The sequence below is a fragment of the Chitinimonas violaceus genome (assembly GCF_052601015.1).
Genome location: NZ_JBQXDJ010000028.1, coordinates 1 through 51,281, shown reverse-complemented (window position 1 = coordinate 51,281; position 51,281 = coordinate 1). Strand labels below are relative to the sequence as shown.

The 51,281-nt window shown below is 53.8% G+C and carries 43 protein-coding genes; 24 read left to right on the top strand and 19 right to left on the bottom strand.

Going from position 1 to position 51,281, the window contains the following annotated elements:
• The first annotated feature begins 382 nt into the window (after positions 1 to 382).
• The gene (gene aroC, locus ACUHMQ_RS11395) at positions 383 to 1,486 is read left to right on the top strand and encodes a chorismate synthase (protein WP_445295583.1); all 1,104 of its coding nucleotides are present in this window, start codon (positions 383 to 385) and stop codon (positions 1,484 to 1,486) included.
• 122 nt (positions 1,487 to 1,608) lie between these two features.
• On the opposite strand, the gene ACUHMQ_RS11390 is transcribed toward aroC, so the two are convergent.
• The 4 genes from ACUHMQ_RS11390 to ACUHMQ_RS11375 all read right to left on the bottom strand — a co-directional run bounded on the left by ACUHMQ_RS11390 (position 1,609) and on the right by ACUHMQ_RS11375 (position 3,550).
• Positions 1,609 to 1,788: a hypothetical protein gene (locus ACUHMQ_RS11390; protein WP_445295582.1), complete on the bottom strand. Its 180-nt coding sequence runs from the start codon at positions 1,786 to 1,788 to the stop codon at positions 1,609 to 1,611.
• Between the two features lie 162 nt (positions 1,789 to 1,950).
• The gene (locus tag ACUHMQ_RS11385; RefSeq protein WP_445295581.1) at positions 1,951 to 2,226 is read right to left on the bottom strand and encodes a hypothetical protein; all 276 of its coding nucleotides are present in this window, start codon (positions 2,224 to 2,226) and stop codon (positions 1,951 to 1,953) included.
• A 173-nt stretch (positions 2,227 to 2,399) separates the two neighbouring features.
• Positions 2,400 to 2,870: a DUF7931 domain-containing protein gene (locus tag ACUHMQ_RS11380; protein ID WP_445295580.1), complete on the bottom strand. Its 471-nt coding sequence runs from the start codon at positions 2,868 to 2,870 to the stop codon at positions 2,400 to 2,402.
• A 5-nt stretch (positions 2,871 to 2,875) separates the two neighbouring features.
• The gene (locus ACUHMQ_RS11375) at positions 2,876 to 3,550 is read right to left on the bottom strand and encodes a sulfite exporter TauE/SafE family protein (RefSeq protein WP_445295579.1); all 675 of its coding nucleotides are present in this window, start codon (positions 3,548 to 3,550) and stop codon (positions 2,876 to 2,878) included.
• Between the two features lie 176 nt (positions 3,551 to 3,726).
• Between ACUHMQ_RS11375 and fnr the strand changes: the two genes are divergently transcribed.
• On the top strand, positions 3,727 to 4,470 hold the full coding sequence (gene fnr / locus ACUHMQ_RS11370; RefSeq protein ID WP_445295578.1) for a fumarate/nitrate reduction transcriptional regulator Fnr: 744 nt from the start codon (positions 3,727 to 3,729) through the stop codon (positions 4,468 to 4,470).
• A 221-nt stretch (positions 4,471 to 4,691) separates the two neighbouring features.
• Here fnr and ACUHMQ_RS11365 read toward each other — a convergent pair whose 3' ends face one another.
• Entirely contained in the window at positions 4,692 to 4,985 is a 294-nt protein-coding gene (locus tag ACUHMQ_RS11365; RefSeq protein WP_445295577.1) for a hypothetical protein, read from the bottom strand.
• A 235-nt stretch (positions 4,986 to 5,220) separates the two neighbouring features.
• On the opposite strand from ACUHMQ_RS11365, the gene ACUHMQ_RS11360 reads away from it, so the two are divergent.
• Complete coding sequence (locus ACUHMQ_RS11360; RefSeq protein ID WP_445295576.1) at positions 5,221 to 6,153, top strand: LysR family transcriptional regulator; 933 nt, start codon at positions 5,221 to 5,223, stop codon at positions 6,151 to 6,153.
• Positions 6,144 to 6,854, top strand: coding sequence for a hypothetical protein (locus tag ACUHMQ_RS11355; protein ID WP_445295575.1), 711 nt, complete (start codon positions 6,144 to 6,146; stop codon positions 6,852 to 6,854). The genes ACUHMQ_RS11360 and ACUHMQ_RS11355 overlap by 10 nt, the downstream gene beginning before the upstream one ends.
• A gap of 112 nt (positions 6,855 to 6,966) precedes the next feature.
• Here ACUHMQ_RS11355 and ACUHMQ_RS11350 read toward each other — a convergent pair whose 3' ends face one another.
• From ACUHMQ_RS11350 to ACUHMQ_RS11305, 10 genes are all read right to left on the bottom strand, one after another.
• Positions 6,967 to 7,539: a phasin family protein gene (locus tag ACUHMQ_RS11350; RefSeq protein WP_445295574.1), complete on the bottom strand. Its 573-nt coding sequence runs from the start codon at positions 7,537 to 7,539 to the stop codon at positions 6,967 to 6,969.
• Between the two features lie 204 nt (positions 7,540 to 7,743).
• On the bottom strand, positions 7,744 to 9,981 hold the full coding sequence (locus tag ACUHMQ_RS11345; protein ID WP_445295573.1) for an HDOD domain-containing protein: 2,238 nt from the start codon (positions 9,979 to 9,981) through the stop codon (positions 7,744 to 7,746).
• A gap of 105 nt (positions 9,982 to 10,086) precedes the next feature.
• Positions 10,087 to 10,650 carry an SMC-Scp complex subunit ScpB gene (gene scpB / locus ACUHMQ_RS11340; RefSeq protein ID WP_445295572.1) on the bottom strand — a complete coding sequence of 188 codons (564 nt, stop codon included), beginning with the start codon at positions 10,648 to 10,650 and terminating at the stop codon, positions 10,087 to 10,089.
• Positions 10,651 to 10,657: 7 nt separating this feature from the next.
• Positions 10,658 to 11,479: a segregation and condensation protein A gene (locus ACUHMQ_RS11335; RefSeq protein WP_445295571.1), complete on the bottom strand. Its 822-nt coding sequence runs from the start codon at positions 11,477 to 11,479 to the stop codon at positions 10,658 to 10,660.
• The gene (locus ACUHMQ_RS11330; RefSeq protein ID WP_445295570.1) at positions 11,479 to 12,798 is read right to left on the bottom strand and encodes a hemolysin family protein; all 1,320 of its coding nucleotides are present in this window, start codon (positions 12,796 to 12,798) and stop codon (positions 11,479 to 11,481) included. Before ACUHMQ_RS11330 ends, ACUHMQ_RS11335 begins: the two co-directional genes overlap by 1 nt.
• A gap of 217 nt (positions 12,799 to 13,015) precedes the next feature.
• Complete coding sequence (locus ACUHMQ_RS11325; RefSeq protein WP_445295584.1) at positions 13,016 to 13,684, bottom strand: MarC family protein; 669 nt, start codon at positions 13,682 to 13,684, stop codon at positions 13,016 to 13,018.
• 510 nt (positions 13,685 to 14,194) lie between these two features.
• The gene (locus ACUHMQ_RS11320) at positions 14,195 to 15,517 is read right to left on the bottom strand and encodes an ATP-binding protein (RefSeq protein WP_445295569.1); all 1,323 of its coding nucleotides are present in this window, start codon (positions 15,515 to 15,517) and stop codon (positions 14,195 to 14,197) included.
• Positions 15,514 to 16,182, bottom strand: coding sequence for a response regulator (locus tag ACUHMQ_RS11315; RefSeq protein WP_445295568.1), 669 nt, complete (start codon positions 16,180 to 16,182; stop codon positions 15,514 to 15,516). The genes ACUHMQ_RS11320 and ACUHMQ_RS11315 overlap by 4 nt, the downstream gene beginning before the upstream one ends.
• A 304-nt stretch (positions 16,183 to 16,486) precedes the next feature.
• Positions 16,487 to 17,197, bottom strand: a complete 711-nt coding sequence (locus ACUHMQ_RS11310; RefSeq protein ID WP_445295567.1) for a phosphatase PAP2 family protein — start codon at positions 17,195 to 17,197, stop codon at positions 16,487 to 16,489.
• Positions 17,198 to 17,401: 204 nt separating this feature from the next.
• The gene (locus ACUHMQ_RS11305) at positions 17,402 to 17,665 is read right to left on the bottom strand and encodes a PepSY domain-containing protein (RefSeq protein ID WP_445295566.1); all 264 of its coding nucleotides are present in this window, start codon (positions 17,663 to 17,665) and stop codon (positions 17,402 to 17,404) included.
• Positions 17,666 to 17,984: 319 nt separating this feature from the next.
• Here ACUHMQ_RS11305 and amaB point away from each other — a divergent pair, with 319 nt between their 5' ends.
• From amaB to ACUHMQ_RS11285, 4 genes are all read left to right on the top strand, one after another.
• Positions 17,985 to 19,550: an L-piperidine-6-carboxylate dehydrogenase gene (gene amaB, locus ACUHMQ_RS11300; RefSeq protein WP_445295565.1), complete on the top strand. Its 1,566-nt coding sequence runs from the start codon at positions 17,985 to 17,987 to the stop codon at positions 19,548 to 19,550.
• A 473-nt stretch (positions 19,551 to 20,023) separates the two neighbouring features.
• The gene (locus ACUHMQ_RS11295) at positions 20,024 to 22,273 is read left to right on the top strand and encodes a glycoside hydrolase (protein ID WP_445295564.1); all 2,250 of its coding nucleotides are present in this window, start codon (positions 20,024 to 20,026) and stop codon (positions 22,271 to 22,273) included.
• Positions 22,274 to 22,676: 403 nt separating this feature from the next.
• Complete coding sequence (locus ACUHMQ_RS11290; RefSeq protein WP_445295563.1) at positions 22,677 to 24,683, top strand: M13 family metallopeptidase; 2,007 nt, start codon at positions 22,677 to 22,679, stop codon at positions 24,681 to 24,683.
• 303 nt (positions 24,684 to 24,986) lie between these two features.
• Positions 24,987 to 25,859 (top strand): transporter substrate-binding domain-containing protein, encoded by an 873-nt coding sequence (locus ACUHMQ_RS11285; protein WP_445295562.1) that lies wholly within the window; start codon positions 24,987 to 24,989, stop codon positions 25,857 to 25,859.
• A gap of 105 nt (positions 25,860 to 25,964) precedes the next feature.
• On the opposite strand, the gene ACUHMQ_RS11280 is transcribed toward ACUHMQ_RS11285, so the two are convergent.
• Together ACUHMQ_RS11280 and ACUHMQ_RS11275 are read right to left on the bottom strand one after the other, a co-directional pair.
• Positions 25,965 to 28,079, bottom strand: coding sequence for an acetyl-CoA hydrolase/transferase C-terminal domain-containing protein (locus ACUHMQ_RS11280; RefSeq protein WP_445295561.1), 2,115 nt, complete (start codon positions 28,077 to 28,079; stop codon positions 25,965 to 25,967).
• Between the two features lie 128 nt (positions 28,080 to 28,207).
• The gene (locus ACUHMQ_RS11275) at positions 28,208 to 29,425 is read right to left on the bottom strand and encodes a multidrug effflux MFS transporter (protein ID WP_445295560.1); all 1,218 of its coding nucleotides are present in this window, start codon (positions 29,423 to 29,425) and stop codon (positions 28,208 to 28,210) included.
• A gap of 368 nt (positions 29,426 to 29,793) precedes the next feature.
• Between ACUHMQ_RS11275 and ACUHMQ_RS11270 the strand changes: the two genes are divergently transcribed.
• From ACUHMQ_RS11270 to ACUHMQ_RS11245, 6 genes are all read left to right on the top strand, one after another.
• Positions 29,794 to 30,819 (top strand): porin, encoded by a 1,026-nt coding sequence (locus tag ACUHMQ_RS11270; protein WP_445295559.1) that lies wholly within the window; start codon positions 29,794 to 29,796, stop codon positions 30,817 to 30,819.
• 282 nt (positions 30,820 to 31,101) lie between these two features.
• Complete coding sequence (locus ACUHMQ_RS11265) at positions 31,102 to 32,109, top strand: porin (RefSeq protein WP_445295558.1); 1,008 nt, start codon at positions 31,102 to 31,104, stop codon at positions 32,107 to 32,109.
• Between the two features lie 109 nt (positions 32,110 to 32,218).
• The gene (gene mltA, locus ACUHMQ_RS11260; RefSeq protein WP_445295557.1) at positions 32,219 to 33,382 is read left to right on the top strand and encodes a murein transglycosylase A; all 1,164 of its coding nucleotides are present in this window, start codon (positions 32,219 to 32,221) and stop codon (positions 33,380 to 33,382) included.
• A gap of 85 nt (positions 33,383 to 33,467) precedes the next feature.
• The gene (gene earP, locus ACUHMQ_RS11255; protein ID WP_445295556.1) at positions 33,468 to 34,619 is read left to right on the top strand and encodes an elongation factor P maturation arginine rhamnosyltransferase EarP; all 1,152 of its coding nucleotides are present in this window, start codon (positions 33,468 to 33,470) and stop codon (positions 34,617 to 34,619) included.
• A gap of 122 nt (positions 34,620 to 34,741) precedes the next feature.
• The gene (efp, locus tag ACUHMQ_RS11250) at positions 34,742 to 35,305 is read left to right on the top strand and encodes an elongation factor P (protein ID WP_445295555.1); all 564 of its coding nucleotides are present in this window, start codon (positions 34,742 to 34,744) and stop codon (positions 35,303 to 35,305) included.
• Between the two features lie 73 nt (positions 35,306 to 35,378).
• Positions 35,379 to 35,912, top strand: a complete 534-nt coding sequence (locus ACUHMQ_RS11245) for a dihydrofolate reductase (RefSeq protein WP_445295554.1) — start codon at positions 35,379 to 35,381, stop codon at positions 35,910 to 35,912.
• On the opposite strand, the gene ACUHMQ_RS11240 is transcribed toward ACUHMQ_RS11245, so the two are convergent.
• Complete coding sequence (locus tag ACUHMQ_RS11240; RefSeq protein WP_445295553.1) at positions 35,876 to 36,280, bottom strand: MAPEG family protein; 405 nt, start codon at positions 36,278 to 36,280, stop codon at positions 35,876 to 35,878. The two genes, ACUHMQ_RS11245 and ACUHMQ_RS11240, sit on opposite strands and share 37 nt — an antisense overlap.
• Before the next feature lie 227 nt (positions 36,281 to 36,507).
• Between ACUHMQ_RS11240 and ACUHMQ_RS11235 the strand changes: the two genes are divergently transcribed.
• The 3 genes from ACUHMQ_RS11235 to waaF all read left to right on the top strand — a co-directional run bounded on the left by ACUHMQ_RS11235 (position 36,508) and on the right by waaF (position 39,149).
• On the top strand, positions 36,508 to 37,428 hold the full coding sequence (locus ACUHMQ_RS11235; RefSeq protein ID WP_445295552.1) for a branched-chain amino acid transaminase: 921 nt from the start codon (positions 36,508 to 36,510) through the stop codon (positions 37,426 to 37,428).
• A 77-nt stretch (positions 37,429 to 37,505) separates the two neighbouring features.
• Entirely contained in the window at positions 37,506 to 37,709 is a 204-nt protein-coding gene (locus tag ACUHMQ_RS11230; protein WP_445295551.1) for a zinc-finger domain-containing protein, read from the top strand.
• A 381-nt stretch (positions 37,710 to 38,090) separates the two neighbouring features.
• A complete protein-coding gene (waaF, locus tag ACUHMQ_RS11225) occupies positions 38,091 to 39,149 on the top strand; it encodes a lipopolysaccharide heptosyltransferase II (protein WP_445295550.1) in 1,059 nt (352 codons plus the stop codon).
• A 214-nt stretch (positions 39,150 to 39,363) separates the two neighbouring features.
• On the opposite strand, the gene ACUHMQ_RS11220 is transcribed toward waaF, so the two are convergent.
• A complete protein-coding gene (locus ACUHMQ_RS11220; RefSeq protein ID WP_445295549.1) occupies positions 39,364 to 39,849 on the bottom strand; it encodes a YajQ family cyclic di-GMP-binding protein in 486 nt (161 codons plus the stop codon).
• Between the two features lie 49 nt (positions 39,850 to 39,898).
• Between ACUHMQ_RS11220 and ACUHMQ_RS11215 the strand changes: the two genes are divergently transcribed.
• From ACUHMQ_RS11215 to ACUHMQ_RS11185, 7 genes are all read left to right on the top strand, one after another.
• Positions 39,899 to 41,392, top strand: a complete 1,494-nt coding sequence (locus ACUHMQ_RS11215; RefSeq protein WP_445295548.1) for a glycoside hydrolase family 13 protein — start codon at positions 39,899 to 39,901, stop codon at positions 41,390 to 41,392.
• A gap of 456 nt (positions 41,393 to 41,848) precedes the next feature.
• On the top strand, positions 41,849 to 43,150 hold the full coding sequence (locus ACUHMQ_RS11210) for a GGDEF domain-containing protein (protein ID WP_445295547.1): 1,302 nt from the start codon (positions 41,849 to 41,851) through the stop codon (positions 43,148 to 43,150).
• Positions 43,151 to 43,362: 212 nt separating this feature from the next.
• The gene (locus tag ACUHMQ_RS11205) at positions 43,363 to 44,301 is read left to right on the top strand and encodes a hypothetical protein (protein ID WP_445295546.1); all 939 of its coding nucleotides are present in this window, start codon (positions 43,363 to 43,365) and stop codon (positions 44,299 to 44,301) included.
• A 110-nt stretch (positions 44,302 to 44,411) separates the two neighbouring features.
• Positions 44,412 to 45,551 carry a flagellar biosynthesis protein FlhB gene (gene flhB, locus ACUHMQ_RS11200; RefSeq protein WP_445295545.1) on the top strand — a complete coding sequence of 380 codons (1,140 nt, stop codon included), beginning with the start codon at positions 44,412 to 44,414 and terminating at the stop codon, positions 45,549 to 45,551.
• A gap of 353 nt (positions 45,552 to 45,904) precedes the next feature.
• A complete protein-coding gene (gene flhA / locus ACUHMQ_RS11195) occupies positions 45,905 to 47,992 on the top strand; it encodes a flagellar biosynthesis protein FlhA (RefSeq protein ID WP_445295544.1) in 2,088 nt (695 codons plus the stop codon).
• 312 nt (positions 47,993 to 48,304) lie between these two features.
• Positions 48,305 to 49,954: a flagellar biosynthesis GTPase FlhF gene (flhF, locus tag ACUHMQ_RS11190; protein ID WP_445295543.1), complete on the top strand. Its 1,650-nt coding sequence runs from the start codon at positions 48,305 to 48,307 to the stop codon at positions 49,952 to 49,954.
• A 5-nt stretch (positions 49,955 to 49,959) separates the two neighbouring features.
• A complete protein-coding gene (locus tag ACUHMQ_RS11185) occupies positions 49,960 to 50,856 on the top strand; it encodes a MinD/ParA family ATP-binding protein (RefSeq protein ID WP_445295542.1) in 897 nt (298 codons plus the stop codon).
• The last annotated feature ends 425 nt before the right edge of the window (positions 50,857 to 51,281 follow it).

Genomic DNA, 51,281 nt, shown 5'->3' with positions numbered 1-51,281 from the left:
GGATTGGATCTGGTTCTACAATCACGAACGCCCTAACATGGCCTTGGGCGGTATTACCCCAATACAGCGGCTGGCCATGGTCGCATAGCGCTACTTCTGACTCCCCTTAAAAATGGGGGGATTACCCTTCCTTGCGCTACTGCTTCAGAAATCGTAAACAGGCTCTTATTACCTCCCCCTCCAAAGATCATTTGAAAGTCATCGCAGTAATTAATAAGTAAAGGGCAACTGTTCGCAGTTGCCCTTTGACCTCGTGCTACCGTATCAAGTCCGACAAAGCGTGCCGAACTTGCTGTGTTAAAATTTCCTGGACGGAAAATCTGTCCGGCCTCGTGCCTGAAGCCGGTTTACGTACCACGAAATTGAATCAAAGAGGCTAGTGATGTCGGGAAGTTCCTTGGGTTTGTTGTTTACCGTTACTTCCTTTGGCGAAAGCCATGGCCCCGCAATCGGCTGTGTCGTTGACGGCTGCCCCCCAGGTCTTGCGCTGACAGAAGCTGATATACAGGCAGAGCTGGATCGTCGTAAACCAGGTACCAGTCGCCACGTCACTCAGCGCAAAGAACCCGATACGGTTGAGATCCTTTCCGGGGTCTTTGAAGGTAAAACAACGGGAGCGCCCATTGGCCTGCTTATTCGTAACCAAGATCAGCGAAGCCAGGACTATGGAAAGATCGTAGAAACCTTTCGCCCCGGCCATGCTGACTATACGTATTGGCATAAATACGGCGTACGTGATTACCGTGGTGGTGGCCGTAGTTCCGCCCGCGAGACGGCAGTACGTGTGGCAGCCGGCGCCATCGCCAAAAAATGGTTGAAAGAAAAATACGGTGTCGTCATCCGTGGTTATATGAGCCAGCTGGGCGAAATCTCCATTCCCTTCAAAGACTGGCGTCATGTAGGCGAGAATGCGTTCTTCGCCCCGAATGATGATCTGATTGATCAGTTAGAAGCCTATATGGATACGATTCGCGGGGAACGGGATTCTGTGGGCGCACGCATTGAAGTTGTCGCAGAGAATGTGCCTGTAGGCTGGGGAGAACCTGTTTACGACCGTCTGGATGCCGATGTCGCCTATGCAATGATGAGCATCAATGCAGTGAAAGGTGTCGAAATCGGCGATGGCTTTGATACTGTCTCGCAACGCGGTAGTGTGCATGGCGATGAACTCACGCCTGAGGGTTTTGCCAGCAACCACGCTGGGGGGGTTCTCGGTGGGATTTCGACCGGGCAGGATATCTGCGTCAGCTTAGCGCTGAAACCTACTTCCAGCATTCCTCAACCCCGCAGTTCCATCGACAAAGCAGGTAACCCCGTCGAGGTCTCAACAACCGGCCGGCATGACCCTTGTGTTGGTATCCGGGCAACACCGATTGCAGAGGCGATGCTTGCACTGGTACTTATCGATCATGCACTACGTCACCGTGCCCAGAACGCCGACGTAGTAGTCAATACCCCACGTATTCCGGGCCATATCAAATCATAAGGGACTGCCTGACATTCCTTTTGCAGCAAGTCCAGCATGAAAAAGCCGACCCCAAGGTCGGCTTTTTCAATTTCATCCACACTAACACGACTGCATTCGTATTGGTTGTTTAACCAATACGCCTAGTTAGACTCAGCAGCGGCCGCCTCTGTAGCAGCGGTGGTGGCTGCGGCAGCATCAGTAGCCGGAGCAGCAATCACTTCAGCCGCTTTCGCCACAGGCACTTCCGGCGGAATAACCTCTTCCCTTTTACCGCAAGCAAGCAATCCCAAAGTAATTAGTACAACAACAAACTTGTTCATATTCCAACCCTTGTTCAATGTCCGTCATGCACAGTTGTCAGGAGCACAAAGCCCTGATCGCGGTTGCGCAATAGATCACGAACAGACTCTAACTAAGGCAACTACCAAAGAAAAAGCCGACCCAGGGTCGGCTTTTCATATGCGATTACTCGCTGCGCCAAATTATGGCTTTGGAGCTTCAGCTGGTGCAGGAGCGGCAGGCTCAGCGGCTGGGGCTGCAGCAGGAGCGGTAGGTTCAGCAGCAGGAGCAGCTGCGGCATCAGCAGCAGGGGCGGCAGGAGCAGCTGCTGCGTCAGCAGCAGGAGCGGCGGCAGCGTCAGCAGCAGGAGCTGCAGGTGCTTCAGCAGCAGGAGCAGCGGCTTCAGCAGGAGCTTCTTCCTTTTGACCGCAAGCGGCCAGACCCAAAGCGATCAGCGCAGCAACGAGGAGCTTGTTCATGGTTTTAACCTTAGTAAGTGTGAGTTCTAAATAAAACTTGTAAGCAATCGACCGTTGATCGAGGGCTTTGAAACCTTTGACGCATCAAATTCGACCGACGGCAAAATTCTAGCAGCTTTTAAGGAAAAAACCAGTGTCAAATTGCGGTGCAACATCAGCATCAACCTATCCTGTTAAATAGAAAGCCGGCGTCCCTCGCTCGGTGGCTCGGCCCGTGACCATAAATCATCGAATCGCTGTTGGCATAATGTTCGCACCGTTCCTGATTCACTCGCCTCACCACGCATGGAGGTAGGAAAAAAACGGCGCACTACTCCAGCCTCACTTAGCAGGAATTGCTCACCCGGTGCTTTATCAACTTCATTGCTTAGACGTATTTCTACAGCATGACCGAATACAGTTAATAACTCAGTCAGATGCGAACATTTACGCCAAAACCATGCATCATCGTGTAACAGGATTTTGACCCGCGCCAGATTCGATCCGGCCAGGAACTGACGGATTAATGTTGCCAATTCGGGTTTCTCAATACCGCTGCTACTTAAATCAGTATCAAACCAGTAAAGGCTCCGCTCAGCTTTGCTTATCAATTGCTGAATTTGATCCTGATAATCAAGCAGGGAATCAAAACTATTAGCAGACATAATCATTACCCAATGAAATAACGAAAGAGTCCAAACACACCATAAAGCGCGAGCAATAACCCAACAACTTGTCTAAGCCACACTTTCTGCCGCCAATGCAACAGTTGATTAGCTACCAAGCCCATCGCCATCAAGTTAGGCAATGTGCCCAATCCAAACGCTGCCAGGATAGCTGCGCCTGACAATGCAGAGCCACTCGCCAAGGCTGCCGTTGCTGCGGTATAGACCAAACCACAGGGTAGCCACCCCCATATTGCGCCGGCAAGGAGGGCAGCTGGCATGCTACGCAAAGGCAATAAAGCACTTAAACGGGGTTGAAGATGCCGCCATAACGGCACGCCAGCCCGCTCCAGCCGAGCCAACCAAGGCGACCATCCTGCAAGGTACAGGCCCAGCATCACAACCAATAACTGCGAGACCACATACAGGATTGTCTGCAAATATAAGGCTTGTGACGCCAATTCCAACGTTCCCGATATCCCACCAAGCAGCGCACCGATTGTAATATAGGCAGCCAAGCGGCCCAGATTCACAGCCAAAAGCAAATACACACGCTGGCCTGATATATTCAAGCCTAATGCAGTGACAAGGCCGCCGCACATGCCAAGGCAATGTACGCCGCCGAGAAAGCCCGCCAGAAACCACGCTGCCAAACCAACCAGATCTAATGTACCAAGCATAAGTAGAGTTTATTTCCAAGCCTCGTAGGCTTGTTTGAAGCGGCGCAAGGTCTGCTGCAAACGGGCTATCGAGGGTAAAACACAGCACAAAAACTGAAGTGTACGTTGGTGCATAGGAATTTTGAGCAACACATGCATTTCGCACCTACGCCCAATTCAGTGTTCGAGACCTTTTAATGTCCGGCATCCCAGAAGTCATTCCTCTCGTTGAACTACGTTCCAGTTGTGTTACGTGCAGCTTGCGCGAGCTATGCCTGCCTATCGGACTCGCTGCTGACGAGCTTGTCCAGCTTGATGAAGTTATCCGTCAGCGTGTCCCGGTGAAGCGTGGAAAAGCCCTTTTCCTCGCAGGCCAATCTTTTCATTCATTGTTTGCAGTCAGAACGGGTTTCTTCAAAACTACCATCCTGTCCGAAGATGGCCGGGAACAAGTCACTGGCTTTCATATGGCCGGGGAATTACTCGGTCTTGATGCATTGGGTGGGGGCAAGCATGCGTGCACCGCCATTGCTTTGGAAGACGGTGAAGTTTGCGAGCTACCCTTTACTCAGCTGGATAGCTTATCGCGCCAAATCCCGAGCCTGACACGACACTTCTACAAATTGATGAGTCGGGAGATTGTACGGGACCAAGGTATGCTGCTACTGCTGGGCAATATGCGGGCAGAAGAACGTCTCGCGGCTTTTTTGGTCAATCTGTCCCAGCGATTTGAAGCCCGTGGTTTTTCCGCCAAAGGCTTTCACCTTCGGATGACGCGGGAGGAAATTGGTAGTTATCTCGGCCTCAAACTTGAAACTGTCAGCCGAGCCTTTTCGCGCTTCCAAGCTGATGGCTTGATCAAGGTACACGGCAAACAGATCACCTTGCTGAACATCACCGCGCTAAAAGGGCTGCTCGGTACTTGCCATGTTGCCCAATAAGCCACAAAAACAAAGGCGACCAGATGGTCGCCTTTGTTTTTTTGTTTAAATTCGAGTTCCCAGAACCTGTTCAAAGAAACCCACTCACAGTCAACAGTCCAAGCCGTGCTTTGAAAAGTGGGCAATAGCTTGGTGCCTATGAATCTCCATACAGTCAGGATCAGGGCTTAGGTGCTGCTCTGCACCCTGCTGACAGCTACTCGCGACAGATCGCACAGGTTCTAAGGCGTCAGATGGGCTTCGCTATCATCTTGATGCGGCTTGTTGAAGTCGACAGGGCAATAACGATTGATCTCGCTACGATCCCGCTCGAAGAAGAGCGTTAGGCCACTCGACAGGCCAGCAAACAACCAACATACAAAAAAACCACATGAATAAGCCACAACACGGCTCTCAAATAAAGGCTCACCGCTAAAACTCAATTCGAGCGGGTCAAAGAGCGTGAAGAACAAACTATTCAAGATACCCGCTACCAGAAACGAGGGCCAAAGCACCAGGATAGACTTCAATTTCATGCGGTAGGTCTCCATGATCAGATTCCGATCTTGCGCCGGAACTGGAAAGCATCCTACTCTCGGCTTCGCCCAAGGAAAACCCCTATTAATCAATCACCTATTACTAAAACTGATGCTGCGGCGCAGCATCTATTCAGGCGATTCGATGAATATTTCAGCAAACTGAGCAGAGTCGACCATACTTCTATGGCAGTTGCTTGTTAATACTGAGCCTAACTACTTCGGAATCCTTGAAATGCGCTTGTCGCTCGATGCCCTGGTCGTCCTCGACGCTATTGATCGAAAAGGCAGTTTTGCCAGTGCTGCCAGTGAGCTACACCGAGTACCTTCAGCAATTACCTACACCATACAAAAGCTTGAACAAGATCTAGACGTACTGATTTTTGATCGCAGTGGGCATCGCGCCAAACTCACACCAGCCGGCCAGGAATTGTTGCGTGAAGGCCGACCACTGCTTGATGCCGTGCTTGCCCTTGAAGCACGGGTAAAGCGAGTCGCGACAGGTTGGGAGCCCGAACTGCGTATCGCGGTTGGTGATCTCATCGATTTCGATGTATTGCTGGAGTCCATTGCAGCCTTCGACCGCGTTGGTGGTGAAACACGGTTGCGTTTCCTACACGAAGGGTTCGGTGGCGTTTGGGATGCGCTGTATACCGGACGCGCCGACCTTGCTATCGGCGCACCGGATGAAGCACCACCTGGGGGCGGGTTTCGTAGCCAACCCCTAGGTTGGGTGGAATTTGTTCTTGCCGTTGCCCCACAACATCCGTTGGCACGTGAGCCACAACCGGTACCCATGCATATAATCAGAGCGCATCGGGCAATTAGCGTGGGCGATAGCTCACGTATTTTGCAGCCCCGCACATCCGGTTTATTGACCGGCCAAGCGACACTTACTGTCGCGAGCCAGCGCGATAAATTACGCCTGCAATTGGCAGGTATGGGTGTTGGCTTCCTGCCTCGGCGCAGCGCCGCCCCTTATCTGGCAAGTGGAAAGCTGATAGAACTACGTGCGGAGGAAGAAAAACCGGTCGCGCAACTGAACGTCGCCTGGCCCAGCAAATTACGTGGCAATGCATTACGTTGGTTTCTCGAACATCTCAGTAACGAGGCCATACGACGGCGGCTCTGTGAGCAATCCGAGCGGGATGATCTTATATGCGATTAATTGTAACGGCCGCACCGGAAACAGTGCAGACCAGACTGGAACGAGCAGGTTTGAGTAGCTCAGTCTGGAATGGCACTGGTGCAACTAAACCACCGCCAGACAAGCGTGAAGCCTCTGTATGGCTTTACAACGGTTCGACTTTGCCTGCCATCAAAGACCATGACCTGCTTATCTATGCAGCTACCCCCATACCCGACCAGCTGCCAGACAATGCCATTACCGTGGCATGGCAAGACAGTCCATTCGCCAGTCAGTATGGCTTTCAGTTGGCCGCAGGCGGAACTATCGAGATGTTAAAGCGCGCGGAAGATATCCTGGATACGCTTGCACCCATGCCCAGAGGATGGCTGCATGCCGGCGGGCACCTGGCGCCGCAATTCTTGTCGCAACTTGCACAGGAAGTAGGTAGTGGCTTATTGGGACTGGCCACAATGATACATACCATCCCCTTCGCCACATTTCACCCGCTCTGGGTTGGACAGCAACAATTACAAGCCAAGATTACAACGCTTGCTGCTGCCTATTTGCAAAACAGCCAGGATGAAGACTACCGACCGTTTCACGCCCAACCGCCGCTTTTTGACTTCATGTCGGTGCCGGTCAGTGATACAGACTCACCAGCACGCCGCTTAGCACACGTGCTGACGTGGCTTAGTAGTCACAGCAACTTTTCAAAGCCACCCCAACCAAGCAGACAATAAAAAACCCCACGCAAAGTCGTGGGGTTTTTGCTATCTGCTCGCCAACCGAAGCATGAATCTTTTCAGCACGTTATCGCGCCGACAGCCGACTCCCGCAGGTCAGCAGGTAGATTTACGCAGCAACATTCGGCGACGACTTGCGCGATGCGCTCTTTGCCACACCAGCGGCAGCCTTGGCCGAAGTCTCTGCAGCAGCAACGCCTGCCTCGGCAAAGTCACTGGTCACCTTCTTAGCGGTTTTGGCAACAGTGTCGTAGGCGGAAGCCGCGGTTGCCACTGCTGTTTTAACAGCAGAAACCATGATTTCAGAACCGGCTGGCGCTTGCTTCACCGCTTTGTCCAGGCTGGAAACCAAGTTTCTATTGAATTCAACAACCTGCTCTTCAACAAATGCGCCCAGCTCAGCTTGTGTGCTGCTGGTGGCTTCATAGACATTTTTTGCAACAGCCAGCGCCTTATCTACAGCAGGTTGCGAGATATACTGCTGCAACGCAAACAGGCCCTGCATATCTTTCACTTCGGAGAATGCCTTGGCGGTAGTGGTGTTATCGGCGATCAGATCGCGGGCAACATCGAGCTGCAGGGCAAAGAAACGCTCAGCACCGGCAAGGGCAATGTTAGACAAACGGATCGACTTTTCTACTTGAGCTTGGCCGAGTGCGGCGAAATCGGTGGTAGCAAACATTATGGTCTTCTCCTAGCTTGACATGGGTAGTTGCAACTGCGTTCAGATTAAAAAATCTTGCACCGCAGCATTAACCCATTATGAGGAGTACCATAATTAGAGTCAACAGATTTTGTGCAATGCACAAAATGATTGATTACTAATTTTTCGTTATTTAACAGCCACTTGAAAAGTAGAGCAAAAATGCTATTGCGGCGACGCAATTTAAGCAGGTGTTTTCTGCCGAATCGCTAAAATCGCTTGATTACGCAAAGTCTTACATAAGGACAATTCCTTGGGTCCCAACATCAAACTGCCCGCCTCGAGATTGTCGGCATAAAACACCCCAACGATCTTTCGGTCAATCACAACCGGCATCAACAAAAAGGTCTTTCCCGGCCCTATCTGCCGGAACCAAGCTGGAATTCGATTTTGTATCCCCGGATTATCAATATCCTCAATCAACATGTCGGCATTCTTTGCCAGCGTCACACGGAATACATCCGCACTATCGTCAAGCGGCAGGCTGAACTTTGGCAGGAACTGATCGATATCCTCGCCAAAGCCGAAACGACCCACAATCGCATTACGTTGCACACTACGGGTGGCAATCAATGCACGCTGCGCCCCCAAACTACGATAGAGGGTTTCCAGAATAATGCGCAGCAAATCATTCAGCTTGAACTCCCCGATCAAGGTCTCAGCCACCTCCTGAATGCAGTTCGCCAAGGCGTCGATAACCAAAGGCCTGTCTTTGACATCAGCTTTAATGGCATCAAGTAAAGGTGGTAGATCTGTAGGCGATGCGACGGGCACCGCTTCCTTCCCAGCCTCAGCATCTGCTGCTACTTCTTCATCATCTGGCTGGCTGATAGTCAGTGCGGGCAAACCCGCCAGCTGGCGTAAACGCAACAACGCACCATCGGCCTGGGCATCCAGACCAAACACGGCAGCCTCGTGCAGGGTCTCCTGGACCGCATCATTGACTGCAACGCGAAGGTCCCGCTCACTCACACGCAATGCATCGCCAAATTGGTCACGCACGCGTAGAAACCCTTTGAACCGCGTCGGTTCATCATCGGCCAACGTAGCCTGCATCAAGCCGGCACCTGCATTGGCAAACAGCCGCAACCAGTCGCTATCCTGGCGCGGGGCGCGGGCTTTTCCGCTTTCGGAGGCTAAACTGCTAATCAATTTATCGGGCAGATTCCAGGATCGGGCTACACCCATGCCAAGCTCAGCGTAAGTCATGCCAATCTGTCGTTGCGTGGCGACTTCCTCACGTTCCCCCTTGGCAATCAGTCGATCTATTTCCTGCGACTCCTCGTGGAAATAGAAGACCGTCAGCATCTTTCCCAGTAAGTGGAACATGCCTGCAACACGGGCCTCCTCCAGATCACGGTAACCACACTTTTCCGCCAACTTGCGGGAAATCAGGCTGGCGAAGAATGCCCGCGCTACTTCCTCTCGCAATGCCCCAGCCTGCTCGCAGTTATTCAGATGTTCGATCAATACCAGCGCCAATGCCAGCGACTTCACTGTATCAAAACCCAACACCATGACTGCACGGGAAATCGTACTTGCCCCACCACTGAATTGGCTATGGCTGGCAGAGTTGGCTAGGCGCAATACCTTATTGGTTAATGAAAAATCCCGCAGGATCACGCTGGAAAGTGCCTGTAGCTTTTCTGTATCGGCTTCGGCAATGCGATTGATTGCACCCACAGCACGCGACAGTGCAGGGAAATCATCGGTGTTTTCCATACGACGAAGAAGTTGGGGCAACGGACCCATACTTTCCTCATCAGCAGCATCCTTCGACTCACCAAGGCTGTCCAGATACGCCAACAAGGCTGTACGCAAATCCAATGGAGATCGAAACGCCGGATACGCAGGATTTGCCGACACGCTTGCGACGATAGCCTCCAGGCGTGGATCAACATCGGGTAACAAGGTGGACAACAAGGGGAAACAACCTTGTTCATCACAGATTGGCGGCTGCCCGCTCAGCGCATGGAAAAGCAGCGTCGCAACACCGGGCATCACCGGTTCGACCGGTGCTCCTTTTGGCAATACCCCTGCCAATTGCAATTCGCCATCGGTTTTCAGCAGGACATACTCAACACGAGGTGGATTCATGACATAACCCAACAGGCCCGCATGTACCACCCCCTCCAGCAAACGGGCGACCATCTGAACCGCTTCAATACAACCCAATGGTGCAAGCGCCAGCCGTTCCGCCAGACTTTGCCCTTCGCCCCAGCGATACGCCAACCACCGGACACTATCTATGTCCGCATTGCCTTCGAGCGGGGATAGTACTGCATGGCCTGCTTCAAACGGAACAGGCGCCTCAGGCAGACCAGGATCTGGCAGAAGCAACGCCAAATGGCCATCATCGGCTTGCGCAAGCCAACTTTGGCCTCGTTCATGAATCAGGGTATATATCGTCTCGCTGTCCATCACACGCCCGCCATTGCGCCGGCCGCCTACAGATACCCATCCAGGCCCAGATTTTTTTGTGTCTTCAGCCTAGCAGACAGGCTGTCAAACACCAGCATAGGCGAACTATTGGGCGGGCTCCGCCTCGGGTACAACCAATTGGCCAAGTTCAGCCAATGCAGGCAGTTCGGTACGGCTCTTGAGCCCCATATCGTCAAGGAATGCCTTTGTCGTTGCGTACAGCCCAGGTCGACCCGGCGTCTCGCGGTATCCTACGATCTCGATCCAGTTACGCTCTTCCAACGTCTTCACTATCTGAGTCGACACCGTCACACCGCGGATCTCTTCGATCTCACCGCGAGTCAATGGCCCCTTATAGGCAATAATCGCCAAAGTCTCCATCACAGCGCGCGAGTAACGGGGCGGTTTTTCCGGATTCAGGCGGTCCAGATAAGGCTGAAATTCCAGCCTTGCCCGAAAACGCCAGCCGCTCGACAATTTGACGAGCTCCACCCCCCGCCCCCGCCATGCTTGCTGAATCGCTTCCAATACCTCGTTCAGCAAATCCGCACGCAGCTCTTCTGCAAAGAGTTTTTTCAGATCGTGCAATCCCAGTGGTTCTGTCGCCACCAGCAATGCGGTTTCGATCACGATCTGGATATGCTGACGGTCATGTACGGTGGATTGCATGACTACTTTACTCAACAGACTTTATGTCATGAGATGGCTGCATCGCATCGACACCTGCCAGGCAAACATAGATGGGGTGATAGGGTTCCGCCTGCGTCACTGCAATCAACCCCTCCTTGGTGAGTTCCAGTACTGCAATGAAACTAACCACCAACAGGGGCACCCCACGACTCGTGTCGAACAACTCGGCAAATTCAAGGTAACGCCCACTGGACAACAGTTTGAGAATTGTACTCATCTGCTCACGCACACTGAGTTCATCCGGCCGTACCGTATGGTTTCGCGTATTCTTCGCTCGAGCCAGCAATGACATCCAGGCGTGCTTTAGGTCTACTGGCATCACATCGGGCAGACGCACCACCATTTCGCGATCGAACCAGACCGCAGCCCAGAGAAAGTCACGTCCAGCCTGCGGTAATTGGTCGATCTCATAGGCTGCAAGCTTCATCTGCTCGTATTCGAGCAAGCGGCGAACGAGCTCCGCCCGAGGATCATGCTCTTCACCTTCGGCAATGGTCTGACGCGGCAGCAGCATGCGTGACTTGATTTCGATCAGCATGGCCGCCATCAGCAAATACTCGGATGCGAGCTCCAACTGCTGGACGCGCATTGCATCAACATACTCCATGTATTGCGCAGTCACCCGCGCCATGGGTATGTCGAGAATATCGAGGTTCTGCTTTCGTATCAGATACAACAACAGATCAAGCGGGCCTTCGAAACGCTCCAACATCACCCGCAAGGCATCGGGGGGGATGTACAGATCGTTCGGCAGCTCGGTAACCGGCTGGCCGAATAACAGCGCTATCGGTTCAGCCGGGTGCGACATCAATCTCTGCCAGCCTCGACTTCATCGCTGGTATCCGCACTCGGGTCCCGGGTAGCCAATACCTTGTCGATGCGCTTACCGTCCATATCCATCACTTCGAAAATCCAGCCGCCCCAATCGATCTTGTCCGCTGTTTGCGGCAAACGGCCCAGCAATAGCATCAACATACCAGCAAGGGTGTGGTAACGGCCTTTATCTTCCTCGGGTACATCGCGTAAAGCCAAGCGGTCCTTCAACTCGGGTGTAGGAATCAAGCCATCGAGCAGCCAGCTGCCATCATCACGCTGAACCGCCCAGGCATCTTTGCTGTCATGCGACTTAAATTCACCGGTGATTGCTTCCAGCAAGTCCTGCAAAGTGACAAGGCCCTGGATTTCACCGTACTCATCGATCACAAGCGCCATCTGCACGGCTGTCGAACGGAAATTCTCCAACAACTCCATACCGGTCAAAGTTTCCGGCACATAGGCGACCTGCTGCAGCTGATTGGAAAATTCCGCACGCCCACCTCGCAGTGTCTGGCCCAGCATCTGTTTGGCGGTAGCAATGCCGATCACTTCATCAAGCCCGCCCTTGCACACCGGGTAGCGCGAATGGTCAGTCTCAGCGATCTTTTCCAGATTAACCTTGTGCTCATCCTCGATATCCAGGAAGACGATATCCGAGCGCGGTGTCATCAAAGAACCGATCTGGCGATCATCCAGACGAAACACATTACGGACCATCTCGTGCTCGTGTTGCTCGATAGCACCGGATTCAGACCCTTCAGCCAGCAACGCGTGAATTTCCTCCTGCGTTACGGTATTGGCCTGATCGGTGCGCACACTCAGAGCACGCAAGGCCAGCTCCGTCGAGGTCGTCAACATCCGCACAAAAGGCTTGGTCAATGCGGCTAACCACTGCATGGGGCGCGCAACCAACCGGGCGATAGGTTCGGGATAAAGCTGGCCAATACGCTTGGGCACCAGCTCACCCACAACGATCGAGACATAGGTAATACAGACCACCACCAGCACCAGTGCGAACAGGCTGGCTGCTTCGGCTTTCATACCCATCCCGACGAGCCAGACAGAAAATGGTCCGGCCAGGGCTGATTCACCGACGATACCGTTCAATACACCGATAGAAGTGATACCGATTTGAACCGTAGAGAGGAATCGGGTGGGATTCTCACCGAGCTGGATGGCAGCACGGGCGCCGGTATCTCCAGATTCGGCAAGGACTTGCAGACGGGCGCGGCGTGCAGCCACAAGGGCAATCTCGGACATGGCAAACAGACCATTGAGCAGAATCAATCCGAGTAAAAGGGCAATCTCCATTATGTAAGGACAAGTGATGACGAAGCTAGTAGTGTAACCGGCAGACTGCAAATATGGGCAGAACAAGCATAAGGAAGTCGACACAGCCGCATAAACAGGCCCAGTGGTATCCTTTGCCCGATTTTAAGGCAAGCTAAGATGGCACCTGCCGGTTCAATCGCTTGCATGGCTTATCCACAAGCCACTCACAGGCTTTTCCAAACAAATTGTGGGCGAATCAGACACCACTGACCACACTACGCAACAATTCTGCAGCACCATTCCAAAGAATTTGCACACCTATGCAAAGTAGGATAAACGCTGAAAGACGCAAGAATACGGTGATCCCCGTTTCCCCTAATCTGGCAAGAAGCCGATTGGCGAATCGGTAGCTGTAGAAAACCACAGCGCAAAGCAGGAATATACCGATCACGCCCCCTCCCAGATTCAGCACATCGATACCGCCACGTGAACGCAACGAAGCACCCAGCGTAATAGCAATCGAAACAGAACCCGGCCCGATGGTGAAAGGGAAGGTCAATGGAAAGAAAGCACGTCGCATCAGTGCACCATCGACCGGTTTATCACCAGCCGGTTCGTGACTGGTTTCTTCAGCGTTCAAGAGCCGCCAACCCGCTGCGGCGACCACCAGTCCGCCGCCCACTTTGACGACAGCAAGAGAAATACCGAAGAATTTCAGCACATAGGTACCGATAAACATCGCACCCAATAGCATGAAGAAGCTGTTGATCGCGATCCGTTTGGCAATAAGCTTGCGTTCCAGGTCGTTACTGCCATAGGTGTAGGAAAGGAAGATTGGTGCGCCGCCTAGCGGATTAACAATGGGAAGCAACGTGGTGAACACCAGCAGAATGCTCTTAATAAACTCGATCAAATCGCCGGTCATGTAAGCCACAAAGAATGAACTCCCGCGATGATGACATCCGCAAGCGCCACTGTGAACCAATCCCTGCCTGCTTAAAAATACAGCACTGCGTAAAAATGTCGTCGTTTCATCGACTTATCGCACTTGCCCACAGCCCGCCCACAACCTTGTTCGCCTTCACCTGTGAAAAAAGCGCCTGCCAGCACCGCTTTCATGTAGAACATGTTCACAATCTTAGACATTCGGCGGGCTGAATCCTGTCTTTTTCGTGATTGCTTAAAAAACAGGCTCTACGAGAAAGTCCCACCCGTTCAAATACTTGATGAAGTTACCCACATGCCGCCCACACGCTTGTCCATGCCAAGTTGTGTGCAACTGCAGGCAATTCCAGTATCTACGCAGATTTACGCTGCTTTCCCTCGAATTCAGATCAACCAGCCGCATACGCTCAAATTTTAGGCAATCCGCTTTTTCTCTTGTACCACTGCAACTTAGACAGCTTGTCCACACCGGACTCACAAGCTTGTGCAGTTAAAGTTGTGGAGGAAAGCGCAATTGTGCAGAAAGCCCAGACTGGCTGTGGAAGCCCAGACTGCCACCATGCAAAACGACAATCCGCCGGACTATCGACAAGCCCAATCCACTGCCCGGTCGACGACTGCCCGCACGGAAAAAGCGCTCTCCTAAGCGCCCCAGTTCTACTGCCGGCAACCCCTCTCCGCTATCCTGAACAGTCAGACATACACCAGCCGCATCCTGCATTACACTCACCGTCACACAACCACCGGCAGGTGTGTGGGTAAGCGCATTGTCGATCAGATTACGCAGCGCCAAACGTAGCAGCTCAGCAGAGCCACGAACCCGCCCACCTTCGCCTTCAAGTGCGATATCCACCCCTGCGGCCATGGCTCTGGCGGCAAATTCCATCAGCTCCTCGCGTGCCAGAATGACAAGATCGCACAACCCCGTGTCGGGCACTGCATCCAGGTGATCCAACCTGGCCAAGGTCAGCAACTGCTCGGTCAGTCGGGTTGCTCTTGCCACGCCCTTCTCCGCTTGCTGCAACGCGTGCTTCCTGACTTCGGCATCAGATTCGGCTGCCGCCACCTCGACCTGTGCGCGGATCGCCGCCAATGGTGTACGCAATTCATGCGCGGCATCGGCAGTGAACCGGCGTTCGTTCTCCAACGCCCCTTTTACCCGGGTCAACAACAAGTTGATTTCGCTCACCAAGGCAGATGCTTCCAATGGTGTCGCATCGACCGACACGGGAGCCAGATCATCGGGCCGGCGGCCAGCAATCTGTTGGGATAATTCCGTCAGAGGTGCAAGACCTCTCCCAACCGCCCACCAGATCAGACCAACTGATAGCAACAGCGACATCAACCAGGGTAGAACCAGACCTGCCGCCAAGTTAGCCACCAGGGTATCTCGCTCGTGCAATGGGCGTGCCACCCCGAGCCAACGACCGCTGACCGGCTCCTGCACACGGAATACCCGCCAGTTCTCGCGGTCTATCTCTATAGTCTGCTTACGTGGGGGATGCGGATTGAACGGTATCTGCGGCGCAAATTCATTACGCATCAACACGGTGCCATCAGCCGACCAGAGCTGGGCGACAAAGGCATCATCATCATCAAAATGCTGAAAGCCCGGCGCATCCATGGCAATTTGAAGCTGGGACAAATCGAGCAGGAAAAGCGTGGCGGCAACCTGTTCCAGCTGATGATCGAACAGGGTATCGACCTCACGCACACTACGTTGATAAGCCACCAATGCCAGTAAGAGAGAGGTAGGCGCCAGCACCCCAAGCAGTAACACAATCAACCGATACCGCAGCGAACGAGTGATCACGCAACGTTCTCAGGCTTGAGCACATACCCCACACCACGCAGGGTCTTGATCCAGTCTGTCCCGAGTTTCTTGCGCAAGTGGTGGACATGCACCTCAATCGCGTTGCTCTCCACCTCTTCGCCCCAGCCATACAGCGCATTCTCTATCTGCTCGCGCGACAATGGGCGACCCGGCTGGGCAATCAATAAGGCCAGAAGGTCGAACTCACGAACCGACAGGTCCAACGGCCTACCCGCCAACTGCACAGAGCGCCGAGCAGGGTCGAGCGTCAGATCTGCATGACGGAACAGCGGCTCGCCACGCCCCGCAGCGCGACGGGTCAGCGCCCGCAAGCGAGCCGCCAGCTCAGCAATGGCAATCGGCTTGATGAGGAAGTCATCCGCTCCGGCATCCAATCCAGCAACACGGTCATCCAATGCGTCTCTTGCTGTCAGCATCAATACCGGTGTGTCATCACGTCGGCCCCTTACCTTTTTCAATAAGGCAAGGCCATCTTGGCGCGGCAGATTCCAATCCAGCACCACTGCTGCGAAATCGTTGGCGGCCAGCGCGGCATCTGCTGCCACGCCATCTTTTACCCAATCCACGGTGAAACCCGCCTGGGCCAAGCCCAGCCTCAATCCATCACCAAGGAGACAATCATCTTCAACAAGGAGTATGCGCATACCGGAAAAGTAAGCTGGATTAGAACAACAGGCAATAACCGCATACCTGCGCCACGAAGCAAATACATGGGTACTAAGAGTCGCTAACAAAACCCAGCGATGCGATTCTGGCCAGGCGCGCAAGCGTAGGCAGTGTAGGTACGGCAAGCTTGCGCAACAACGCCAGAAGGGTTTTGTTAGCGGCTCTAACCACGATCTGTCACGAGCGATCGTCAGCAGAATGAAGCGCAGCGCAGAAACCAGTTGGTAAATCGGGGAACATGAGTCCTATCACGGCTGCGCAGCAAAATCGTGAACAAGGTTCTCACACCGGGTTGGAAGCCATCCCCTCTATCGACCTACTTACCGGTTTAGCGGGTTGAATGACAGAGAATGCACCCAGACAAATTGCCCAACACAGCCAGGCAGACCACAAGGTATGAGACAGAAAATGCGCGCCACGCAGCTGCTGGCCCCAACCTAACACCATACCCATACAAAAGGCCAAAGACCAAACCAGCCATGCCCGGCGCTGATCCCGCCCGCGCCAAAACAACACAAAGGCAAACAACGCGAATCCTGTACTGGCATGCCCAGCGGGGAAACACTGGCCTCTGGGTGCGCCTGCTGGTGGACTTTCCAGCAAGGCCGTGTAGGGTAATACCCCGCCATAACGACTCATATCCCAAGGACAATGCTTCCCAGTCGTATGTTTTAAGATTGATACCGCTAACGGGGCCAATAGCATTGCCACCCCTACCGCCAACCATCGACGCCTGTCCAATGACCAGCGCGTGTGCATCCAACTCATGCCCAAGCGTATCCATACTATTAGTGCAACCAAGACCACAAATGACTTTACCCAACGGTGACTGAATACCTCCAACCACCAATTACCAGCGCCGATGAAACGCCCAGCTCGGTAGTAAGGGTCTGCAAACCATAAGTCCAGTGGCGTCAATTCGAAGACCAATAGCAATAATGTGGCGACCAGCGCCATACCAATCCATTCACGTCGACTAACTGCAGCACCCATTTTAACCCTCTATTTAACATGCAGATCCAGGGCTATCGCTGCCCACAAGCTATTCAACGCTCGGGACCGATAATCCCGCACACCTCTGCATTGGGATTGAATTAGTAGATTCATATGCTCTTTAGTTCATTCCTCTGATCTCGCTGCAAGATGAATAGCCAATTGAGTTATTGAAATAAATGATTTGATAGAAACACTTTGTGATCATGTTGCCGACTTGGTCTTCACCACCTCCCCCGTTACCGGGTTGAAGTAGATCTCCACCTTCCTGCCTGCCTTGTCTTGGCCGTAGATTTCGTAGCAATTACCTGCGGTCTTGAACTTCTTGACCAGATAACCCTCAGCCTTGAGTTTTTGTTGCAGCTTGGTATCCGACATCCATTTAGATTTGGGCTCCTTGGTGCACTCAGGGGACGCCAGCGCACTAGCCGCAACGATGCAAGCGATCAGTGGGTAAATGACTTTCATGCTGCGCTCCTCGTAAGTCGGATAAACAGCTTGAAATTAGATGCCTGCAGTCTTAATCCAATCTTAAAGAGACCATCAGACTCAACACGTCCTGGAGAAGCCGTGGCCGAGAGACTATGCTCGCAACAGACCCTTGGAATTTGTTTCCGTCCTGTCGTCAGTTGCTGTCTGCGAGGTAAAGCACCACGTTGAAGCCGGAACACAGATGGAGTATTTGAATGCTGCGGACCACCTGTAGTGATCTTCGGTCCCAGTAAGACCGTGACAGCTTCGTTTTGCGGTGCCCGTTCACCGCATCGATTGCTAATAAGGAATCAGCATGCCCCTGCCGCCAGACCTGATCGCCGACCTGCATCTGTCCGACTTGGCTGCCGAACCGCAGTGGCCGTCTGCCTTAGTAGCGGGTGCCGCTCACTATGCTGATGCGCCTCCACGTAGCATGCTGTCACCAATCGATGCTGCCCCGCTGGGCCAATTCACACCGGCCACAGAAGGCGTGGTCAAACACGCCATTGAAGCCGCGCACGGCGCTTTTTTGAAATGGCGTTCCATTCCCGCGCCATTACGTGGTGAGTTGATACGTCGTATCGGCAATAACCTCCGCCAACGCAAATCCGCTATCGCCCAGCTGATTACGCTGGAAGTCGGCAAGGTGACCTCCGAGGCGGAAGGCGAAGTACAGGAATGCATCGATATCTGTGACTTCGCCGTTGGCTTGTCACGCCAGCTCCATGGCTTGACCATGGCCAGCGAACGCCCCCACCACCGCATGATGGAACAATGGCACCCCCTTGGCGCGATTGGTGTGATTACGGCTTTCGACTTCCCATTGTCGGTATGGGCCTGGAATACCATGCTGGCGCTTGTGTGCGGTGACGCAGTCGTATGGAAGCCCAGCGAAAGAACCCCTTTGTGCGCGATTGCCGTACAGAGGCTGGTTGAAGATACCGTAGATGAAATGAACGACGTCGTGCCCGCCCATATCTGCCAGCTAGTATTGGGTGAGCGAGAAGCCGCGGAGTGGATGGCGGCCAACCCTTTGTTGCCCATGGTATCGGCAACCGGCTCAACGCATATGGGACGTGCAGTTGCCCAAACAGTCGCCCATCGATTAGGGCGGTCGCTACTTGAGCTGGGTGGTAACAATGCACTGATCGTTACACCCAGCGCCAACTTCGATCTGGCGCTTCACGCCATCATCTTCGCCGCAGCCGGCACCACCGGCCAACGGTGCACGACCCTGCGCCGGCTGATTGTGCATGAAAGCATTATCGATACGCTTACCGATCGGATCGCCAAAGCGCTCGACGGTCTGCCCATAGGCGACCCGCGCGAAGATGGTGTACTGATGGGCCCACTGATCAATGCCGATAACTACTGGACGATGCAGCAAGCCCTACAGGCAGCGGAACAGCAGGGCGGTCGTTGCGTCACGGGCGGACATCGCATTGAAACCGGCGTACCGGAGGGTGGTTATTATGTGCGACCGGCACTCGTCAGCGTGCCGGGCAATCTACCTATCGTCTGCGAAGAAACCTTTGCACCGATTCTGTATGTAATGCCCTACGCGGAGTTGACCGACGCCATCGACCTCAATAACGAAGTCAGCCAGGGGCTGAGCTCCGCCATCTTCACCGACAGCCTGCGTGAAGCTGAGCTGTTCTTCGGCCCGGCCGGGTCAGATTGCGGCATTGTCAATGTCAACATCGGTACCAGCGGTGCGGAAATCGGTGGTGCATTTGGCGGTGAAAAAGACAGCGGAGGCGGGCGGGAGTCGGGTTCGGACGCCTGGAAGAACTATATGCGCCGCGCAACCCATACGATCAACTATGGCGACACCCTCCCTCTCGCGAAGGGCGTACGGTTTGAATTGCCTGGCGGGTAAATAGAGCTCGCAAATCCAATTAATATTACCTGGATGCCATACAAAGGCTGAGAGTGTCTCCCTCGCTTAGAATCTGCCTTTAGTCTATTGTGCGTCAGCTATACGGCGGTGAAACATTCTCGGAATGCTCATTCACAATAAGCACACTCCACTCTCTTGGTTGTGTTCACCTTGTTTCGCTCCAGCTCGCGAGACTTTGAATAGGTTCTCAGAACTTGTTTACGACCCACCACGAGCAGCCGTCAGCCAGGTAAAACGCAGCGCAGAAATCGGAATCTACTTTTTGTACATGAGGCTTTCGCGCAGCACATAAACCCTGATCATGGCTGTACAACAAGATCGTAAACAGGTTCTTGACCCATACCACATATCTGGTACTCAAAATGACAGGGAAATACCTTGGGCACCAACCCGTTGGCTCCGGGTCAATACCAAGGTTCTAATTCCCGAATAGAGTTAAAAGAATGCACCAGATGTTCAAGTTGAAACGAGTTGCGTGGGTAAGCCTCTTGCTCATGGGTACCCTCCACGCCGAGGTTGTACTGGAAAATAACCAATGGCAGGTCAGCGTCGACCCCGCCACCCTGACAATGAAAGTAACTGCCAAAGGCGAAAAAGCACGCCTAATCAATCAAGGCGTTACAACGCAGCCCGTCACCGCGCTAACACAGACAAAACAACGCGCCAGCTGGAAGTGGCCACAACACGCCTGGACGCTGGAGCTCGACGATACCGACCTCAAAGTAACCGCCACTGCGCAAAAAGCCGGTGAGCTGACCTGGTTGAAGCAACCCGACAGTGCAATCGGCGAGGGGATGATGCTCCCGATCAGTGAAGGTATTTATGCAGCGCATGCCAACGGTGAGTGGCGACAATATCTTTTGAACAATGTCAGCGAACTCGACAGCAGCGAACAATTGAGCCTGCCGTTATGGGGGCTTGATCAGGGTAGCCATACCTTGAATTGGCTACTCATCAACCCCTTCCACAATCGATTAGTTTTCAGCCCCGATGGCAAAGAAGGCATTGCACTCAGCGTATCGCACAAATTTTCGCCTTTGGCAGTCAAGCAACCCATGCAGGCTCTGCTTCACCTGGGCAAGGCCGATGTATTGGCGGGAGCCAAACGTTACCGCGAATGGTTAAAAACAGAAGGTCGGTTTGAACCCATGGCCGATAAACTGGCAACACAACCGGATACCCGCAAATTGCTCGGTGCCAGCCATGTCTACCTTTGGGGTGCCGGCCTACTCTCGGCAAGCGATGTGACTGATTGGACTGGCCTCGCAAACCAGCTGAAAAGCAATAGCCCTTTGGCCAAAGCTCTACTCCCCAATTTAAGCCAGGAAGTAAAGACGCTAGTGGCCGACTGGCCCAAGCAGCCGGATCGCTACCAAAAACGGGTGCTACTGGAGGAAATGAATCTGGGACTGCTGGCATTGGCACGGCAACGTTGGCAGAAAGATGAGATGAAGGTCGCTGCTATCACCCCGGCCTACGCCGATATACGTGAACAGGTCGCACAGGAGTTTGGCACTTTTCTGGGTAAAGATCCTGCGAGCTGGGGCAGTGGCGTATCGCAACGCACCTTCGCCAGCATCCAAAAGGCGGGGCTATCGCGCCTGTGGATTGGACTTGATACGTGGGAAGGCGGTCTGTGGCACCCGGAAGCCATCAAGACTGCTGTTGACGCAGGTTACCTGATCGGCCCTTACGACTCATACGAAACCGCATTGCCGTTGACCAAAGACCCAAGCTGGAACACCGCCCATCTAGGCGCAGATGTCTACAAACGCTGCGCGATTATCAAAGCCGATGGTCAACCCAGGGCAGGTTTTCAGAAAAGTGGGCATTACACCAATCCGGAGTGTGTGCGACCCCTGCTTACCGAACGGATTACAGCAATAAAGAAAGCAACAAACTTTAATAGCTGGTTTCTTGATGCCTATGCTGCGGGCATGGTGTTTGACGACTTTGCCCCTACACGCAAGCATGACGAGGCTGCGGTGGCAGAGGGCTATGTGGCAAGCCAGCGCGTGGTAAGCCAGCAAATGAAGATGCCGTTAGGATCAGAGGGCGGCAATGCCACCACCGTACGCGGCATTGCATTTGCACATGGCATGCAGACATCCGTGTTCGGCTGGGGTGACCCCGCCATGTATAAGGATAAGAAATCGCCCTATTTCCTAGGGGGTTACTATCCGCACGAACAGCCCACCATCTTCTTCAAACCGGTGCCGCTCAAAGCCCCGTACCGCAGCGTGCTGTTCAATCCTGCGAATCGCCTGCCGCTCTATCAAGCGGTCTTTCACGACTCAGTCATCACCACACACCATTGGGGCAACGACAACCTGAAATTCCCTGAGGTGACTGTCGAACGTGAGCTGCTGCAACAGCTTTACAATGTGCCGCCATTACTGCACCTGAACGTCGATACGCTGGCACAACGCCTGCCATACCTTAAAGAGCAGGAACGTTTCTTCCGCCCGTTACATGAGAAATTGGCCACGCAAGCACTGGTTGGTTTTCGGTGGCTGTCGCCGGATAAACGAGTACAAGAAGCAACATTCGCCGACGGCACGCGGCTTATCGCCAACTTCACGACGCGGAAATTCACGTTGGACAGTGACACAGCCATTCCGTCTAGCAGCCTCGTAGCACTCCGTCCTGGACAGAAAGCGGTTTATTATTCGCCAACGCGCCGTACAGACGTTGCCAAGTAGTTCATCCATCCGCTCCTTTCTTTGAACTGCAAGCTAGGCGTCTGTTGAAACGCAGACGCTTAGAACCTATCTACGATATTGCTGCGCAGCTGTAATCAGGGCTCATGTGCTGCTTGGAAGCCCCCGCAAGGGGACGCCGAACTGCTACGGTGCTTTCGCACCAATAAGTTCGCAGCCTCATGTACAAAAGTACATTTCGGTTTCTGCGCTGCGCTTCATCCTGCTGACAACTGCTCACTACAAGTCGTAAACAGGTTCTTAGTGGTGAGCATATCTGCAACAGTCCGACACAAATTTGCGATGCTGAAATAGTTTGGCCAGCCGCTACACCTAGAATCCGCCCTCCTTGCTGCATCAATCACACGCACTTTGTGGTCAGTAAATAAATTAGGAGGAGCATTACATGCCATTGCGCCAAGTCGCGCTCGCCATTATGTCGATGACTGCCATCGCAGGCCCAGCATCGGGGATTTATCCTCAGCACTTCGATACAAGCGTCCGCATTCAGGACAACCTCTTTCAAGCTGTAAATGGTGGTTGGGAAAAAACCGTAGAAATACCAGCCGATCGCAGCAGCTGGGGCGCCACAGGCGAGTTGCGCGATCAGTCGGAGCGCCATGTACGCGAAATCGTCGAGCAGGCTGCCCAATCCGCCGATACTGACCCCACTGCCCGCCAGATTGCCAATTTCTACCAAAGCTTCATGGATGAAGCCACGATCGAATCTTTGGGCCTGAAACCGCTTCAGCCCATGCTCGACCGGCTGGCAGGCATAACAATGCGTAGCGACCTGATACGCGAGATGGGTGCACTGCAAGTATTCGGCGTGAACATGCCGCTGATGCTGGACACGGAAGTAGACGGTCGCGATTCCCGCCGCTACCTGTTGCAGGTGTGGCAGGACGGCCTGGGTATGCCTAGCCGTGACTACTATCTGCAAGACGATGCCACCATGCGCAAAGCGCGCGCGGCTTATCAGGACTATCTGCAAACTCTGTTTGTGCTCGCCGGTAGTGAAGCCAAAGATGCCACTACCAAAGCAAAAGCCGTCATTGCCTTTGAAACCCGTTTGGCCCATGCGCAATGGGCCAAAGAAGACGAATACGATCCGGTAAAAACCTACAACAAGCGCAGCCTGGTCGAACTGGCACGTACGGTACCGGGCATCGACTGGTCGATGTTGCTTACCCATGCCGATGTGCCAAAGGTCGAAGCGGTGAACCTCGGGCAACCCGATTATGCCAAGGCTGTCGCCCGCCTGCTCGCCAGTGAACCCATCGCGGTGTGGCGAGATTATGAAACAGCCCGTCTGCTCGACCGCTTTGCGCCGGTACTGCCCCAAGCCTTTGTCGAAGCGCACTACCGCTTCCATGCGCAAACGCTCACCGGCGCCACCGAGATGCGCCCTCGCTGGAAGCGGGGGGTGTCCATGGTGGAAGGTAATCTCGGTATGGCGGTAGGTAAACTCTATGTCGCCAAGTATTTCCCGCCTGAAACCAAAGCTAAGATCGATACGCTGGTAAAAAACCTGCTGTCTGCATTCGAAAAAAGCATTGCCGAACTCAGCTGGATGAGCCCAGTCACCAAAGTGGCTGCTCAGGAGAAACTATCCAAATACGCGGTGAAGGTCGGCTACCCGGATAAATGGCGCGATTACAGCGGCCTGGAGGTAAAGGCTGGGGATGCCTTGGGCAATGCGCAGCGTGGTGCGGCATTCCATCATCACTACCAGATGAACAAGCTCGGTCAGCCTGTAGACCGTACTGAATGGGGCATGACGCCACAAACCGTAAATGCCTATTACAACCCCGGTATGAACGAGATTGTCTTCCCGGCCGCATACCTGCAACCGCCCTATTTCGACCCGACTGTGGACGATGCCGTCAACTACGGCAATATCGGCGCCACGATTGGTCACGAAATCAGCCACGGCTTTGATAACAGCGGCGCGCATTACGATGGTGATGGTAACTTGCGTATGTGGTGGACCAAGGCAGACAAAGCCGCCTTCGACAAGCTCACCAAGCGTTTGGTGAAAGACTTCAATAGCCTGGAAGCGCTGCCTGGTCGGCACGTCAACGGCAAGCTGACATTGGGCGAGAACATCGCCGACCTTTCGGGTTTGCAGGTGGCTTACAAGGCCTACCAGCTGTCGTTGAATGACCAGGAAGCACCAGTTATCGACGGTTACACGGGTGACCAACGCTTCTTTATTGGTTATGCCTCGTCCTGGCGTGAAAAAATGCGTAAGGAAATGCTGCTACAACTCATCGTCAGCGACCCGCATGCACCGGATGTCTTCCGTACCAATCAACCGGTAACCAATACCGACGCTTATCACACTGCATTTGGCACCAAAGCCACCGATAATATGTTTCGCCCACCCGCGAAACGTATCCGAATTTGGTGATAACAAGCCCCCTATTTAGTTATCTAGCGGAAACAGGGCGTATGTGCCGCTTAGTGCCACCACGTACTTTTTAGGTACGTGTTGGCCCGAACACTACGCCCTGTAGATAGCTACTTAGACATATCGCCAGATTGTTCTGACTTCAGCCCAAACAGGCTCATAAAGTACAACGTCGCGTAGCGCAGCATTTGATGGCAAAAATAGCGTAGGCGTCCGCCAAGCTAAAAAACGAGTGGAGCCGGTTATGCCTATACTGACATAAGCAGTTTGCTCATTCCTTGCTCACAAACTCGGGGGGCTTTTATGTTTGCCAAAGTAATAGCGATAGTATTGGCCGTAATGGGAAGTGCAATAATTCAGGCAGCAGAAATGACCGAAGTGCGGTACCCCGGAGATGCCCTACGTTATACAGCTTACGTTGAATTGCTTCGAACTGCGCTTGACCGAACCGTTTCCAAATATGGTGCCTATACCATGTACCCAACTACCATGGAAATGAATGAGGTTCGCTATTTTGCAGAGGCCGAAATTGGCAATAACATCGACGTGGTTTGGGGAGCTAGCTCGATAGAGCGGGAGACGAAATTGATCCCCATCCGTATACCACTGGAAAAGGGGTTGCTTGGCTACCGAATCGGCTTAATTCGGTCTGATCAGCAAAATAAACTGTCTGAGGTACACACAGTAAAAGATTTAACACAATTTAAATTTGGGCTTGGCCCAGGATGGGGTGATATACCAATTTACCGAGCTGCCGGTTTCCCTATCACGATTGCCCCATATGAAGATCTTTTTAAGATGGTCAACAAAGCCTATATCGATTTTTACTCTAGGGGTGTGAATGAAATCTTCCCTGAATATGAAAGCATGCGGTCCGAGTTATCCAAGCTCGCTGTTGAGCAAGACTTGTTGTTGTACTACCCTTACCCCTTTTATTTCTTTGTAACGCCAAAGAACCCCAAGCTGGCTACACGAATTGAACTTGGTATGAATATGATGTTAGCTGACGGCAGCTTTGACGCCCTTTTTCAAAAATATTATGGTTCCGCAATCGAACTTGCGAATCTCGGGCGGCGCAGAATAATACAGTTGACTAACCCACAGTTACCTCCTGGAACACCCCTTGCAAATAAACGGCTTTGGTTTCACCCTGGAACGAAGGGGGCTGCTAAATAACACAACCTACCCAATCAATCCATCATTACATAATAAGTTGGCTAAGAAATTTATCGGGCTTATTAATTGATGTAAGAAATTGTGCTTTTTAAGCCCATTTACATCTCATAGATTACCAACAAATATTCGCCGCATTACCAAACTCTTTAAGTCGCGCGCCTCATCAAGACCCAGCCGCTCCAGATATCCCTCTGGCGCTTCCTTATCAGCAAACAGGCTCTTGAGCGCCATGCCCAGTAACTCCATCGGGCTGCCTACGGCTTGGCGCATCTTCTGCAGAGCATCGATTATGGCCAGCTCATCGTCGGTGAAATCGGTACCAAAGGGGAAATCTGGCAGAAGGCCTTTAGCCTGAAACGGTGACAGCTTGGCCGCCAATGTTTCTGGCAGGTTGTGGCGCTGGTTTTCTGGCAATACATAATCTGCCTCCAGCTTGCCATTCACCATCGCTTTCAACATCAACTCATTCTGGAAACGGCTATCGGCAATCGCCAGCAGGCGTTTGACCACCTCGGCATCGGATTGCCCCCGTAAATCCGCCACGCCATATTCGGTCACCACAATATCGCGCAGATGGCGCGGGATGGTGGTGTGGGCGTAGTTCCAGACAATATTGGAATGCAGCTCGCCTTTATGTTCGCGTGTTGCTCGCAACATCAGAATCGAACGGGCATCCGGCAAGGCATGGCTCATGGCAACAAAGTTGTACTGGCCACCCACACCAGATACCACCTGGCCATTATCGAGTCCATCCGACACCGCAGCGCCGAGCAAGGTCACCATCATGGCGGTATTGATAAAACGCGCTTTACACCGCTGTGCCGCGGCCAAGGTCTCCTGGCCGTACAACTGGTTGATGAAATCAATACGGTGCATCTCGATTTTGGCTCGCTGCGCCTCGGGCATATCACGCAACCGCTGGTAGAAATCACGAGGGCCAAGGAAAAAGCCACCATGCAAGGCCACCCCGCCAAGCAGATGCTCACCCAGCAAATCCCGCTCGATTGCCTTCAATGCAGCTGGGTCATCAAGCACCGCCGCATATTGGCGTCCCGCCAAACACAATTGCCCGGTTTCAAGTGTCACCTCAGGTTTGATCAAGCCAAAGCACTGTAGGAATGTCAAATCGCTAGCACGCAATGGCGACGCGATCCGGCCTGCTTCGTACAACGCCAGCAAACCGGCAATAGTGGGTCTCTCACCTACCAGGCCTGCATTCACAAGCGCTTGCAGACTGGCGTCGGCATACACTTCACGGCGCAGAATCCCTGCTTCTAACAAAGCCAGCAGACCGTTGACCAACATTTCCGAACAACCATACAGCCCCTGTCGGAAAGTAGCCAGTTCACGTCCTGTCAGTTCACCACCACACATCGAACTCAGTAAATCTGTGTAATCACTGTTATGCCGATCACGCAGAATCAAAGCCTGGGCGATCGCATCGCCCAATGCCCCAATACCGATCTGCAAAGTACCGCCATCGGCAACCAAGCTGCTGGTATGCAGGCCAATTGCGTAATCCTGTAAGGTGACCTTCATATTAGGCGGCGCAAACAGGTCATGGCTGCCAGCTGGGTCGGTGACGATAAAATCGAAAAAGTCCGCCCTCACCTCAGCCTCGCCACTCATATAGGGCATGGCATCATTGACCACACCGACAGCTGTCAGCTGATGTCCCTCAATCGCGGCCAAGCGCTCGGCCAGCTCACAGGTCAGGTCCGGATTACTGGATAACGACCAGCTCATTCCACTTTCCGACTCACGCTGCGCCACAGCCTGGACAATCAGATTCACGCCATGCAGCGCCATATCACGTGCCACAAACGTGTAGTTGGTGGAGATATAGTGCTGTTGGGCAAGCTGATTACCGAGGTAGTCACCCGTCTTGAGAAAGAACTCCAGCACTTCCACATTGACTGGCAAACGCCCGGCGCGCAGGTCCGTCACATAATCCAGATCGGGATAATCCCCAAATACCCGCGCCACAAAGGGCTCTAGAAAGCGCCGCTCAATATCGCTGCCACCAACCGGCTTCTGTAACGACAACGCAGTAATAATCTTCAGCCTGCGTTGCGGATTGGCTTTGATGCGTTGATACAAGGCATTCAAAAAGGGATTCGGCTTGCCGATCCCCAATGGCGTACCCAATACGATATCACCAGGAATACGGGCCAGCACAGCGTCAACGGCAGATTCGATTCGGTCAAACACTTGAGGCACTAAGGGGCTTCCTTCTGCTGGTCATAGATAGCTACTCTAAAGCCCCCTCTCTCTTACTGAAATATCGGGTGACTTCCTCAAGCATATCTTCATTCCAATCGTTAAACGCCATCAAACTAGACCACCAATCATGTCACCAGTTCGGCATTCACACCTGCTTTTTGCGCTTTATGCCACGACAGCAGTCCCAACACGGTAGCTGCAACCGACCCTGATGCCAAAGTCCAGGGACGTGAAGCCAGCATGGGGGAAAGTACGCCCGCAACCAAGGCACTGGTCATCAGTTGTACAAAAGACTGCAGTGAGGAAGCAGTACCCCGCTCATTCGGATAAAGGTCGAGCACCAGTATGGTGAGCGTAGGAAACGCCAAGGAAATACCAGCCCCCGTCGCCATGATAGGGGCCATTGCCCAATACCAATGTATATGGGGGGCAGCCAGAAAGTAGGCAAGGTTCACCCCCCCCGCCACCAGCATCACGAAATAAGCCAGCCGGATATTCGATGCCGGGCTATGTCGTCCTGCCCGCCAACCGGAAAGATAGGATCCCGTCATCATGCCAGTGATGACTGGGACAAAGAAATAGCCAAACTCTGTTGCGCCTAAGCGAAGGTGCGTCAACACAAATGCGGGGGCTGACGATATATAGATGAATAAGGCTGAGAAATTAAGCGCGCCCGACCAGCATAACCAGGTAAAACGACGATCCTTCAGCATGTCGATATAACGCCCGAACAATGGCACAGGATCGAGTGGTGAACGCGCTTGAACCGGATGGGTTTCGGACAGCCAACGCCAACAAGTTACCAGCAGTACCAACGCAAACACAGCCAGAAATCCGAAAGTGGACTCCCACCCCCAGCGGCTGCCAATCAATCCGCCAATCATCGGTGCGATCGCCGGCGCCACTCCAAACACCATGGAAATGCGAGACATCACCCGCTGCGCTTCCGGGCCATGGAAGCGGTCTCTCACAATCGCCCTGCCAACAATAATGCCCGAACCAGCAGAAGCACCTTGTAAAGCGCGGTAGATCAAAAGTTCCCACAACGAACTAGAGAACGCACAACCGATCGACACCAGCGTGAATATTCCGACACCGGCCAACACCACCATGCGTCTACCAAGCGCGTCAGACAGCGGGCCATGCAATAAAGACATCAAGGCATAGGCCAACAGATATACGCTGATTGTCTGTTGCATCTCTATGGGGCCAATACCAAATGCCCGCTCCATCTGCGGAAATACGGGGAAAAAGGTATCGATTGAAAATGGTCCAAACATAGCCAGACCGGCCAATAACAGAACAAAACCGGTGCGGGAAGTTTCGGTACGACTGGAAGACATAGATTGGGTATTCAGCTCAATTAACCTGCGATAGGCATATCAAGATTTTAGCGAGGCCTGTCAGCAATGAACCGAGACAGTTACAGGTATTACCAACGGACAAAACTGATATCAGTCATCAACCGTTACCACATATACCTACATACCTTATTAATCAATTTATTAATTAATTCCCAATCATAACTTCTGGAAAGTGATGTTTATATACCAGTCTTTTATCGCCGGAGTGTTGCTCTTGGACTACATATGTGGGTTTTGTAATCGATTTGTCACGCTGTATTCGTATAAATCCCATTATTGCTGCCCATAATTGGACGGGTCACGAACCATTGCAGCGATTCGATAATAACCAACGGAGTCAATCCAAGATGCAAAAGCAATTGATCACCCTCGCCGTATTCGGTGCACTTGCCGCCCCTGTCTTTGCTGACGATAGCACCGTCAACTTATACGGCCGCCTTGATATGGGTGTGGAATCGAATGATGACGCCACCACCAACCGTATGGTCGTGCAAAACTTTGCATCGCGTATTGGCTTCAAAGGGGAAGAAGACCTCAATAACGGTCTGAAAACCGTTTGGCAAATCGAAACCCTTGTCTCACCAGACGAAGCTACCGCAGCTAACTTTGCAACGCGTAACAGCTACATTGGCCTGAAGGGAGGCTTTGGTACCGTATTGATGGGAAATTACGACTCTCCATTCAAATCACTGGATAGAAACGTCAGCCTGCTGTGGAACCAAGGCGATGCAATGGAGCAATTTATCCATGGCAAGGCGACTTTCCCAGTGTCGGGTACCAACGCCCATGTTCGCCAGAAAAACGTTATTCAATATCACAGCCCAAACATGAGCGGCTTCTTGCTCCGCGCGTCTTACGCACCTGATGAGGCCAAGGTCAAGGGTGGTACCAACAAGCAGGAATATTCATTCTCCGGAGAATACGATGCTGGTATGTGGAACGTTGGTGCCGCCTACTATGCAAAGGAAGATGCTGTCGCTCTGGGCAAAGACTTTAATGCCATCAAGGTCATTGCCGGCATGAAGTTGGGGGACATCACTTTCGGCGGCGCATATAGCAAAATTGACAATGATGCCGGGAAAAAGACTGACGCCTTCATGCTGGCCGGTGCCTACAAGATGGACGCAATTACGTTGAAAGCATCCGTCGCCACGACTAAGGAAACTTCCAGCAACGCCAAGGATGGCGCGGATTTCATGGCGCTCGAGGTTGACTACGCGATGAGCAAGCGCAGTACGTTGTATGGCTATCTGGCGCAAATCAAGAACGAGAATGCAGGGGTTGCCAAGTTTGAAACCGGCGACAACAAGTTCGCGCCAGCTGCAGGCAAGGATCCACGCGTGTTTGGTATCGCTATACGCCACAACTACTAAGAACCTAGCTCTAGAGCTTCTATCTGAAGCTAGGTCATTGCCTGCTGATGTAACATCAGTAGGCGGTAGTACTAGTCAGAAGCTGCACAACTAACGGATGCCATGCGCATCCGTTTTTTATTTTTATCGCTCAGAAGTGTTGTAAAAAGGCAAATACACGGCTAATCAAACTCGAATATAAGGGTTTTCGGTATTGCACGATAGGGACCTCCGGCTACAGACTGCGCCCGCCTGGGTCTCGGACAAGGCTCCCGAATGAAATCGAAAATGGAGAATCAAACCATGCGTAATACCGTGATTGCTGTAGCCGTTCTGGGCGCACTTTCCGTATCGTCTTTTGCTGATGACAACATTACTTTGTATGGCCAAGTGAACGTCGCTGGCTTGTACAAAAATGATGGCACCACCAAACAAATGAAAGTTGATTCCGCTTACACCGGCTCGCGCATCGGTATCAAGGGCGAAGAAAACCTCGGCAATGGCCTGAAGGCCCTGTTCCAAGTTGAAACCAAGATTCGTCCTGACGATGCTACAGAAGGTAGCTTCGGATCGCGCGAAGCGTGGGTTGCCTTGCAAGGCGATTTCGGTAAGATTGGTCTAGGTCGCGGCAAGACCCCTTACACCAATATTGCTGACTGGTTCGACAACTATGTCGACCTGGCCAACGGTTTGGCTGCTCAGGAAAACAAGCAAACCACCAAAGATGGTCATGTTCTTGACTCCCGTTGGAACAATGCCATCCGCTTTGATTCGCAAAGCATCAATGGCTTCACCGTATCGACCATGATCGGCGCAGGTGAGAACAAGAACAGCGCCACGAACACCAAGTCTTCTGACAGCGCAGCCCTGTCTGGCCGTTACACAATGGGCCCGATGCAGTTGGGCGCTGCTTACGCCAAGCAAAACAACAAGGGTGCCAATGGTGTTAACCATAGTGCCTTCTTGCTGGCAGGCACCTATGCTATCGACGCGTTCACCGTTGCTCTGGGCTTCCAAGCCGGTAAGGTGGATTCGCCAGTGGCTGCTGACAACACCAAGCGTAACAGCCTGCTGATGGCTGCTTCATACCAGATTGATGCTACCAATCTGCGCGCTGGTGTCATCGTCAACGACAAGTTGAAGTCAAATGGCGTCAAGCTGGCTGACAGCGACTTCGTCCGTTACAGCGTCGGTGCCAAGCACAGCTTGAGCAAGCGTACCGCTCTGGTAGCCGAAGTGTCTGGTGACGCAAACAAGGGTACGACCAAAGACACGACTTACATCGGCGTGGGTGCTCTGCACGCATTCTGATCGTAACCAGTCTTACTGCACGATCAAACGGGCATGCATCGCATGCCCGTTTTTATTTGCGGGCTTCTATCCGGTAAGCTCGCAAATTCCACGCTGAACACGAGCTCCTATGCGTCATCTCCTCATCCCTACCCTTGCCCTGATCCTATTGGCCGGTTGTGCCACACCACCCAGCAAACCAGCCGATTGCAACTGTGGCAATGGCACTAAACCAGCTCCCATTACCGCACTCTACAATGCTGCTAACTGGTCCAATCTGCCAAATTGGCCGGGTGAGAATTTACGAGGCAGCTGGCCTGCTTGGTTGAAAACATGCAGCAAACTCGCCAATCGCGCCGGCTGGAAAGAAGTCTGTACCGAAGCGCGCACATTACCAGCGGACGATGACGCAGCCATTCGCACTTACTTCGAGTCCCGCTTTCAGCCCTATCGCATTACCACCAGTGAGGGCAAGGAGAGCGGGCTGATTACCGGGTATTACGAACCCTTGCTGAAGGGCAGCAAGGAAGCTTCCCCTACCCGAGCCCCCATTTACGCCGTACCGGACGATTTGTTGATCATCGACCTCGGGGACAACTTCCCAGATATGAAGGGCCAACGCCTGCGTGGCCGACTGGAAGGCCGCAAAGTAGTCCCTTATTGGAACCGGACCGATATCGAAGCAGGCAAGGCACCTACAGCTGGGCTGGCGCTCGTTTGGGCAGACGATCCAATTGAAGCCTTCTTTCTACAAGTGCAAGGCTCGGGCCGGGTACAACTGGAAGATGGCAGCCTAATGCGGGTAGGCTATGCCGACCAGAACGGCCATCCCTACAAGTCCATTGGTAAATGGCTAATCGACCAGGGCCAGCTCAAGCCGAACGAAGCCTCGATGCAAGGAATCAAGGCATGGGCAAAAGCCAATCCTGCCCGCCTAAAAACCATGCTGGATGCCAACCCAAGCTATGTTTTCTTCCGCCAGTTGCCCAATGCCGACGGGGGTCCCATCGGCGCCCTGAATGTACCGCTTACCGATGGTGCCAGCGTCGCGGTGGATCCCAAGTTTGTTCCATTAGGCAGCCCTGTTTACCTGACCACCAGCTGGCCCAATGAAGAAAAACCACTGAATCGGCTGATGCATGCGCAGGATACTGGTGGCGCCATACGCGGCCCGATCCGTGCCGACTTTTTCTGGGGTTTTGGCAACGAAGCCGGCCAACTCGCTGGCCGGATGAAGCAGCAAGGCCAGATCTGGCTGATTTGGCCAAAAGGGGTTGCCTTACCCAAAACTTGACCCGGCAAACAGACACGTAGAGCGCTGGCCACAAGCATCGCAGCAATGCGATGCTGATCACTCCAACAACACCTTATCGCACGACATGCAACTCTCCTGGGACATCTTCTGCACTGTCATCGACAACTTCGGCGATATAGGCGTCTGTTGGCGTCTTGCCCATCAATTGGCGCATGAACGCGGCGAACCGGTACGGCTTTGGGTGGATGATCTGGCTGCTTTTCAAATCCTGCACACACAGCTGGATACCAACAAAGCAACACAGATATTGGATGGTGTTGAGGTCCGGCATTGGACCACACCATTTCCGGCAGTGATACCCAGACAAGTAGTAATAGAAGCCTTTGCGTGCAATCCGCCTAATGACTTCCTGAACGCGATGGTTGCCACAGAGCCTAAACCGATCTGGATAAACCTCGATTACCTATCTGCCGAGGCCTGGATTGAAAGTTGTCACGCGCTTGGGTCACGTCACCCGCGCCTCCCTTTGACCCACCATTTCTTCTTCCCCGGGTTCAACAAAGCAACGGGGGGACTGCTGCGCGAAGCCTGCTTGCTTGCTGAGCGCGATGTATTTCAGACCGACATCTCCGCACGCAACCACTGGTTACACAGTTTGAATCTGGAAGCGGCGGACCCTGCCAAACCGCTTATTTCCTTGTTTTGTTACGACAACGCGGCTTTACCTGGGTTATTGGCACACTGGACAGCAGGGGAACCGATATGCCTGCTCGTTGCGGACGGAAAACCTCGCCGCCAAGTAGAGGTTTGGCTCAATGAGGCTTTCGTACACGGTAAGCGCCTACAACGCGGCCAGCTTACCCTCGTCGCCCTACCCTTCCTGAGCCAGTCAGACTACGATCGCTTACTATGGGCATGCGACTTCAACTTCGTTCGTGGCGAAGACTCCTTCGTACGGGCGCAATGGGCGGCACGCCCCATGGCGTGGCATATCTACCCACAAGAAGAAGACGCGCATACCGTGAAGCTCGACGCATTTCTGGCGCGCTATCTTGCAGACCTGCCGGATGTGCAGTGCAATACACTTTCAGCCTTCTGGCACAGTTGGAACCGGAACGACCCGATCAGCGCAGTGACCCACTGGCAGGCTCTTTGGCGCGAACGCAATTTTTTTGCCACCCATAGCCAACATTGGTGCAACACACTTGCCCAGCAGACAGACCTGATGCAACAACTGGCCAATTTCGCCATTGGGAAACTGAGCCAACCTGGTTAGTTCAATGAAAGCTGGGCAACCCAAGCACGCTCAACATACCGGCAAAGTGGCGGAGTTATCCGGCTCACGGCTATAATGCTGCGTTTTATCAAACGCTTACCCCTTTCGCAGGACTAACCCGCATGAAAACCGCACAAGAACTCCGCGCCGGCAACGTTGCCATGGTTGATGGTCAGCCGATGGTCGTGATCAAGGCTGAATACAGCAAGTCGGGCCGTAACGCTTCCGTCGTCAAGATGAAGATGAAGAACCTGCTGACCGAACAAGGTCTGGAAGCCGTGTACAAGGCTGACGAAAAGTTCGACGTGGTCGTGCTGGACAAGAAGGAATGCACCTACTCCTACTTCGCCGACCCCATGTTCGTGTTCATGGATACCGAATACAACCAGTATGAAGTTGAAGCAGAAAACGTTGGCGATACCGTGAACTTCATCGTCGACGGCATGGAAGATGTCTGCGAAGTGGTGTTCTATGAAGGCAAAGCCATCTCGGTTGAATTGCCCACTACTATCGTGCGCGAAGTCGAATACACCGAACCTGCCGTACGTGGCGACACTTCAGGCAAAGTAATGAAGCCCGCCAAGCTGAAGGGCACCACCTTCGAATTGCCCGTTGCGGCCTTTATCGAAATCGGTGACAAGATCGAAATCGATACCCGTACCGGCGAATTCAAGAAGCGCGCTTAAGCCTTCTTTCAAAAAAAGCAGCCAAGGCTGCTTTTTTTGTCACATCTTTTTCTCCTTAGCGAGCCGCTTGCCCATGCTCTCACTTATTGCCGCCCTCGCCCGCAACTATACAGTTGGCATTGAGAACCGCCTGCCCTGGCATCTCTCCGAAGATTTGAAGTACTTCAAAGCCACAACCAGTGGCCACCCTATCATCATGGGACGCAAGACCTACGATTCGATTGGCCGGCCATTGCCAGGACGGCACAATATCGTCGTCACCCGCAACCCTGACTGGCACGTCGATGGTGTGACGGCAGTGCATTCAATCCAGGAAGCAATTTCTGCCGTAGGGTCCACGAAAGAGATTTTCCTTATCGGTGGCGCATCGCTATACGCCGAAGCGTTGCCAATGGCAGATCGGCTCTATTTGACTGAGATTGAAGCAGACATCGACGGTGATGCCTTTTTCCCCCGGTGGCGGCCTGAGCAATTCAAAGAACTGCGCCGCGAACACCATCAAGGTGAAGCCTTCGCCTATAGCTTTGCCGTCTACGAGCGGACAGCCACCGCATCAGGAGACACGGTGGATTACGCAACCCCTAATATCGCTTCAACCAGCATATAGACGACCGCCACAAAGCCGATAAACCAGACTGCCGAGCGCAGTGAAGGTCGGTTAGCCAGGTAAAAAGCACCATGCAGAATCCGGGCGCAGATGAATACAACAGACGTGATATTAATTGTCTCCGCCGCCACACCTGCCTGGACAGCCAGCAACAGCGCCGCAGCAAATGCCGGTAACGCTTCGAAAGCATTGTTGTGCGCCCACACTGCACGCGCACGGAACCCCTCCAACTTTGCTTGCTGCAAGCGCGGCGAATAATTGTTGTAGCGAAAAGCGGTGCCGTCTTCAGACTTGCCGAACTTGGCAAAATAAACCCAGACATAGGGCAGGAAAACGGCAATCAATAAACAGCCATAGGCAATCTGCATAGTTCGCTCCACTCAGTGAAGAGACTGATCTTAGCCCAAGCGCACTGTACCGCGTGGCTCCACCAAGCCAAAACGGCTAAAATGCAACTTTCGCAGCCTAATGGCCTGTTCAAGATCAGTCACACGCAGCTGTCAGCAAGGTACAGAGCAGCACATAAACCCCGATTGCGGTTGCACAGTACGATCGTAAACAGGTTCTAAAATCTAAAAACCGAGGAGACCACCCCATGTCCATGGCCGATCGCGACGGCTTCATCTGGTACGACGGCAAGCTCGTCGATTGGCGTGAAGCCAATACCCATGTGTTGACCCATACCCTGCACTATGGTCTTGGCGTATTTGAGGGTGTGCGTGCCTATGAAACGGCCAAAGGCCCCGCCATCTTCCGCCTGCAGGACCATACGGACCGCTTGTTCAATTCGGCCAAGATCCTCGGCATGAAGCTGCCTTTTGGTAAAGACGAGATCAACGAAGCCCATAAGCAGGTCGTACGCGAGAACAAACTCAAGTCCTGCTACTTCCGTCCTATGGCGTTTTATGGCTCAGGTAAGCTCGGTGTTGCACCACCATTGGACGATGTACACGTGATCGTGGCCGCATGGCCTTGGGGGGCTTACCTGGGTGACGACGGCCTTAACAAGGGTATTCGGGTCAAGACATCCTCCTTCAGCCGTCATCATGTCAATGTGACGATGTGCAAGGCAAAAGCAAACGGTAACTACATGAATTCTATCCTCGCCAATGCCGAAGCCGTGCGCGATGGTTATGAAGAAGCGCTGTTGCTTGATGTAGATGGTTATGTAGCGGAAGGCTCTGGCGAGAATATTTTTGTCATCCGCAAAGGCAATATCTATACGCCCGACCTTACCAGCTGCCTTGCGGGCATCACCCGTGACACTATCTTCCAGCTGGCAAAGGAACAAGGTTACGAGATCGTTGAAAAGCGCATTACGCGCGATGAAGTCTACGTAGCCGACGAAGCTTTCTTTACCGGAACAGCAGCGGAAGTCACCCCGATTCGCGAACTCGATAACCGTACGATTGGCGATGGCAAACGCGGACCGATGACAACCGCTTTGCAATCCGCCTACTTTGCAGCCGTCAAAGGCGAATCTGCACTGCACGCCGACTGGCTGACTTTTGTTTGATCGATGACCGGCAGCCGGTACCCAATCCGGCCTGCCGTATTGTGTCGGGACTATTCCCGACCTATATGGAATCCACCATGACCCAGCTTAAAGAAAATACCAAGAAGCATATCGAAATCGATGCAAGCAACCTGCCTCTGCACTGCCCGATGCCTGATATGTTGAAATGGAATGCCCATCCACGTGTATTCCTGCCTATTGAGAAGACAGGCATCGCCCTTTGCCCATATTGTGGAACCAAGTATGTGCTCAAAGGTGGGCCAACAGGTCATGGTCACTAAGAACCCGTTCAAAGTCTATTGCGCGTCGGCAATACGGCGTTGAACACACCCTCGGAATGCTCATTTACCATGAATAAACTCCGCTTCCTCGGCTGTTTTCGCCTTGTCTTGCGCTAGCTCGCGAAACTTTGAACAGGTTTTAAGCGCTTGTTTTCGATCTTACAGCGCGGCTGTGATTAGGGCTTATGTGCTGCTCGCGACAGAGAGTAAACAGGTTCTAGCTCGAAACGGCACCGCGCTTTACAAAATAAGTACCAGGCATATGGTTTGCATACAATGTAGCGGGTGATTACGAACCCCAGGATGCTCCTTAGAACCTATTCAATATCTCGCTGTGAACACGTTCTTAAGTAAACGCAAACCCTCAGCCAGAGACCGTCAATGCCACACCGTATTCTCGTCATCGCTCCCGCCTGGGTGGGTGACAGCGTCATGGCCCAGCCGCTCTATCAGCGGCTGAAGCAGTATCAGCCAGATGCCCACTTGACCGTCTTCGCACCCGACTGGACCCTGCCACTGCTGGATCGCATGCCCGAGGTGGAAGCCACCTTGCGCAATCCATTCGGCCATGGCGCACTTAAACTGACCGAACGCTGGAATCTGGGTAGGAAATTACGCGGCCAGTTCGATCAGGTCATCGTACTGCCCAATTCGCTCAAGTCGGCCCTGGTGCCTTGGTTTGCCCGTATTCCTCAGCGCACCGGCTTTGTAGGCGAATCACGCTATGGCCTATTGAATGACTTTCGGGTACTTGACCCTAAGGCTTTACCGCAAATGGTGGAGCGCTTCGCCATCCTGGCGGAGCCTGCCGGTCAGCCACTACCCAGGCCCATTCCTGCCCCCAGGCTGCATATCGACCCGGCTCTACGCCAAGCTGCACTCCAAGCCTTTGGCTTGAGTGATGCCCAGCCCATTATCGCCTTCTGCCCCGGCGCAGAATACGGTCCGGCAAAACGCTGGCCGGCCCGCCATTTCGGTGAGCTCGCACGCCGCCTGGTATCACAAGGTTATGCGGTGTGGCTGTTCGGTTCGGCCAAAGATAAACCCGATACCAATGCCATTGTTGAACAAGCAGGTGTATCCGTTGTTGACTTGGCTGGCCGCACTTCTCTGGCGCAGGCTATCGATTTACTTTCTCTAGCCCACTTGGTAGTGACCAATGACTCAGGCTTGATGCATGTCGCCGCCGCGTTGGAGCGGCCGATCGTGGCGCTGTATGGTTCCAGCAGTCCGGAATTCACACCACCATTGAGCAAGCAGGCGGAGATCGTCAGCCTCGATCTCGAATGCAGCCCCTGCTTTGAACGTACCTGCCCGCTTAAACACCTGAACTGCCTTCAACAACTGGAGCCAGACCTGGTGGAGGCAGCGATTGCCCGGGTGCTGACCAAGCCATTGGGAACCCCTTCCAGTCCCTATATTCCCGCCCTGCCAGTGTAAGAACCCACTCAAAACCTGCTGTGCGTCAGCAATACGGCGTTGAGAACACCCTCGGAATGCTCATTTACCATTCGGAAGCTCCACTTCCTCAGTTGTTTTCACCTTGTCTTGCTCTAACTTGCAAGACTTTGAACAAGTGCTCAGGAGGGGCCAGCTCAGGTCACAATAAAAAAGCGCCAATCGCTGGCGCTTTTTTATTCGCAATTCATTCCAATCAGTCACGGAAGTTCTGGTACTGCAACGGAAATTCCTCAATCGACTTTTTCACCAGCGCAATTGTGTCCTGCAGGATATCGCGCTTGGCGCCTGAAACACGCACTGCTTCACCCTGGATGCTGGCCTGCACTTTCAGCTTGGAATCCTTGATCACACGGACAATTTTCTTGGCAAGCTCGGTTTCGATACCTACCTTGACTGTAACGGTCTGCTTGACCTTGTTGCCGCTGACTTTCTCCAGCTTGCCCTCGTCAAGGCAGCGGGTATCCACCCCCCGCTTCGCCATCTTGCCCAGCAGGATTTCCTTGGCCTGCTCAAGCTGGAATTCGTTGTCGGCAAAGACGGTCAGTACTTTTTCGGCCTGCTCGACGCGCGCGTCTGAGCCTTTGAAATCGAAACGGTTGCCAACTTCCTTATTGGCTTGCTCAACCGCGTTCTTGACTTCTACTTCGTTGACTTCGGACACAATGTCGAATGACGGCATAATCAGGCTTCCCAATAAAGACAATCCCACCATTTTACCTGAGTGAACCATGAAAACAGCAGCTGTAGATGCCTTTACCCGCAAGACTGCAAGCCAGGTGGTGTACCAAATCTTCCCAGAGCGGTTCGCGATTGGCGGCGGGCTTAGTAGTGCAGAGAAGCTGGCGCAACCCGCTTACGGTATTCCTGGCGTACACAAGCGTGGCTGGGATGAACCAACGCTGCAACAGCCATGGGGCAATCAATTCTACGGCGGCGATCTCGACGGTATTGCCGATAAGCTCAGTTACTTGGTCGACCTCGGCATTACCGGGGTTTACCTCACGCCGGTTTTCACCGCGCCAAGCAACCACAAGTACGACGCGACCGACTTCTTCAGCATCGACCCCATGTTCGGAGGTGAACCCGCCCTGAAACGATTGCTGGACGCTCTGCACGCGCGAGGTATGACACTGACGCTCGACGCCGTGCTGAATCATGTTTCCGACCAACACCCCTGGTTTCTTGCGGCCAAGGCGGGCGATGCAGACAAGCGCGACTGGTTTACCTTCGATGCGTCAGGCCATCATTTATGTTGGCAGGACTACGGCATGATGCCGGAGCTCAATCTCGCCAACCCTGCCGTGCGTGATGTCCTGTACCGCCAACCCAAGAGTCTTGTGCAGCATTGGCTGGCTCAAGGCGTCGACAATTGGCGTTTCGATGTCGCACAGGATGTGGGTATCGCATACGCGCAGGAGATGGCTGAAGCCGTCGGCAAAAACTACCCGAATACCATTCTGCTTGGCGAGCTTAATGGTTTCTCTGCCAGCTGGTTTGAAGCGGGTGGTGGTTTTCACGGCATGATGAATTACTGGTACCGCACAGCCACACTGGCATGGCTTGCTGGTGAAATCGATGCGGTACAGATGAACGCAGCGGTACGCGATGCACGCGAAGGTTACGGGCTCAAAGGTCTACTGTGCTCATGGAACATGCTGTCCAGCCACGATACCCCACGGCTGATCACCACTGTCGGCAGCGCCGCAAAAGCGCGCACAGCCCTGCTGATGCAAATGACCCTGCCCGGCGTACCGTTGATCTACTACGGGGAGGAAATCGGCATGCTGGGCGGGGCCGATCCTGACTGCCGCCGTCCAATGCGCTGGAACGAATCCGAATGGGACCATTCGCAGCGCATCTGGATGAAGCAGCTGATCGCAATCCGCCAAGCCAGCCCTGCATTACAGTATGGTGATGTGACGGTCCTGGGTGACCGCCTGCCGGGTAATGCCCTGGTTTTCCTGCGCCACACAGAGCAACCCGGTGAAGCAGCCTTGGTGGTGGTAAACCATAGCGACAAGCCGATGCAACAAAAGCTACTCCTGCCCTATTCGCACTGGTATGACGGTGTACCGCTGAAGGACGCGCTTGGTATTTCGCCTGATATCAAAGTGCAGGCGGCCAGCATCCAGCTCAGCATTCCAGCGAATTCAGCCGCCATTTATCAAGCAAACGAACCCTATCAGCACTACACCTTTTTCAAGCCGCGTAACCGTTTATAAAGAAGCCAGTGTGCAATACGGCCCAGTCCTCCAGACTGGGCTCATTACAGCCAATGGTCAGAATCTGTTCAAAGTCTTACGAGCTAGAGCGAGACAAGGCAAAAGCAGCCGAGGAAGCGGAGTTTACAAATGGTAAATGAGCATTCCGAGGGTGTTTTCAACGCCGTATCGCGGACGCGCAGAAGAATTTGAACAGGTTCTCAGATTTGGCATAGATCTCATTGGCAACAGAAAAACACCAGGTTCGGCTGGCGCATTGTCTATCCCTGAGCCATGCTTGAACTACTACAGCAGGTATCCCTTGATAACTAACGAAGCGATTCTAAGCACTTGGTTAGCCGGATAAATCAAGTATCGGGATGCTTTCTGCATTGCGTTCTGGTGTCGTGCATTTTGAGCGCTAGACTGGATAAGAGGGCTGCATAGATAAGCCTGCAAATCGTTGCGGAGCAGACTGTGAAACAAAGCGGAACTGAATACCTATACCAGCGGCGCGCCTGGGTACTGGCTCAGACTTTTTTTATCGAGGACAACCAGCAACAGCTTACTTTGCTGGCGCATAAGTACGACTTCGACATGCAGTTTTTCGATCAAATGATCGAATTCCAGCAGGCTGTCATCGTAGCCAGTGAGGAAGACCTGCTGGTCGTTGACCTGGATTGCCTGTACAGCCTGCAGACAGCAGACAACAACCGCACCCTGTTTTTACGCGATCTCTTCAAACAGCTTCCCAGCCATCGCGACTACGTCTATCTGCAGACAGAAAAGCAAAGCGGCCGATTCCTGCTGCAGCAGATGCTGGTTGAATCGAACTGCCTTGCCTACGCCGAAAAACCTATCGCCAACGATAAGCTCGTTGATAAATTCTTCAACCTGTTTGCACAAGCACGCCGCAATATGGCCGGGAAGATCCTGGTAGTCGGCGCGCCGGGTGTGATCGACAAGGAAGCTTTGCAAGAGCGGCGCATACAGGTCATTGAGCACGATGAACTGCAAAGCCTGCAACGCGAGGTGAAACGGATACAGCCCGACATTGTGGTCATTGCCGAACATCTCTATCGCCGTACCGAATTGATCGTCCGCATCCTCAAACGTAATCTGGAAGCTGATCCGAGCCTGGAAGTGCTGTTATTGGTCGACAGCAACGACGACGAATTGTCTCGCCAAGCCGTGATGGAGGGGTTCGACTCTCTACTACAACGTAGGGCCAGCGACATCCTTACCCGCCAGCTCATCAACCGCCTGGGCAAAATTCGCCTGTCCCGCGATTTGATCAGCCGGGACCGTGCCACGGGGCTCTTGAACAAAATCGGTTTTCAACAGGCCGCCAGTGAAGTCATCAAGCAAGCCGAAGCCCAAGGCAAGCAGCTTGGTCTTGCGGTGATTGATATCGACAAGTTCAAGACCATCAACGATACCTGGGGCCATTACTTTGGCGACATCGTGATCAAACGCCTGTCTCTGCATCTAAGCGGCTACATGGGGCCGGAAGATCTGCTCAGCCGCTTTGGCGGAGAGGAATTCGTCATGCTGCTGTGGGATTGCAACATGGCCGAGATGCTCAAGCGTATCGATCGTATGCGGGAGGAATTCAACGCCCTTGTTTTTGAAGCCGAACCCGGCCTGGATAAACAATTCAGCTTCAGTGGCGGTGCAGCCGGTTACCCTGCCTTCAAAACGGAGAACGAGCTCTTCCTGCATGCCGATGCTCAGCTCTACAAGGCCAAGCAGGGCGGCCGCAATCGCATCGTAGGATGACCCTATCGTTCGAGCAGCGCATAAGCCCTGGTCACAGGTGTGCAGTATAATCACAAACAGATTCTAAATAGACGTCAAATACACATCCATACGCTGGCGAGTAGAATGCGGGCCATCTGCCCGCCCAAGCGTGGTTTGTGCAAGTGAACAACAAACCCCACACCTGCATCGACACCGCCAGGGCTTTATCTACCCGTCTGCGGAGTCCCACCATGCGTCAACTCATTCTGGCTGCCAGCCTTGCCCTGTCCGCCGGCGCTGCCCAAGCCGCCGAAGTCGCTCTGGATCTGAAAGTACGTGATCTGTCCCCCAAGTTTGTCGAGTTCTACGAAGCCGCCAGCAAGCCACTTGCACCAGCAGCACCCACCGCAAACCAAGCTGCTACGCCTGCAACAACAGAATCACTGGAAGACCGTCGTTGGCGCCTGTTCAAGCAGAATTACGATTTCAGTGCACAACCCACGCCAGAGGCCACACGCGCAGCGCTGGACTCCGCCTGGCCACGCTATGCGGAAGCCCTCCCGAAAATCGAGGCGGGCTTTGACGGCATCGCCAGCGAACCCAGTCGTACGCTTGACACCCTTTCCAAGCATTTCAGCCTTGATAAGTCGATGAGCATGCGACTGGTTGCCTATGTCGGCACCTTCGATGGCCGGGTTTGGGGCGAGCAGGACGGCGACACATTGAATGTCTACCTGCCGCTGGAAGTCAGCGCCGACACCCGCGCAGTCCCTTCGGCCCGTCTGATGGGACAAGCAATGCTGGCCAAAACCGCCGGCTGGGGTAACAAACCTCGTTCCCTCGCCGAACTGGTAGTTGGTGAAGGCGTCGTTGCCCACGGTGTTGCAGCGGCAGCACCAGGCAAAAGCGTCGAGCAATATCTGGCTATCAGTGCCGATGAACTGGCCAAACTGCGCACCAATCGCAAGTCAGTGCTCAGCAGCATCCTGCCTAAACTTGGCGATGGCAGCGCAGCAACGCTTAACACCTATTCGACAGAACAACTGGCCGAAGCACGCTTTGCCGGCTGGTTGCTGGTGGAAGGTATGACTAAGCAAAAGGCCCGTTATGCGGACATGATCCGGCAAAAACCCAGTGACCTGATCAAAGTCAGCCAAGCCACGATGGCCAGCGTGAATCGCGGTAAATAATACAGATAACGCAGTTAGTAAGCCGCCCACGGGCGGCTTTGCTACATTTAGCCGAGACCAACTCAACATCTGCTCACGATATGCCGCGAGCGGGTTCATCAGCCTAGTCCATGGCAGAAGACAGCGACCTAGAACGAACGGAAGATCCCAGTCCCCGAAGATTGGAGGAAGCCAGAAAGAATGGCCAGGTTGCCCGTTCGCACGAACTGGTCACCTTCTCCGTCGTCATGACAGGCATTGTCGCCCTGATTGTGACCAGCGAAAGTATTCTGGACGCACTCAAGCACATCATTATCAGCAATCTGACTTTCGACCGCGCGCTGCTTGCCGATATCGACCAATTGCTGGTGCACTTTTCCCAGGCCAGTTTCGATGCCTTACGTGCACTGATGCCCGTACTCACCGCCACAGTTGTCGCTGCCATTGCCGCGTCGATTGTGCTCTCCGGCTGGTTATTCACCTTCAATGCGCTGGAACCGAAATTCAGTAAACTCAATCCGATGACGGGCATCGGTCGCATTTTGTCGGTGCGTAGTGTGGTTGAAATGGTCAAGGCCATCCTTAAATCCGGCCTGATTGGTGGTGTAGCCATCGCTACGCTCTGGTTCGAAAAGGAACAAATCATTCAGCTGGTCGCCATGTCGCCATTTACGAGCTTGGCATTCCTGTTCGACCTGACCAAGACCACCTTGCTGCTAGTGGCTGGATCGATGTTGCTGATCGTCGCCATCGACGTGCCATTCCAGCTGTGGGACTACAAAAAGAACCTGCGCATGACCAAAGCGGAGGTGAAACAAGAGAGCAAGGAATCGGACGGGGACCCGCAAATCAAGGCCAAGATTCGCCAGTTGCAGATGCAAGCCGCCCGCCAGCGCATGATGAGCGAGATTCCCAAGGCCGATGTAATCGTCACCAACCCGACCCACTATGCCGTCGCATTGCATTACGACGAAAAGAAGATGAAAGCGCCGAGGGTTGTGGCAAAGGGGTCTTTCCTCTTGGCAGAACGCATTATCGAAATTGGCCGCGACAACAAAGTACCCATTCTGCGTACCCCCCCATTGGCGCGCGCCCTGTACCACCATGCCGATCTGGGCGAGGACATTCCTACCCCGCTTTACAATGCCGTCGCGGAAGTATTGGCCTATATCTACCAGCTCAACCATTACGAACGCTTTGGCGGCCTAGCCCCAGAACTATCGAAAGATCTATCGGTTCCTGCAGACCTGGACCCTGGTGGGGAAGCTTAAAGGGACATCCAAGAAGCCTCGTTTTCATCGCGGTCCGGCATTAAAAACTTCCTTGGAAGGTTCATTTACCATTTGTAAATTCCAGTTCCCCTGGGACATTTCCCCTTGCCTCGCCTCAACTCGCAAGACTTTGAACAGTTTCTTAGCACAGCATCATCCCCAACCATATAGCAACCGCGCCAAGCCTCAACTGTTGGGGTTTTTCCACTATTGGCCTTTTCACGCCAGCCAATCGTGACAAAAACAAATAAATCAGATAATTCAATAGGAAAGCGTGTTTTTTAAAACTAGCCTATGAACTAGAACCGGTTATCTCGGCAGCTTTTTGTTGTTGCTCCAGGCGACTTTTGCACATGCCCTTCCGTTTGAACCTCAGCTCCATGGCAGGCCCCATCCTTATCTTGATGGTGCTGACGCTGTTCATCCTGCCGCTGCCACCTATTCTGCTGGACCTGTTCTTCACCTTTAACATCGCCATTGCCATCATCGTGCTGATGGTGGCTATCAATACCAAGGAACCGTTGGACTTTTCGTCCTTCCCCGTCGTATTGCTGATGACCACATTGTTGCGGCTGGCGTTGAATGTAGCGTCCACACGGGTAATCCTGAGTAATGGCCACCAGGGAGATGCGGCGGCCGGCAAGGTGATCGAGGCTTTCGGTCACTTCCTGATCGGCGGGAATATCGCGATCGGTATCGTGGTTTTCGTGATTCTCACCATCATCAATTTCGTGGTGATCACCAAGGGTGCAGGCCGTATCGCTGAAGTGAGCGCCCGTTTCACACTGGATGCCATGCCCGGCAAACAGATGGCGATTGACGCCGACCTGAACGCCGGACTGATTGGTGAGGAGGAAGCCCGTAAACGCCGCAAGATCATCGCCCAGGAAGCCGACTTCTTCGGGTCGATGGATGGTGCATCCAAATTCGTACGTGGCGATGCAGTCGCCGGCATTCTTATCATCGTCATCAACCTGGTGGCCGGCATTATCGTCGGCCTGCTCTCACACGATATGGCCTTCGCGCAGGCGGGCAAAACCTATACCCTGCTGTCGATTGGCGATGGCTTGGTAGCGCAGATTCCTGGGCTGATCATTTCCACTGCTGCAGGCATCGTGGTGTCGCGCGTCGGCGACGACAGTCTGTCCGAGCAGATCCTTGGTCAGATGTTCACCAAGCCCACCACGCTTTACATTACTGCGGCGGTAATCGGCCTTTTCGGGCTGATTCCGAACATGCCGCACTTCGCATTCCTGCTTATCGCCTCTTTACTGGCTTTGCTGGCCTGGAAACTGGAGCAGCGCGCCAAAGCACGGGAATTTGTGCCGGAACCGCAAGCCGTCGCCGCGGCAGAACAGGCGCAACGTGTACAGGAACAGCAAGCGCAGGAAGTAGGCTGGCACGATGTCGCCCCGGTAGATCCTGTCGGGCTTGAAGTCGGCTATCGCATCATCCCCCTGGTCGACCGTAATCAGGATGGCGAGCTGTTACGCCGAATCAGGGGTATACGAAAAAAGATCGCGCAGGAACTCGGGTTCCTCGTACCGCCCATTCATATCCGCGACAACCTCGAACTCAAACCCAATGCCTATCGCATCCAGCTCAAGGGCGTCGATGTAGGCCAGGGCGAGGCTTACCTTGGCCAATTCCTTGCCATCAATCCCGGTAGGGTAATGGGGTCATTGCCCGGCACACCCACCACCGACCCTACCTTCGGTCTGCCCGCCATCTGGATCGACGCCACGCTGAAGGAACAAGCGCAATCGCTGGGCTATACCGTAGTCGATGCAAGCACCGTGGTCGCCACGCATATCTCCAACCTGTTGCAAAGCCATTCAGCAGAACTGTTGGGGCGTGAAGAGGTGCAGCAGTTGCTCGACCACCTGGGCAAGGAATTCCCCAAGCTGGTCGAAGACATCGTACCCAAGATATTGCCGTTGAATCTTTTGCAGAAGGTACTGCAGAACCTGCTCGAAGAAGGCATGCACATCCGCGATATGCGCACCATTCTGGAAACGCTGGCCGAACACGTCACGAGGACCACGGATGTGGACGAGCTGACTTCCGCCACCCGTGTGGCTTTGGGCCGCGCCATCATCCATCAGATCTTCCCAGGGGAATCCGAGCTGCAGGTCATTTCGCTCGACCCTGGCTTGGAACAGGTGTTGTTGCAGGCCAGCCAAGGCCGGGGCGGCGGCGGGCTGGAGCCTGGCCTGGCCGAAACTTTATTGCAACAGGCCAGCCAGTTGACGGAACAGCTGGAAAACGAAGGGCTCAACAGCGTACTGATCACACCAAGCCAGTTACGCCCGTTGCTGTCACGTTTCCTGCGCCGGTCTATACCGCAATTCAAGGTGTTATCGCACAGCGAAATACCCGATAACAAAACCATACGCATCGTCGGTGTGCTCGGCGGCCGGTCCGCTGCAGCAGCCACATGAGACAAAAACCATTATGTAGCGCCTGTTCGTGATCCGTCAGAGCCGTCGTCAACAGAGTAAAGCAAGGTAGACAAGCCCTGATCACAGGTGCGCAGTAAGATCGTAAACAGGTACTTAGAACTTATTCAAAGTCTCGCGAGCTAGAGCAAGACAAGGCGAAAACAACCGAGGAAGCGGAATTTACCCATGGTAAATGAGCATTCCGAGGATGTTTTCAACGCCGTATTGCTGACGTGTAGCAGACATTGAACAGGTACTTAGAGACGGCGAACACAATCGCCGCAAGTAACAGGGAAAGGACAGGATATGGTCGTGAAAAAATTCCACGGTGCGAGCACGCGCGAGGTGCTGAAACAGGTGCGCGATGAATTGGGGCCTGATGCGTTGATCCTTTCCAATCGCCAGCTGCCGGATGGATACATCGAAATCATGGCCGTGGCGGATACCGAAGTATCGATGCTGACCCAGCCCGTTGCCTCGGCCAGACCCGTCAGCCCCCCTCCTGCCGCCAAACCTGCAGTGCAACCAGCCCGCCCGAACACCGGAGCCGTGCGCGCCATGCAGCGTACCTACGCCTTGCCGCCGGAGCTCGACGATGACGAACCCACGATGGAGGATGTGCATATCCCTCCTCCACCCGCGCCTGCCCCGCAACCAGCACCAAAGCTGCCTGCCATGATGGCGTCTGCCAAAGTCGGTGGAGATGTGGTGCCCGATACGCAACCCATCGTTAACAGTGGTTTTTCTCCACGCTACCGGTACGAGCCGCCTGAGCTGGACCTGACTGCGGAACCTTTACCGGATCAAAGGGTGGAACCTACGCTCAACCCTATCGAAGAGAGTGAACCGGAGCCGGAACCTATCCCCGCTACCATACTATCGACAACCGCTCCGATACCAGAACCGGTCAAGCACGTCATCACGCCTCCTCCAGCGCCCACTCCATCTCCAGAGATAGGCGAGCAGGGTAAGAAGATTGACAACATCAGCCATGAAGTCGAAGACATTTCCAGTGAAATCAAGATGCTGCGCAATCTGCTGGAAGGCCAGTTGGCGGGCTTGGCGTGGAATGAACTGAAGCGGCATGCCCCAGAACGCCTTGAGGTATTACGCCGCTTACTCTCTGTGGGCTTCAGTCCGGCGCTTAGCCGACAGATCGTCGAACACATGCCCATGGGTTACAGCACCGAGCGCGGCATGAAGTGGGCGCGTACCGCCTTGCAGCACAACCTTCCCACAGTCGGCCCGGGTGCGGACATCGTGGAAGCAGGTGGCGTCTATGCCTTGGTGGGCCCTACCGGTGTCGGCAAGACCACGACGGTGGCGAAACTAGCTGCCCGCGCGACCTTACGCCACGGCGCACCCAAGGTGGCCCTGATCACCACCGACGGTTACCGGATCGGCGCCCAGGACCAGCTGCGTATCTACGGCAAGATCCTCGGCATTCCCGTCTACGCGGTGACCGATGAAACCGACTTGGCGCAAACCCTGGCCGATCTGCGCAACCGCCATCTGGTATTGATCGACACCGTTGGCATGAGCCAACGCGACCAGCGCGTCGTCGAACAGATTGCTCTGTTGGCGGGCCACAGCGCACCAGTGAAGCGCCTGTTGTTGCTTTCAGCCAACGCGCAAGGCACCACGCTAGACGATGTTGTTCGCCGTTACCATGGGGATAACCTGGCCGGTTGCATCTTCACCAAGACGGACGAGGCGTTTTCGCTTGGCAGCGGCCTGGATGTGATCGTCCGCTATAAACTGCCGCTTTACTACATGACCAATGGCCAGCGCGTACCGGAAGACCTGCACATGGCCAGCAGCCTGTATCTGGTCGACCGCGTGTTCAAAACTCCTCCTGAAGCGCCGGCTTACCGCCTGAAGAATGAAGAGTATCCGCTCTTCCTGGGCGCGCAGATGCAAGCCCCGGCACTCGACTTTTCCTGGCGTGAAGCGGCAGCATGAGCAGCATGACTCTGAACCGACTGGACAATACGGTTGCCACCATTGCAGCCGACCAGGCTGCCAGCCTGCGCAAGCTTGTTGGTGGCCCAGGTGGCCGGGCTGTGGCATTAACCGGCGGTAGCACCACTGGCGTTACTTCGCTGACCCTCAATCTGGCTGGTGCACTCTCTGCCCTGGATAAGCGTGTGCTGCTGCTGGATGAGGACGACAGCCAACACAACGCGGTACACCGCCTGCAGCTGCGGCAGCGCTTCGCATTCGAGCATGTGGCGAACCGCGATGTGCGCCTGGACGAATTGTTGCTATCCGCTCCCGGCTTTGAGTTGATGCCGCTCAAGCTGTCGCGCGGTCCGACCAACTATCTGCAACCGGGCAGAGCCGAGCAGTTAGCCGATGAGTATGACTCGCTGGTGGCCCGCATCGACTGGGTGCTGGTCGATGCCCGCCCCGTAGTCGAAGGCAGTGCGCCCGGCCTCGCGTTGGCTGCCGACGAGGTGGTGGTGGTGATCACTCCATCAGCTGATTCGATCACCGATGCCTATGCCAGCATCAAGCGCTTGCATACTGAATTTGGCCGTCGCGACTTCTGGGTGCTGGCAAACCGGGTCCGTACGCTGGATACCGCCATGGCCTTGTTCGCCCGCGTGAAGGAAGTAGCCAGCCGGTACCTGAACGTACGCCTCAAGCTCGTGGGCTTTGTACCAGAAGACGAACAGCTTGCGCGCGCAGACAAAGTCGGCCAGCCAGTGGCCCTGGCCTTCCCCCAGGCAGAAGCGGTTGAGGCCTTCACGCAACTGGCCAGCGTCATGCAGCGGTGGCCACGCCGCCCCAGCAGCGCTGACCGGGCCAATCTGTTGTATAGGGCGTTGGATGTGTGTCGGCGACTGACCTCATCGCGCTAATCACTCAAAGTCTGCTGCGCGTCAGCAATACGGTGTTGAAAACGCCTTCGGAATGCTCATTTACCATGAGTAAACTCCGCTTCCTCTGTCGTTTTCGCCTTGTCTTGCTTTAGCTCACGAGACTTTGAGCAGATTCTCTTCGGAACCTGCCCACGATCTGTAGCGAGCAGCTGTCAGCAGGGCACAGAGCAGCGCAGAAACCGGAATGTACTTGGGTACATGAGGATTTTGAGCAGCACATAAGCCCTGATCACAGCTGCGCAGTAAGATCGTAAACAGGTTTTAAAGCGTCAGTTTGACCTGTCCTGACAACCGTAGACACACCCACTTCAAATGCAGACCAATTGCCTGCTGAATTTTTCTGCAAACACCGCCGGTGCCAAATTACCTAGCCGAGAGTGGCGTCGTTGGCGGTTGTAAAAGAT

Excerpts from the sequence above, each read along its gene's own strand:
- aroC (WP_445295583.1), top strand. The coding sequence starts at position 383 with ATGTCGGGAAGTTCCTTGGGTTTGTTGTTTACCGTTACTTCCTTTGGC.
- ACUHMQ_RS11390 (WP_445295582.1), bottom strand. The coding sequence starts at position 1,788 with ATGAACAAGTTTGTTGTTGTACTAATTACTTTGGGATTGCTTGCTTGC.
- ACUHMQ_RS11385 (WP_445295581.1), bottom strand. The coding sequence starts at position 2,226 with ATGAACAAGCTCCTCGTTGCTGCGCTGATCGCTTTGGGTCTGGCCGCT.
- ACUHMQ_RS11380 (WP_445295580.1), bottom strand. The coding sequence starts at position 2,870 with ATGTCTGCTAATAGTTTTGATTCCCTGCTTGATTATCAGGATCAAATT.
- ACUHMQ_RS11375 (WP_445295579.1), bottom strand. The coding sequence starts at position 3,550 with ATGCTTGGTACATTAGATCTGGTTGGTTTGGCAGCGTGGTTTCTGGCG.
- fnr (WP_445295578.1), top strand. The coding sequence starts at position 3,727 with ATGTCCGGCATCCCAGAAGTCATTCCTCTCGTTGAACTACGTTCCAGT.
- ACUHMQ_RS11365 (WP_445295577.1), bottom strand. The coding sequence starts at position 4,985 with ATGAAATTGAAGTCTATCCTGGTGCTTTGGCCCTCGTTTCTGGTAGCG.
- ACUHMQ_RS11360 (WP_445295576.1), top strand. The coding sequence starts at position 5,221 with ATGCGCTTGTCGCTCGATGCCCTGGTCGTCCTCGACGCTATTGATCGA.
- ACUHMQ_RS11355 (WP_445295575.1), top strand. The coding sequence starts at position 6,144 with ATGCGATTAATTGTAACGGCCGCACCGGAAACAGTGCAGACCAGACTG.
- ACUHMQ_RS11350 (WP_445295574.1), bottom strand. The coding sequence starts at position 7,539 with ATGTTTGCTACCACCGATTTCGCCGCACTCGGCCAAGCTCAAGTAGAA.
- ACUHMQ_RS11345 (WP_445295573.1), bottom strand. The coding sequence starts at position 9,981 with ATGGACAGCGAGACGATATATACCCTGATTCATGAACGAGGCCAAAGT.
- scpB (WP_445295572.1), bottom strand. The coding sequence starts at position 10,650 with ATGCAATCCACCGTACATGACCGTCAGCATATCCAGATCGTGATCGAA.
- ACUHMQ_RS11335 (WP_445295571.1), bottom strand. The coding sequence starts at position 11,479 with ATGTCGCACCCGGCTGAACCGATAGCGCTGTTATTCGGCCAGCCGGTT.
- ACUHMQ_RS11330 (WP_445295570.1), bottom strand. The coding sequence starts at position 12,798 with ATGGAGATTGCCCTTTTACTCGGATTGATTCTGCTCAATGGTCTGTTT.
- ACUHMQ_RS11325 (WP_445295584.1), bottom strand. The coding sequence starts at position 13,684 with ATGACCGGCGATTTGATCGAGTTTATTAAGAGCATTCTGCTGGTGTTC.
- ACUHMQ_RS11315 (WP_445295568.1), bottom strand. The coding sequence starts at position 16,182 with ATGCGCATACTCCTTGTTGAAGATGATTGTCTCCTTGGTGATGGATTG.
- ACUHMQ_RS11310 (WP_445295567.1), bottom strand. The coding sequence starts at position 17,197 with ATGGGTGCTGCAGTTAGTCGACGTGAATGGATTGGTATGGCGCTGGTC.
- ACUHMQ_RS11305 (WP_445295566.1), bottom strand. The coding sequence starts at position 17,665 with ATGAAAGTCATTTACCCACTGATCGCTTGCATCGTTGCGGCTAGTGCG.
- amaB (WP_445295565.1), top strand. The coding sequence starts at position 17,985 with ATGCCCCTGCCGCCAGACCTGATCGCCGACCTGCATCTGTCCGACTTG.
- ACUHMQ_RS11295 (WP_445295564.1), top strand. The coding sequence starts at position 20,024 with ATGTTCAAGTTGAAACGAGTTGCGTGGGTAAGCCTCTTGCTCATGGGT.
- ACUHMQ_RS11290 (WP_445295563.1), top strand. The coding sequence starts at position 22,677 with ATGCCATTGCGCCAAGTCGCGCTCGCCATTATGTCGATGACTGCCATC.
- ACUHMQ_RS11285 (WP_445295562.1), top strand. The coding sequence starts at position 24,987 with ATGTTTGCCAAAGTAATAGCGATAGTATTGGCCGTAATGGGAAGTGCA.
- ACUHMQ_RS11275 (WP_445295560.1), bottom strand. The coding sequence starts at position 29,425 with ATGTCTTCCAGTCGTACCGAAACTTCCCGCACCGGTTTTGTTCTGTTA.
- ACUHMQ_RS11270 (WP_445295559.1), top strand. The coding sequence starts at position 29,794 with ATGCAAAAGCAATTGATCACCCTCGCCGTATTCGGTGCACTTGCCGCC.
- ACUHMQ_RS11265 (WP_445295558.1), top strand. The coding sequence starts at position 31,102 with ATGCGTAATACCGTGATTGCTGTAGCCGTTCTGGGCGCACTTTCCGTA.
- mltA (WP_445295557.1), top strand. The coding sequence starts at position 32,219 with ATGCGTCATCTCCTCATCCCTACCCTTGCCCTGATCCTATTGGCCGGT.
- earP (WP_445295556.1), top strand. The coding sequence starts at position 33,468 with ATGCAACTCTCCTGGGACATCTTCTGCACTGTCATCGACAACTTCGGC.
- efp (WP_445295555.1), top strand. The coding sequence starts at position 34,742 with ATGAAAACCGCACAAGAACTCCGCGCCGGCAACGTTGCCATGGTTGAT.
- ACUHMQ_RS11245 (WP_445295554.1), top strand. The coding sequence starts at position 35,379 with ATGCTCTCACTTATTGCCGCCCTCGCCCGCAACTATACAGTTGGCATT.
- ACUHMQ_RS11240 (WP_445295553.1), bottom strand. The coding sequence starts at position 36,280 with ATGCAGATTGCCTATGGCTGTTTATTGATTGCCGTTTTCCTGCCCTAT.
- ACUHMQ_RS11235 (WP_445295552.1), top strand. The coding sequence starts at position 36,508 with ATGTCCATGGCCGATCGCGACGGCTTCATCTGGTACGACGGCAAGCTC.
- ACUHMQ_RS11230 (WP_445295551.1), top strand. The coding sequence starts at position 37,506 with ATGACCCAGCTTAAAGAAAATACCAAGAAGCATATCGAAATCGATGCA.
- waaF (WP_445295550.1), top strand. The coding sequence starts at position 38,091 with ATGCCACACCGTATTCTCGTCATCGCTCCCGCCTGGGTGGGTGACAGC.
- ACUHMQ_RS11220 (WP_445295549.1), bottom strand. The coding sequence starts at position 39,849 with ATGCCGTCATTCGACATTGTGTCCGAAGTCAACGAAGTAGAAGTCAAG.
- ACUHMQ_RS11215 (WP_445295548.1), top strand. The coding sequence starts at position 39,899 with ATGAAAACAGCAGCTGTAGATGCCTTTACCCGCAAGACTGCAAGCCAG.
- ACUHMQ_RS11205 (WP_445295546.1), top strand. The coding sequence starts at position 43,363 with ATGCGTCAACTCATTCTGGCTGCCAGCCTTGCCCTGTCCGCCGGCGCT.
- flhB (WP_445295545.1), top strand. The coding sequence starts at position 44,412 with ATGGCAGAAGACAGCGACCTAGAACGAACGGAAGATCCCAGTCCCCGA.
- flhA (WP_445295544.1), top strand. The coding sequence starts at position 45,905 with ATGCCCTTCCGTTTGAACCTCAGCTCCATGGCAGGCCCCATCCTTATC.
- ACUHMQ_RS11185 (WP_445295542.1), top strand. The coding sequence starts at position 49,960 with ATGACTCTGAACCGACTGGACAATACGGTTGCCACCATTGCAGCCGAC.